At 66.6% G+C, this 55672-nt stretch carries 54 protein-coding genes and 2 pseudogenes; 22 read left to right on the forward strand and 34 right to left on the reverse strand.

Annotated features, from left to right (window positions below; translation table 11 throughout):
• The 8 genes and pseudogenes from LH400_RS12260 to LH400_RS12295 form a co-directional block, all read right to left on the reverse strand.
• A pseudogene (locus LH400_RS12260) lies at positions 1-286 on the reverse strand (MFS transporter); the annotation flags it as partial.
• Positions 287-357: 71 nt separating this feature from the next.
• On the reverse strand, positions 358-1680 hold the full coding sequence (locus tag LH400_RS12265; RefSeq protein WP_229152999.1) for an HlyD family secretion protein: 1323 nt from the start codon (positions 1678-1680) through the stop codon (positions 358-360).
• Entirely contained in the window at positions 1677-2192 is a 516-nt protein-coding gene (locus LH400_RS12270) for a MarR family winged helix-turn-helix transcriptional regulator (protein WP_229153000.1), read from the reverse strand. Before LH400_RS12270 ends, LH400_RS12265 begins: the two co-directional genes overlap by 4 nt.
• 199 nt (positions 2193-2391) lie before the next feature.
• Complete coding sequence (gene pncB, locus LH400_RS12275) at positions 2392-3696, reverse strand: nicotinate phosphoribosyltransferase (RefSeq protein WP_229153172.1); 1305 nt, start codon at positions 3694-3696, stop codon at positions 2392-2394.
• A gap of 186 nt (positions 3697-3882) precedes the next feature.
• Entirely contained in the window at positions 3883-4080 is a 198-nt protein-coding gene (locus LH400_RS12280) for a hypothetical protein (RefSeq protein ID WP_229153001.1), read from the reverse strand.
• Between the two features lie 115 nt (positions 4081-4195).
• Complete coding sequence (locus LH400_RS12285) at positions 4196-4627, reverse strand: PilZ domain-containing protein (RefSeq protein WP_229153002.1); 432 nt, start codon at positions 4625-4627, stop codon at positions 4196-4198.
• Positions 4628-4891: 264 nt separating this feature from the next.
• Positions 4892-5911 carry a ketol-acid reductoisomerase gene (gene ilvC, locus LH400_RS12290; protein ID WP_229153003.1) on the reverse strand — a complete coding sequence of 340 codons (1020 nt, stop codon included), beginning with the start codon at positions 5909-5911 and terminating at the stop codon, positions 4892-4894.
• 28 nt (positions 5912-5939) lie between these two features.
• A complete protein-coding gene (locus LH400_RS12295) occupies positions 5940-6578 on the reverse strand; it encodes a TetR/AcrR family transcriptional regulator C-terminal domain-containing protein (protein ID WP_229153173.1) in 639 nt (212 codons plus the stop codon).
• Positions 6579-6850: 272 nt separating this feature from the next.
• Between LH400_RS12295 and LH400_RS12300 the strand changes: the two genes are divergently transcribed.
• Positions 6851-7141, forward strand: a complete 291-nt coding sequence (locus LH400_RS12300; RefSeq protein WP_229153004.1) for a hypothetical protein — start codon at positions 6851-6853, stop codon at positions 7139-7141.
• 211 nt (positions 7142-7352) lie between these two features.
• Positions 7353-7715, forward strand: a pseudogene (locus LH400_RS12305) (GGDEF domain-containing protein); the annotation flags it as partial.
• A gap of 40 nt (positions 7716-7755) precedes the next feature.
• On the opposite strand, the gene LH400_RS12310 reads toward LH400_RS12305, so the two are convergent.
• On the reverse strand, positions 7756-8502 hold the full coding sequence (locus LH400_RS12310; protein ID WP_229153005.1) for a pyridoxine 5'-phosphate synthase: 747 nt from the start codon (positions 8500-8502) through the stop codon (positions 7756-7758).
• A 230-nt stretch (positions 8503-8732) separates the two neighbouring features.
• Here LH400_RS12310 and LH400_RS12315 point away from each other — a divergent pair, with 230 nt between their 5' ends.
• Both LH400_RS12315 and LH400_RS12320 read left to right on the forward strand, forming a co-directional pair.
• On the forward strand, positions 8733-10820 hold the full coding sequence (locus LH400_RS12315) for a hypothetical protein (protein WP_229153006.1): 2088 nt from the start codon (positions 8733-8735) through the stop codon (positions 10818-10820).
• Positions 10821-11065: 245 nt separating this feature from the next.
• Positions 11066-11467 (forward strand): hypothetical protein, encoded by a 402-nt coding sequence (locus LH400_RS12320; RefSeq protein ID WP_229153007.1) that lies wholly within the window; start codon positions 11066-11068, stop codon positions 11465-11467.
• A 145-nt stretch (positions 11468-11612) separates the two neighbouring features.
• On the opposite strand, the gene LH400_RS12325 is transcribed toward LH400_RS12320, so the two are convergent.
• The 3 genes from LH400_RS12325 to ilvN all read right to left on the reverse strand — a co-directional run bounded on the left by LH400_RS12325 (position 11613) and on the right by ilvN (position 15731).
• Positions 11613-12740, reverse strand: coding sequence for an ATP-dependent DNA helicase (locus LH400_RS12325; protein ID WP_229153008.1), 1128 nt, complete (start codon positions 12738-12740; stop codon positions 11613-11615).
• Between the two features lie 147 nt (positions 12741-12887).
• The gene (locus tag LH400_RS12330; RefSeq protein WP_229153009.1) at positions 12888-14873 is read right to left on the reverse strand and encodes a hybrid sensor histidine kinase/response regulator; all 1986 of its coding nucleotides are present in this window, start codon (positions 14871-14873) and stop codon (positions 12888-12890) included.
• Between the two features lie 285 nt (positions 14874-15158).
• Positions 15159-15731: an acetolactate synthase small subunit gene (ilvN, locus tag LH400_RS12335; RefSeq protein ID WP_229153011.1), complete on the reverse strand. Its 573-nt coding sequence runs from the start codon at positions 15729-15731 to the stop codon at positions 15159-15161.
• Positions 15732-15899: 168 nt separating this feature from the next.
• Here ilvN and LH400_RS12340 point away from each other — a divergent pair, with 168 nt between their 5' ends.
• Positions 15900-17597 (forward strand): hypothetical protein, encoded by a 1698-nt coding sequence (locus LH400_RS12340; protein ID WP_229153013.1) that lies wholly within the window; start codon positions 15900-15902, stop codon positions 17595-17597.
• A gap of 131 nt (positions 17598-17728) precedes the next feature.
• Here the strand turns inward: LH400_RS12340 and LH400_RS12345 are convergent, their stop codons facing one another.
• Positions 17729-19513, reverse strand: a complete 1785-nt coding sequence (locus LH400_RS12345; protein ID WP_255617170.1) for an acetolactate synthase 3 large subunit — start codon at positions 19511-19513, stop codon at positions 17729-17731.
• A gap of 569 nt (positions 19514-20082) precedes the next feature.
• Here LH400_RS12345 and dctP point away from each other — a divergent pair.
• From dctP to LH400_RS12360, 3 genes are all read left to right on the forward strand, one after another.
• A complete protein-coding gene (gene dctP, locus LH400_RS12350; RefSeq protein WP_229153014.1) occupies positions 20083-21198 on the forward strand; it encodes a TRAP transporter substrate-binding protein DctP in 1116 nt (371 codons plus the stop codon).
• Positions 21199-21289: 91 nt separating this feature from the next.
• Positions 21290-22531 carry a TRAP transporter small permease subunit gene (locus LH400_RS12355; RefSeq protein ID WP_229153016.1) on the forward strand — a complete coding sequence of 414 codons (1242 nt, stop codon included), beginning with the start codon at positions 21290-21292 and terminating at the stop codon, positions 22529-22531.
• Between the two features lie 3 nt (positions 22532-22534).
• Entirely contained in the window at positions 22535-23890 is a 1356-nt protein-coding gene (locus LH400_RS12360) for a TRAP transporter large permease (protein ID WP_229153017.1), read from the forward strand.
• A gap of 156 nt (positions 23891-24046) precedes the next feature.
• Here LH400_RS12360 and LH400_RS12365 read toward each other — a convergent pair whose 3' ends face one another.
• From LH400_RS12365 to LH400_RS12405, 9 genes are all read right to left on the reverse strand, one after another.
• Positions 24047-24445, reverse strand: coding sequence for a DUF2934 domain-containing protein (locus LH400_RS12365; RefSeq protein ID WP_229153019.1), 399 nt, complete (start codon positions 24443-24445; stop codon positions 24047-24049).
• A 415-nt stretch (positions 24446-24860) separates the two neighbouring features.
• Positions 24861-25559: a phosphoglycolate phosphatase gene (gene gph, locus LH400_RS12370; protein WP_229153020.1), complete on the reverse strand. Its 699-nt coding sequence runs from the start codon at positions 25557-25559 to the stop codon at positions 24861-24863.
• Positions 25556-26113 (reverse strand): thioredoxin family protein, encoded by a 558-nt coding sequence (locus LH400_RS12375; RefSeq protein WP_229153021.1) that lies wholly within the window; start codon positions 26111-26113, stop codon positions 25556-25558. The genes gph and LH400_RS12375 overlap by 4 nt, the downstream gene beginning before the upstream one ends.
• Before the next feature lie 129 nt (positions 26114-26242).
• A complete protein-coding gene (locus LH400_RS12380; RefSeq protein WP_229153023.1) occupies positions 26243-26449 on the reverse strand; it encodes a hypothetical protein in 207 nt (68 codons plus the stop codon).
• 172 nt (positions 26450-26621) lie between these two features.
• Positions 26622-27434 (reverse strand): formylmethanofuran dehydrogenase subunit C, encoded by an 813-nt coding sequence (locus LH400_RS12385; protein ID WP_229153024.1) that lies wholly within the window; start codon positions 27432-27434, stop codon positions 26622-26624.
• Positions 27431-28351 carry a formylmethanofuran--tetrahydromethanopterin N-formyltransferase gene (gene fhcD / locus LH400_RS12390; protein WP_229153025.1) on the reverse strand — a complete coding sequence of 307 codons (921 nt, stop codon included), beginning with the start codon at positions 28349-28351 and terminating at the stop codon, positions 27431-27433. The genes LH400_RS12385 and fhcD overlap by 4 nt, the downstream gene beginning before the upstream one ends.
• Positions 28339-29979, reverse strand: coding sequence for a formylmethanofuran dehydrogenase subunit A (locus LH400_RS12395; protein WP_229153026.1), 1641 nt, complete (start codon positions 29977-29979; stop codon positions 28339-28341). Before LH400_RS12395 ends, fhcD begins: the two co-directional genes overlap by 13 nt.
• 25 nt (positions 29980-30004) lie before the next feature.
• On the reverse strand, positions 30005-31132 hold the full coding sequence (locus LH400_RS12400) for a molybdopterin-binding domain-containing protein (protein ID WP_229153027.1): 1128 nt from the start codon (positions 31130-31132) through the stop codon (positions 30005-30007).
• A 74-nt stretch (positions 31133-31206) separates the two neighbouring features.
• On the reverse strand, positions 31207-31578 hold the full coding sequence (locus tag LH400_RS12405; RefSeq protein WP_229153028.1) for a 4a-hydroxytetrahydrobiopterin dehydratase: 372 nt from the start codon (positions 31576-31578) through the stop codon (positions 31207-31209).
• A gap of 73 nt (positions 31579-31651) precedes the next feature.
• Between LH400_RS12405 and LH400_RS12410 the strand changes: the two genes are divergently transcribed.
• The 7 genes from LH400_RS12410 to fae all read left to right on the forward strand — a co-directional run bounded on the left by LH400_RS12410 (position 31652) and on the right by fae (position 38262).
• On the forward strand, positions 31652-32632 hold the full coding sequence (locus tag LH400_RS12410) for a beta-ribofuranosylaminobenzene 5'-phosphate synthase family protein (RefSeq protein WP_229153030.1): 981 nt from the start codon (positions 31652-31654) through the stop codon (positions 32630-32632).
• A 72-nt stretch (positions 32633-32704) separates the two neighbouring features.
• Positions 32705-33601, forward strand: a complete 897-nt coding sequence (locus LH400_RS12415; protein WP_229153031.1) for an NAD(P)-dependent methylenetetrahydromethanopterin dehydrogenase — start codon at positions 32705-32707, stop codon at positions 33599-33601.
• On the forward strand, positions 33598-34719 hold the full coding sequence (locus tag LH400_RS12420) for an ATP-grasp domain-containing protein (RefSeq protein WP_229153032.1): 1122 nt from the start codon (positions 33598-33600) through the stop codon (positions 34717-34719). The genes LH400_RS12415 and LH400_RS12420 overlap by 4 nt, the downstream gene beginning before the upstream one ends.
• Complete coding sequence (gene mch, locus LH400_RS12425; protein ID WP_229153034.1) at positions 34716-35687, forward strand: methenyltetrahydromethanopterin cyclohydrolase; 972 nt, start codon at positions 34716-34718, stop codon at positions 35685-35687. Before LH400_RS12420 ends, mch begins: the two co-directional genes overlap by 4 nt.
• 7 nt (positions 35688-35694) lie before the next feature.
• The gene (locus LH400_RS12430) at positions 35695-36630 is read left to right on the forward strand and encodes a RimK family alpha-L-glutamate ligase (RefSeq protein WP_229153035.1); all 936 of its coding nucleotides are present in this window, start codon (positions 35695-35697) and stop codon (positions 36628-36630) included.
• Positions 36627-37511: a triphosphoribosyl-dephospho-CoA synthase gene (locus tag LH400_RS12435; RefSeq protein WP_229153036.1), complete on the forward strand. Its 885-nt coding sequence runs from the start codon at positions 36627-36629 to the stop codon at positions 37509-37511. Before LH400_RS12430 ends, LH400_RS12435 begins: the two co-directional genes overlap by 4 nt.
• Positions 37512-37752: 241 nt before the next feature.
• Positions 37753-38262, forward strand: a complete 510-nt coding sequence (fae, locus tag LH400_RS12440; RefSeq protein ID WP_229153037.1) for a formaldehyde-activating enzyme — start codon at positions 37753-37755, stop codon at positions 38260-38262.
• A 197-nt stretch (positions 38263-38459) separates the two neighbouring features.
• Here fae and LH400_RS12445 read toward each other — a convergent pair whose 3' ends face one another.
• Positions 38460-39158 carry a HisA/HisF-related TIM barrel protein gene (locus LH400_RS12445; protein ID WP_229153038.1) on the reverse strand — a complete coding sequence of 233 codons (699 nt, stop codon included), beginning with the start codon at positions 39156-39158 and terminating at the stop codon, positions 38460-38462.
• Between the two features lie 168 nt (positions 39159-39326).
• Between LH400_RS12445 and LH400_RS12450 the strand changes: the two genes are divergently transcribed.
• The 3 genes from LH400_RS12450 (at position 39327) to LH400_RS12460 (ending at position 41444) form a co-directional block, all read left to right on the forward strand.
• Positions 39327-40358 (forward strand): hydantoinase/oxoprolinase family protein, encoded by a 1032-nt coding sequence (locus tag LH400_RS12450; protein WP_229153040.1) that lies wholly within the window; start codon positions 39327-39329, stop codon positions 40356-40358.
• 47 nt (positions 40359-40405) lie between these two features.
• On the forward strand, positions 40406-40939 hold the full coding sequence (locus LH400_RS12455; protein ID WP_229153042.1) for a GNAT family N-acetyltransferase: 534 nt from the start codon (positions 40406-40408) through the stop codon (positions 40937-40939).
• Between the two features lie 292 nt (positions 40940-41231).
• Positions 41232-41444 carry a cold-shock protein gene (locus tag LH400_RS12460; RefSeq protein ID WP_229153043.1) on the forward strand — a complete coding sequence of 71 codons (213 nt, stop codon included), beginning with the start codon at positions 41232-41234 and terminating at the stop codon, positions 41442-41444.
• Between the two features lie 193 nt (positions 41445-41637).
• Here the strand turns inward: LH400_RS12460 and LH400_RS12465 are convergent, their stop codons facing one another.
• From LH400_RS12465 to LH400_RS12515, 11 genes are all read right to left on the reverse strand, one after another.
• Positions 41638-42099 (reverse strand): GFA family protein, encoded by a 462-nt coding sequence (locus tag LH400_RS12465; RefSeq protein WP_229153044.1) that lies wholly within the window; start codon positions 42097-42099, stop codon positions 41638-41640.
• A 137-nt stretch (positions 42100-42236) separates the two neighbouring features.
• Positions 42237-44468, reverse strand: coding sequence for a xanthine dehydrogenase family protein molybdopterin-binding subunit (locus LH400_RS12470; RefSeq protein WP_229153045.1), 2232 nt, complete (start codon positions 44466-44468; stop codon positions 42237-42239).
• Complete coding sequence (locus LH400_RS12475) at positions 44465-45454, reverse strand: FAD binding domain-containing protein (protein WP_229153046.1); 990 nt, start codon at positions 45452-45454, stop codon at positions 44465-44467. Before LH400_RS12475 ends, LH400_RS12470 begins: the two co-directional genes overlap by 4 nt.
• On the reverse strand, positions 45451-45963 hold the full coding sequence (locus tag LH400_RS12480; RefSeq protein WP_370638380.1) for a 2Fe-2S iron-sulfur cluster-binding protein: 513 nt from the start codon (positions 45961-45963) through the stop codon (positions 45451-45453). The genes LH400_RS12475 and LH400_RS12480 overlap by 4 nt, the downstream gene beginning before the upstream one ends.
• A 190-nt stretch (positions 45964-46153) precedes the next feature.
• Positions 46154-46627: a PIN domain-containing protein gene (locus tag LH400_RS12485; protein ID WP_229153047.1), complete on the reverse strand. Its 474-nt coding sequence runs from the start codon at positions 46625-46627 to the stop codon at positions 46154-46156.
• Entirely contained in the window at positions 46628-46906 is a 279-nt protein-coding gene (locus LH400_RS12490; RefSeq protein WP_229153048.1) for a hypothetical protein, read from the reverse strand.
• Between the two features lie 77 nt (positions 46907-46983).
• Positions 46984-47559, reverse strand: a complete 576-nt coding sequence (locus LH400_RS12495; protein ID WP_229153049.1) for a DUF447 domain-containing protein — start codon at positions 47557-47559, stop codon at positions 46984-46986.
• Positions 47560-47596: 37 nt separating this feature from the next.
• Complete coding sequence (locus LH400_RS12500; RefSeq protein WP_229153050.1) at positions 47597-48997, reverse strand: DUF6513 domain-containing protein; 1401 nt, start codon at positions 48995-48997, stop codon at positions 47597-47599.
• 92 nt (positions 48998-49089) lie between these two features.
• On the reverse strand, positions 49090-49743 hold the full coding sequence (locus LH400_RS12505; RefSeq protein WP_229153051.1) for an amino acid kinase family protein: 654 nt from the start codon (positions 49741-49743) through the stop codon (positions 49090-49092).
• Between the two features lie 213 nt (positions 49744-49956).
• Complete coding sequence (locus LH400_RS12510) at positions 49957-51045, reverse strand: (5-formylfuran-3-yl)methyl phosphate synthase (RefSeq protein WP_229153052.1); 1089 nt, start codon at positions 51043-51045, stop codon at positions 49957-49959.
• The gene (locus tag LH400_RS12515) at positions 51042-51509 is read right to left on the reverse strand and encodes a DUF3280 domain-containing protein (protein ID WP_229153053.1); all 468 of its coding nucleotides are present in this window, start codon (positions 51507-51509) and stop codon (positions 51042-51044) included. The genes LH400_RS12510 and LH400_RS12515 overlap by 4 nt, the downstream gene beginning before the upstream one ends.
• A gap of 305 nt (positions 51510-51814) precedes the next feature.
• On the opposite strand from LH400_RS12515, the gene LH400_RS12520 reads away from it, so the two are divergent.
• The 4 genes from LH400_RS12520 (at position 51815) to LH400_RS12535 (ending at position 55636) form a co-directional block, all read left to right on the forward strand.
• Positions 51815-52996 carry an ABC transporter substrate-binding protein gene (locus LH400_RS12520; RefSeq protein WP_229153176.1) on the forward strand — a complete coding sequence of 394 codons (1182 nt, stop codon included), beginning with the start codon at positions 51815-51817 and terminating at the stop codon, positions 52994-52996.
• A gap of 190 nt (positions 52997-53186) precedes the next feature.
• Complete coding sequence (locus LH400_RS12525) at positions 53187-54584, forward strand: sensor histidine kinase (protein ID WP_229153054.1); 1398 nt, start codon at positions 53187-53189, stop codon at positions 54582-54584.
• Positions 54581-55234: a response regulator transcription factor gene (locus LH400_RS12530; protein ID WP_229153055.1), complete on the forward strand. Its 654-nt coding sequence runs from the start codon at positions 54581-54583 to the stop codon at positions 55232-55234. Before LH400_RS12525 ends, LH400_RS12530 begins: the two co-directional genes overlap by 4 nt.
• Before the next feature lie 186 nt (positions 55235-55420).
• Entirely contained in the window at positions 55421-55636 is a 216-nt protein-coding gene (locus LH400_RS12535) for a hypothetical protein (RefSeq protein WP_229153056.1), read from the forward strand.
• Positions 55637-55672: the final 36 nt, after the last annotated feature.

The raw sequence follows: 55672 nt of genomic DNA on the forward strand, positions 1-55672 counted from the left end.
AAATGCCCTGGAACAGGCGGAAGGCGATCATCTCGTCGAGGCTGGTCGCAAAGCCGCAGGCTATCGAGGCGAGAACGAAGCCCGCGGCCGAGGCGATGAACAGCTCGCGCAGGCCGATCCGATCGGACAGCCAGCCGGTGACCGGCGTCATGATCGCCGCGGCGACGATGTAGGAGGTCAGGACCCAGGTGATCTGGTCCTGGGCGGCACCGAGCGAGCCCTGCATGTTCGGCAGCGCGACATTGGCGATCGTGGTGTCGAGCACCTGCATGATCGTCGCGAGCATGATCGAGACGGTGATCAGACCCTTGTGGGGAACGCCCGCGCCGCCCTGCGGAGTGGCCGCCGCGGCGGCGCTCACCGCGATGCGGCTGCCGCGCTGGCGGTAGCCCCTCCATTCCCGGCGGACGCGTCGGCGCTCGCCATGCCGGCGCCGCCCGACGTCGCCGCCATGGCGCTGCCCTGGTCGAGCCATTTATCGAGCCCGAGCGCGGTCACGGTCGGCTGCAGGAACTCCGGCACACCGCGCGCCTTGCCCGTGTCGACGGTGACACTGGCGCTCATGCCGGCGCGCAGCGGCGGCATGCCCTGATCGTCGGCGATGGCGATGCGCACCGGGATGCGCTGGACGACCTTCACCCAGTTGCCCGTCGCGTTCTGCGCCGGCAGCAGCGCGAATTCCGAGCCGGTCCCGGCGCCGATCGAGCCGACCGTGCCGTGAAAGGTCCGGTCGGGATAGGTGTCGAAGGCCACGTCGACGGGCTGACCGGCATGCATGTCGGTCAGTTCGGTTTCCTTGTAATTCGCCTCGACCCAGCTGTCGCTCGTCTCGATGACGCTCATCACCGAGGTCGCGGGCGTCACATACTGTCCCACCTGGAGCCGGTCGGTCTGGCTGACGATGCCGGGCTCGGAAGCCGTCACGGTCGTGTGGGCGAGGTCCAGCTCGGCCGCGTGGAGCTTCGCCAGCGCCTGCATCACCTCCGGATGCTCGTCCGTGGCGATGTCCGGATTGCCGGCGAGCGCCGCCTTGGCCGACAGGACCTCCTGATCGGCGCTCGACAACTTGCCCTTTGCCTGCTGGAGGGCCAGGCGGGCATCGTCGAGCGCCGACTGCGAGGCGACGCCACGCTTCACCAGCGCACTCTGCCGGTCGTAGGTCGTCTGCGCGGTCTGCAGCGCGTCGGCGTCGGACTGCCGGTCGGCGACTGCCTGCTTGTAGGCGGCCTTCAGCTTCTCAACGTCGAGACGCGCGCTTTCGAGATTGGCCTGCGCCTGTTCGACGGCGTTGCGATAGACACTGTCGTCGATGGTGAAGAGGCGCTGGCCGGCCTTGACGAACTCGTTCTCCGAGACGGCGACGGAGGCGATCTGGCCGCTGACCTGCGGCATGACCGTCACCCGGTCCTGCTGGACGTAGGCGTCCTCGGTGTTGATGTAGCGTCCGCCGGTGACCCAGTAATAGCCTCCGCCCGCGGCCAGAGCGAGCGGCACGGCGACGATCAGCAGCTTGCGGATCGGCCGGCGCTTCTTCTTCGGCGTGGCGGCGACGAGCGGCTTCGCCGGCTGCTCGGCCGGCGCGGCTTCGGCCGACTTCGCGCTCTCGGCTGGGGACTCGGAGACCTTCGCCTCAAGCTTGTCGCCGGTCTCAAAGCTCTTCTTGTCGGGCTGGGCGTTCATGCGATTTCCCCCGTCGGCTCCCGCCTGCGTTCATCCGTTCCGTCCGGCTGCGGGTCGTCGCGCCGCGCCGGCCGTGCGGTCTCGCTGGCGGACAGATTCTGAATGATGGTGGAGAGAGCCTCGACCAGCGTCTCGCGCGTCGCGCGGTCAAGGCCGGTCTGGGCCTCCTCCAGGACCGTGGCGGCACGCGCCCGCATCGGCTCGAGAACCGTCCGCCCCTTCTCCGTCGTGAACAATTGCCGCGCGCGCCGGTCGGCCGGATCCTGGCGGCGCTCGACCAGCCCGGCCGCCTCCATGCGGTCGACGTGACGGCAGAGCGTCATCGGCTCCAGCTCGAGCAGGCCGGCGAGCGCCGTCTGGCCGATGCCCTCGTTCTTCGACAGGCGGGCGATGATCTGCGACTGCGCCGAGGTCATCGGCAGGTCGCGGCACTCCTTCTCGAAGCGCCGGCGCAGCAGCCGCGCGGCGTCGATGAGGAGCAGGCCGAGACTGGGAGCGTGGGATTGAGACATGGCTTGCATATAATAAGCAGAGTTATGATAAGCAAGCGAAAGTGTACAGCGCTGAACCACGCTGTCGGGCCGGACGAAGTCTGGGAGACGACTGCCTGCCGCCACGGAAATCACAAGGCGTCGCAGTCCATGGCCGAGAGCCAGGCCGACGCGGAACGTCGCCCGCCCTCAACCCACCGGGATGTCGGCGCCCCTGCCCCTAGACGGCGAGTTCGCGCTCGGCATAGCTCGGCTCGCCGAAGACCCGCTTGTAGCGCGCGACTTCCGAAGCCTCGCCGGTCGCCTTGGCGGGATTGTCGGAGAGCTTGACGGCAGGGCGGCCATTGGCCGTTGCGACCTTGCAGACGACCGAGATCGGGTCGAGGCCGACGATCGGCTCCGGCGCGACACCGCGGAAATCATTGGTGAGGTTCGTTCCCCAGCCGAAGCTCATGCGCACCCGGCCGTCGAAATGGCGATAGGTCCGCTCGATGGAATCGGAATCCATGCCGTCGGAGAAGACCAGCAGCTTATCGCGGGGATCCTCGCCCATCTTCTTCCACCAGGCGATGATCTCCTCGCCGCCTTCGATGGGCGGGGCGGAGTCGGGCCTGAAACCGGTCCATTTGGCAAGCCAGGCCGGGGCATCGCGCAGGAAGGCGGGCGTCCCAAACGTGTCCGGGAGCACGATCAGGAGGTTGCCGCCGTAATAGCTCTGCCATTCCTGCAGCACCGCGTACGGCGCCTCTCTCAGCGCCGTATCGTCCTTGGCGAGCGCCGAGAGCACCATGGGAAGCTCATGCGCATTGGTGCCGATCGCCTCGAGATCCGTCTCCATGGCGAGGAGCACGTTGGAGGATCCGATGAAGCGATTGCCGAGCCCTTCCTTCAAGGCCTCCACGCACCAGCGCTGCCACAGGAACGAGTGCCGCCGACGCGTGCCGAAATCGGAGATCCGAAGGTTCGGCAGCGCCTGCAGGCGCTCGACCTTCTCCCACATCTTGGCCTTGGCCCTGGCGTAGAGGACATCGAGTTCGAAGCGCTTGAAGTCCTTCATCACGGCGCGGGACCGCAATTCGTTGATGATCGCCAGAGCCGGGATTTCCCACATCATCGTGTGGGTCCAGGGCCCGTGGAAATAGAGCTCGAACTGGCCGTCGACCCGGCGCAACTCGTATTCCGGCAGCCGGAACTCGGCGAGCCATTCGAGAAAGTCCGGCCGGAAGATCTGCCGCGTCCCGTAGAAGGTGTTGCCGGCGAGCCAGATCATCTCGCGCTTGGAAAAGGTGAGCGACCGGGCGTGGTCCAGCTGATCGCGCAGCTCGCGCTCGTCGATGATCTCGGCCAGCTTGACCCGCCGTGAGCGGTTGATCAGCGAGAAGGTGACGTCGACCTCGGGATGGAGGCCCCGCACCATCTGCAGCATCAGGAGCTTGTAGAAATCCGTATCGAGCAGGCTGCGGATGATCGGATCGAGCTTGAAGGTGTGGTTCCAGACCCGCGAAGCGATGTCGGTGGCGACCATCATTGCAAAATCTCCCTTCGCGCAAGAGGACGCGGGCGCCTCGCAGATCGGCGGCCGCCCGACCGCGTGGCTTTCGTCATCGCCTCGCTACCGGTACAGCGACCGGCCATTCATGCGCTGCAGATCGGCGCAGATGGACGTCCAGCTCCGCCTCGATGCTTCTTCGGAGCCGGAACGTTCGAAAGGTCAGTCCTTGCGTTCCATACGACCGACGACCCGCTTCAGGCTCGTCACGGACTGGGTGACATTGGAGCAGTCATGCACCGCGTCGGCCAGCGCCTGCTCGTCGACCGGTTTGCCGGCCTCGATCTCGTGCAGGAACTCGCAGATGTCAGTCACTCGGTCCTTGATCGAGTCGATCGCCGCATCGAGATTTTTCGTCATGGCCTTATTCCCTCGGGCATCCCCCAGAGAATCCGTTACAGGGAAAAGCCTGCGGAAGAAAGCGTCCGGTTCACGCTTTGCCGCGACGCACTCAGGAGTGCAAAGGCGTGGGCACTCAGCGCCGCCAGGCGAAGTGTCGCGTCAGTCCGTCCGGCAGGCCTTCGGGCTCGATGCGGCGAATGCCACCTGCCTCGCTCACCGACTGGTCGGCTTGGCCGGATTGGCCAACGGCGAACCCGCCGAAGGAGGCGTCCTCGTCCTCCCCCGCAACGTCGAGGAAGCGAATTCCCGCGAACATCGACCGGCGATAGACGAGCTTGGCCGGGCGCGCGTCCTTCTCCTCGCCGATCCTTATCGAGAACTCCTTGGGCAGATGCGCGGACTCGGCCAGCGTCAACAGGGCGCCCGTCGCAGACACGTTCCGCACGACGCAGTCGAAGGTCGAAAAGCCGTTGTTGAAGATCACCTTGCCGCGCTTGAGGACGCGCATGCGGGGCGCGACGCGGCGCTCCTCGTCGCTCTGCTCGTCATCCGGAATCGCTGTCATCTGCGGCCTCCGTCGAACCTCGCGAGCCCGCATTATCGGAAAAGTGCATGAGCAAAGCGTTAACTCGCGAGCACGAGATTCAGCAGTTCTTGCCCACGGGCTGGCAATCTGGACGCCCGGGCTCGCGGGAAGGCACTCCAGCGGCAAAGTGCCACTCCCGGAGCCATCTTCCCGTGATTCCCCGCCCGCCCGCCCGCAGCGGCAATGCCGAAAGGACGGGCGAGACAGGGGGCCGTGGATCGGCGGCAGGCGCCGACCGGAGCGTCAGTTGCGCTGCTTGTCGACCAGTGCGTTCGCCTTGATCCACGGCATCATGCCGCGCAGCGTCTCTCCGACCTCTTCGATCTGGTGCCTGTCGTTCCTGCGGCGGATGCCCTTGAAGCGGGCGGCGCCGGAGCGGTATTCCTGCATCCATTCGGAGGTGAACTTGCCGGTCTGGATGTCGGTGAGGACCCGCTTCATCTCCGCCTTGGTCTCCGGCGTGATGATGCGCGGACCGGAGACGTACTCGCCCCACTCGGCGGTATTGGAGATCGAGTAGTTCATATTGGCGATGCCGCCCTCATAGATGAGGTCGACGATCAGCTTCACCTCGTGCAGGCACTCGAAATAGGCCATCTCCGGCGCGTAGCCGGCTTCCACCAGCGTCTCGAAGCCGGCGCGGATGAGTTCGACGAGACCGCCGCACAGCACCACCTGCTCGCCGAAGAGATCGGTCTCGCACTCTTCCTGGAAGGTCGTCTCGATGATGCCGGAGCGTCCGCCGCCGACGCCCGAGGCATAGGAGAGGCCGAGGTCGAGGGCGTTGCCGGACGGGTCCTGATGCACCGCCACGAGGCAGGGGACGCCGCCGCCGCGCTGATACTCGGAGCGCACCGTATGGCCCGGGCCCTTCGGCGCGATCATCAGGACGTCGACGCTCGCCTTCGGCTCGATCAGACCGAAATGGACGTTGAGGCCGTGCGCGAAGGCGATCGCAGCGCCGTCGCGGATGTTCGGCGCGATCTCGTTCTTGTAGATGTCGGCCTGGAGCTCGTCCGGCGTCGCCATCATCATCAGGTCGGCCCAGCCGGCCGCCTCGGCGACGCTCATCACTTTGAAGCCGTCGGCCTCGGCCTTCTTGGCGGTCGCCGAGCCCTCGCGCAGCGCAATGGCAATTTCCGGCACGCCGGAATCCTTCAGGTTCAGCGCATGGGCGCGGCCCTGGCTGCCGTAGCCGATGACGGCGACCTTCTTCGACTTGATCAGACCCAGATCGGCGTCGCGATCGTAATAGACGCGCATGGCATGTCCTCCTGTTTCAGACTTTGCTTCAGTGGTTGGAGTGGTTGGCCTCGGCCGTCGCCGGCCGAGTTTCGTCCGCCCGGTAAAGGGCGATGAACTGTTCGGCCGCACGCCGCGCATCGCGCCCGATCACGGCCTCCGACAGCGCCTGATCGTCGCCGAGGAGCAGGCGGATCTGGACGTCGCGCACGACGAGGCCGAAGAAGCAGCGCGCCGCCGCCTCGCCGTCCTCGAAGGCGAGGAGCCCGGCGGTCCGCCCGGCTTCGAGCGCCGGCATCAGCCGCCGCGCCATGGCGACCGGCCCGTTCCGAAGGACGATCGCGCCGAGATCGGCTCCGTTGGAGCCGGCCTCGCCGATGGCCAGCCGGTTGAGCGCGACCGAGGTCGGGCCGGAGATCACGGTCAGCCAGTTGCGCGCGAACTCCGCCAGCCCGTCAAGGAGCGCGGCGCGGTCGAGATGGGCCGAGGCCGGCGGCAGGCCGCGCACGCGCGAGGCCTGCCATCGCACCATCGCGGTCAGAAGGCCGTCACGGTCGCCAAACCATTTGTAGAGCGTCTCCTTGGAGCAACTCGCGGCCTTGGCGACGGCGGTCATGGTGGGCGCGCGATGGGTTTCGCGGACGAGCCCCAGCACGGCGTCGAGCACGTCGCGCTGGCGCGCGCTCATCTGCTCGATCTCCAGGCCCACCTGCTCCGCTCCCACGACTGTTCCCACCTCTGCGCTTGCCGTACCGTACGTTACGGTTCGGCTGATAACGGCAAGTGACGCGCGATGCAAGAGGGCTGCGCCGCGATTGGATGCGTGAATGTGAACCAATCTCCGGCGCGGACGCGGCCCCGCGGGAGCGACGCCTCGAAGGGCCCTCGGCGAAGACGGTTCGGAACCAGCCCGGCTGCGGGAGATTCCCGATAGACCCCCGCCTCGAAAAGGAGACATCCATGCCTCGCTCTTCGCAGCTGTCCCTGGCGCTCGCCGCCCTCCTCGCGGCCGCATCGTCCGCGCCCGCCTCCGGAACCACGTCCTCGCAGGGCGGAGAAGAGGCCGTCGCCACCCACCCCGACACGACGGTCCAGCCGGCGCAGGTCCGCAAGCACAAGCGGCATCGGTCGGGCGAGAAAAAGTCGGAACAGGAGGCGAGCACCCCGCCGGATCCCGACAAGACACCAATCCCCAGCGACGCGCCAGCCGCGCCGAACACGCCGGTCCCCGAGGGCAAGCCGGCGCAATAGGCGGTTTCCCCGCCCTGCAAGAAATGCGCTGACGGTACGGGAACCCAGGATTAGGGTCGCAGGCGATATGAGATACGGCATGATCCAACTTCGATCGCGCCGCCATATTCTGCGCTATTCCGTGCTGATCACCTTGGTCGCCGTGACGCCCACGGCGACCTTCGTCTATCTCGTGACGCTGTTTTTGCCGTTTCAGGCGCGGGCCTTCGCCATGCTCCTCGCCATCGGCCTGCCGCTCGTCATCGCGTTCCCCGTGTCCTTGGTCGCGCTCAGGATCGTCAAGATCGTCGCAGACGCGGTGGACAAGCTCGAAACCTTCGTGAAGTTCGACGGGCTGACCGGCGCTCTTGCCCGCAGCTACTTCCTGGAATCGGCGCGCCAGCGCCTTGTCGAAGGCGGGGTGGTGCTGCTCGTCGATGCCGATCATTTCAAGGCCATCAACGACACCCATGGGCACGAGATGGGCGACAACGCCCTGCGCACGATCGGCGAAACGCTGTCGCACGCGGTTCCCGCCGACGGTCTCGTCAGCCGGATCGGCGGAGAAGAATTCGCCGTCTTCCTGCCCGGCATCGCCTTTGAGTCCGGGATCGGTATCCGTCCGGACGAAGGGGTCAGACGTCCTGCCCGCAGGCCCGGCGGAAGCGGCGGACTGCCTCCGCCATGCCGTATTCGAGCGCATCCGCCGTCAGGCCATGGCCGATCGAGACCTCGGCGAGCTCCGGAATTCGTGCGACGAGCGGCGGCAGGTTCTGGACCGTGAGATCGTGGCCGGCATTGACGCCGAGACCGAGACGATGCGCCGCATCGGCCGTCGCGCCCAGCTTTTCGACCCATTCTGCGGCCGCCTTCGGGTCGGAATGGGTCGCCCCGTATGGTCCGGTGTAGAGCTCGATCCGGTCGCAGCCCGTCCCGGCCGCCGCCTCGATCTGCGCAGGATCGGCGTCGGCAAAGAGCGAGACGCGGGCGCCCTCGCTCTTCAGCCGGGCGACGATCGGCTTGAGGAAATCCGCCTGCGCGCCGAAATCCCAGCCATGGTCGGAGGTCGGCTGGCTCGGATCGTCCGGTACCAGCGTCACCTGCTCGGCCCGCGCGTCGACGACGAGCGACAGGAACTCATCAGAGGGATAGCCCTCGATGTTGAATTCCGCATCCGGGAACTCTTCGTCGATGAGGGCACGGATCTCCGGCAGGTCGGAAAAGCGGACGTGACGCTGGTCCGGCCGCGGATGCACGGTCAGGCCGTGCGCTCCGGCGGAAAGCGCGATGCGGCCGAGCCCGGTGACGCTCGGCCACGGCAGGTCGCGCCGGTTGCGCAGCATGGCAATCGCATTGAGATTGACCGAAAGCATCGTCGTCATCGCGGGAACTCGCCGTCCTTGGCCGGGGTCGCACTAGCCGGTCCAATAACCGATCGCAACAGTCGGCGCCACCGATGGATCGCCGGGCGCGGCCATCGGTGGCTTAGGCGTGTCCTCTCGAAGGTCAATACGCCGTTAGAGAGAGGGATGCGGACCGTTTGCCGGTTGACACGGGCATGCCCGCCCCTGTTCTGTGAGCGGCACATCGACGGTGTTGGGAGGGAGACCCCATGGGCGGCTCGAAATTCATTCCGATCGTGATTGCAGGTCTTGTCGGCCTGTTCATCGGCTGGCTTCTCGGACCAAATATCGACGAGGCCAATCAGCAGCTGGCGACAGAGATCGACCAGCTGAAGGCGCCGATCGGTAACATCCAGACGAGCGTCCAGAGCTTGAACGACACCGTCTCGCAGCAGGCGAGCCAGGCCGGCAACGGGGTCCAGGAAGCCGTCGCGGGACTTCAGACCCAGGTGGTCCAACTGACGGACCAGATGAAGGCGCAGACCGACGCTCTCGCCAATCTGGTCCAGGAGCAGGCTGCCCAAAAGTCGCAGGGCTCAGAGGCAAGCGACCAGTCCTCCAAGAAGATGGACGAGATCGCCACGACGCTGCAGCGGGTCGAGCAGAACATCGAGCAGATCGGCCAGGCTCCGGCTCAGCCCCAGGCCCAGTCCGGCAATGCCGGTGGCGACCCCGCGGCGCTGGCGCAGCAGGTCGGCCCCAGCGGCGCCATCCTCCTGCCCGGCCAGGCGGCGATCTTCGGCGGCAGCACGGTCCAGCTCTCCGAGCTCTCCAGCCAGGACGGCAGCGCGACCATCGCCGTCGGCGGCCAGTCGCAGCAGGTGAAGTCCGGCTCGTCCGTCGATGTCGGCGGCGGCTGCACGGTGAGCGTGGCGGGGATTGCGGCAGGCGCGGCCTATCTTTCGGCCGACGGCTGCCAGAGCGGCGGCAGCCAGCAGCAGGCGGCATCCGGTCAGTCCGGCAGCGATCAGCAGCAGGCGACCGGCGGCCAGTCCGGTAGCGATCAGCAGCGCCAGCCGCAGCAGTCGGCGGGGAACGCCGGCAATCAGCCCTCCTCTAACACTGCTCCGGCACAGGGCGGCCAGCAGGGAGCTGCACAGACGGGCGACCAGCAGCAGGCCGCGAATACCGGCTCCGAGAGCGGCGGAACGAACTCCGCAAGCGTTCCGACCGGCGGCACCGCGACCTTCGGCAACACCCGCATCTTCGTCTCTTCCGTCGGCGACGGACAGGCAACGCTGTTCGCGGTCGGCGGTTCGGGCCGCAAAAAGGTCGAGGTCGGCTCCGCCATGGATGCCGGCAATGGTTGCCAGGTGACGCTGAACGGCGTCGAGAACGGCGAGGCGCAACTGAGCGCGAGCGGCTGCGACGGCAGCGGTTCCGGCGATCAGGCTGCGGCCAGCGATCAGGCCTCCTCCGACAACCAGCAACAGGCCGCGACGTCCACGGACGGACAGGCCGCCTCGGGCGGCAACGAGCCGGCGGCGGCTCCGGCGGCGACCTCGAACGAAGCCGCGAATTCGGCTTCGAACGGCGCCTCGGGCACGAGCGGCGGCTCGCAGCAAGCGGCCGCGTCGGGGAGCGGCAGCGGCGTCTCGGCGACCGTCCCGGTCGGCGGCACCGCGATCTTCGAGGGCGCGCGGGTCTTCGTCTCGGGGATCGGCGATAATCAGGCCACCCTTTTCGCGGTCGGCGGTGCGGGCCGCAAGCAGGTGAACGTCGGATCCGCCATGGACGCGGGCAATGGCTGCCAAGTGACGCTCGAGAGCATTCAGGACGGTCAGGCGACGCTCAGGGCGTCCGGCTGCGGGAACGACGCCGATGGCGCCAACGGCCAGGCGTCCTCCGGATCCGGAGAAAATGCGCAAGGAACGGCCGCGGCACCGGCGGACGAGGCGGCAGCCGCCTCCGGCACGAGTGGCGAAGACCAGTCGGCCTCGGCGAATGCCGGCACCTCCGAGGCGCAGCCGGCAGCTTCCGGCCAGGAGGCATCTGCGAACGCGTCGGCTAGCGGTTCCGGTCAGCAGGAGCAGCAGCCGGCCGCCACGGGCAACGGTTCCGGTCAGCAGCAGGCTTCTACCGGCGGCGACGGAATGATGACCGGGGAGACCCGCACCTTCGGCGAGCACAAGGTTTTCCTGTCGGCGGTCAACGACAATGGTGCGACGATCTACGTGATGGGCGCCGGTCGCCAGCAGGTTGCCAGTGGCCAGTCGGCCGATCTCGGCAATGGCTGCTCGGTCAAGGTCGACCGCGTCGAGAACCGCACCGCCTATCTGTCGGCCAGCGGCTGCTGAGCGGGACGAAAAACTCTTCCCTAGCGAGGGGCGCAGCTTTCCAGGAAGCTGCGCCCCTCTTTCGTTCGCGGCTCGCCCATCCTTCTCACGCGACGGACTTCACCAGCCGCGCGAAAAAATCTGGCGCGAAACAGCGGCGACATCCCCGGGAAACGGAACGAATGCAGAAGGCGTCCCGACGATCGGGCGGCCGGGGCAAATCCGGTCGGAACCGATCGGGGTCTTTCGTCCACCTGGAGCTGGTCATGCGCAATATCGACAAGATCTACGCCTCGCTCGGCCTCGCCTGGCTGATCGGCGCCGCCGCCTTCGGCACCTGGCTCGGCGCCAGCGGCCATCCGAACTTCGCCCAGTCGCACGCCCATATCGGCCTTCTCGGCTTCGTCGCCTCGGTGCTGTTCGGTCTGATGCACAAGGCCTGGCCGGAGCTGCGGCAGAGCCGCCTCGCCCTGCCGCAACTCGTCGTCTACGAAGTCGGAACGGTCGTCCTCTTGACCGGCAAGGTGATGATCGACGCCAGCGGCCAGCCGAACCTCCTCCTCATGACTGGCGCGCCCATCGTCATCATCGGCGGGGCGATGTTCCTCTGGCTGTTCGTGAAGAGCCCGGCGACCGCACCGGCGACCATGCTGTCGCCGGCCGAATAAACCACATCGCGAGCCGGCCCGACCTCCTCGCGGACCGGCTCAAATGAAATCCGTTTGATCGCTTCGCGATAACGGATTTCAAAGACGCTCAAACGCCGCGCTGCCCTCGTGATGCGGTCTCCGGCTGGATCAGCCGGAGACCGCATCACTTGACGATGGTGAGGCTTTCGGCGGCCCTGGTGATCGCGGTGTAGAGCCAGCGGGCGCGGGTGTCCTTGAAGGCCCAGCTCTCGTCGAACAGCATGACGTCGTTCCACTGCGAGCCCTGCGCCTTGTGCACCGTCAGGGCATAGCCGAAGTCGAAATCGTCGAAACGCTTCTTCGTCGACCAGGGGATCTCCGAATCCGGCTCCTCGAACGCCGCCTTCAGGAGACGGATCTTCGCCGCACCCTGGTCGATATCGTCGTCGTCGGGCTTGACGAGGAGGTTGACGCCAGGCTTTGCGGTCTCGCGCGAGGCGGTCATCACCTGCCAGAGCGAGCCGTTGAGCAGCCCCTTCGGCGGGTCGTTCCTGAGGCACACCAGCTTGTCGCCGGCCATCGGCAGCGCCCCCTCGAAGCCCTTCAGTTCGCGCAGACGGGCATTGTAGCGCCGGCGCGTGCGGTTGGTTCCGACGAGCACCTGGTCGGCGGCCAGAACCTTGTCCTGCTCGACCTCGCGCTTGGAGATGATCCTGGCCGTGCGGTAGTCCCCATACATCAACTCGCGCCCCTCGCGCACGGCGAGCGCCAGTTCGATGATCGGGTTGTCGCGCGCCTGGCGGTGGATCTCGGTGAGCAAATAGTCTGGCTCGGCCTCGGTGAAGAAGCCGCCGCCGGAGACCGGCGGCAGCTGGCCGGGATCCCCGAGGACGAGGATCGGCGTGCCGAAGGAGAGGAGATCGCGGCCCAGCGCCTCGTCAACCATTGAGCATTCGTCGACGATGACGAGCTTGGCCTTGGCGACCGGGCTCTGGCGGTTGAGGGAAAAGGTCGGCGAGACCCGCGAGACACCGCTGGTCTGGTCCTCGACCGTCTCCTCGCCGCGCGGCCGGTAGATCAGCGAATGGATCGTCCGGGCACTCTTGGCACCCTTGGACCGCAGCACCTGGGCGGCCTTTCCGGTAAAGGCGGCAAACTGGACGGCGCCGTCGATGCCTTCGGCAAAATACCGGGCGAGCGTGGTCTTGCCGGTTCCGGCATAGCCGAACAGGCGGAAGATCGGCTGATCGCCGCGATCGAGCCAGTCGGCGACGGCCCTGAGGGCCTCGTCCTGCTGGGGTGACAATTTCAAGCGGGGTCTCCGGAGGCGTGGCCGTTCGATTCGAACGCAAATCGCTGCAGTCATTAAATCATCTGCGGCTCGCACTGCCTACCGGCGGCAGGCGCAGCGAGGCAAGACCTCCGGTGGGTCCGCGCCGTCGAGCGAGCTTGTTCCGCCTCAGTGCAGTCGCAGCGTCTCCTGCTCCGGCCCCGCCGCCCTGGAGGCCAGCGCCTGGCCGATGGCGCGTTCGAGATCGCGCAGGCCGAACGGCTTGTTCAGAAGCTGCAGCTTGCGAAGCTCGCCTGCCGGCAGTTCGGCATAGCCGGTGGCGAGGATGATCGGAAGATGCGGCCAGGCGCCGTCGATCTCGCCCGCCAGCTGGCAGCCCGTCATCTGTGGCATGGCATGATCGGTGATGACGAGATCGACCCCCGGCTGCTGCCTAAGGATCTCGAGCGCATCCTTCGCCGAAATCGCCGTCAGCGCGACATGGCCGAGATCTTCCAGCATCGATTCGGTGTTCATCAGGACCAGCCCGTCGTCGTCGACCGCGAGGATGGTCAGGGACCGGGATGCGGGCGTGGGCACAAGGCCCGCGTCTTCCGGCTCCTCGCGCGGCGTATCGGCGGGCGCCACTTCCGTCGCAGCCGGCAGCCAGACCTCGACACGGGTCCCCTTGCCCGGCCGGCTGTCGATATGGAGGCGGCCACCGAGCTGAGCGGCCAGGCCGTCCACCATGGACAGGCCGAGGCCGGTCCCCTTACCGACGCCCTTGGTGGTGAAGAACGGTTCGCGGGCGCGGGCGAGCGTCGCCTGATCCATGCCTTCGCCCTTATCGGCGACCGACATCATGACGTAGCGACCCGGGCGAAGACGAGTATGGTGGCCCTTGGCGACGATTTCGTCACGGACGGAAACCACGATCTCGCCGCCGGACGGCATCGCGTCTCGGGCATTGACCATGAGGTTCAGCAGCGCCGATTCCAGGTGATTGGGATCGGCGCGCACCACCGGCAGCTCGTCCGGCAGGTCGAGCGTTATCGTGATGTCCGGCCCCAGGGACCGCGCGATGAGATCGCGCATCCCGTCTACGAGTTCGTCGATCATCACGGGCTGCGGCTGCAATTCCTGTCCCCGCGCGAAGGCCAGCATGCGCTGGATCAGCGCGGCGCCGCGCTCTGCGCCGGTCAATGCGTTGCGCAGAAGCGGCACGACATCCGCCTCCTCGGGAAGGCGGCGCAGCACCAGTTCCAGATTGCCGAGCACGGCGGTCAGGAGATTGTTGAAGTCGTGGGCGATGCCGCCGGTCAGCTGGCCGATCGCCTGCAGCTTCTGCGACTGGAACAGCGCCTCGCGCGCCGTGTCGAGCTCGAGTTCGGCATTGCGGCGGGCGGTCACGTCGCGGGTGATCTTGGCGAAGCCGATAAGGTCGCCGGCCCGGTCGTGGATCGCATCCAGCACGACATGGGCGAAGAAGCGGCTGCCGTCCTTGCGGACGCGCCAGGCTTCCCTCTCGAAGCGCCCCTCGCGCGTCGCGATCGCAAGGCTTCTCGCCGGCTCCCCTCGCTCGCGGTCCTCGGGCGTATAGAACCGGGAGAAGTGCTGCCCGAGGATTTCCTCGGCCCGGTAGCCCTTGATCCGTTCGGCGCCGACGTTCCAGCTCGACACATGCCCGGCGGGATCGAGCATGTAGAGGGCGTAGTCGGACACGCCGTCGACCAGGATCTTGAACTGCGTCTCGCTCTTTTCCAGCGCCTCGCGTTCGCGAAGGCGCTCGCTCAGATCGCGCGTGACCTTGGCGAAGCCGAGCAGTTCCCCGACAGGGCTCAGGATCGGATCGACGACCACATGCGCCCAGAACCGTTCGCCGTTCTTGCGGACCCGCCAGCCCTCGCTCTCGAAGCGGCCCTGGCGGGCGGCCGTGGAAAGGATGCGCTGCGGCAGCCCGCCGTCACGATCCTCCTCGGTGAAGAAGCGCGAGAAATGGCGGCCCATGATCTCTTCGGCCGTATATCCCTTGAAGATCTGCGCGCCGGAATTCCAGCTCGAGACATAGCCGTCGGGATCGAGCATGTAGATCGCGTAATCGGTGATCGCATTGACAAGCAGTCGGTAGCGTTCCTCCTCACCCTCGACCAAGTCCGGCTCCTCGTTGCGGTTCATGCGCGCCTCCACGGCACAACTTTAACATAGGCGAACATAGCGTTCGGATTCTGGCACGGGAATCCCCCGGCGAGAGCCAATCCGCCTTTTGATCGCTGGAATGCCGAAGAGGGGACCGATCGCGGCCGAGCGTGCCTGGTCGCCCGAACGCGCGCCGCGTGGACGGCAAGCGATCTCACGCAGGATTACCGCTGCATAATCATGAAGTTGCGCATTGCAGAAGATGCGACTCCAAAAGCGGTCGCACTCACGCTCCGGCGGCGGAAGAGGCTGCGAAGACCGTTCCTACATGCCATCCTTGCCGCGAGACAGTGCCGCGACACCGGTGCGGCAGACCTCGACCAGTCCGAGCGGCGCCATGATCGCCACGAACTTGTCGATCTTCGACGGGCGGCCGGTTATCTCGAAGACGAAATGCTCGATCGAGGAGTCGATCACCTTGGCGCGGAAGACGTCGGCAAGACGCAGCGCTTCCACGCGCTTGTCCGCCAGTCCCGCCACCTTGACGATCGCAAGTTCCCGCTCGATCGGGCCGGTCTCGCCATCCTCGCCGGCGGCCCGCGTCAGGTCGACGACGCGGTGGACCGGCACGATACGGTCGAGCTGGCTCTTCAGCTGCTCGATCACATGGGGCGCACCGCGCGTCACGACGGTGATGCGCGAGAGATGCCGCTCATGCTCGGTCTCGGAGACGGTCAGGCTCTCGATATTGTAGCCGCGCCCGGAAAACAGGCCGATCACCCGGGCAAGAACGCCCGGCTCGTTGTCGACAAGGATGGCGAGCGTCCGCTTCTCGATCGCCTCCTTCTCGGGCGTGATGAAATAGGCCGAGGCGGGCGGCTGGACGGGCTGGCTCATGACGGAAACTCGGTCGCTTCTGGTAATCGGGGGCACCATAGCTGCGATTGCGCAAAAGGAAAGCGGGCCAAGCCGATTGCGGAATGCGCTGGACGTCAGTCATGCGCGCTGCATCTTACCGTGCGAGATGTTCGCCGAATGATAACCGCAGAAAGTTGGGAGACTTGCATGCGACAGTTGACGATGCTTACCGCCGCAGCCGCCCTGACGGCTGTGCCGGCAGTGGCCGGGGCCCAGAGTCTTGCGGGCAGCCAGTGTGCGCCGACGCAGGCGGCAGGCCAGCCGTCCTTCGAACTCCTGATCACCGTCGAAGGCGCCAGCGGTACGTTCCGCCTGACCTGCCGCGACGGCCGGCTGGTCGCGATCCCGGCAGAAGGCCAGGGTGGCACGAGCGAAGCGGCCACGGAGCAGCCGGCACAGGAGGAGACGACCTCCGCCGAAGTCGCGGGCGCTGCCAAGCGTGCGATCGACAAGAGCGCGGGAGCCGCCGCAGCCGAGATCAAGCAAGGAGCCGACCTCTCCGAAACGCCGAACGTCGCCTCCGATGAGCAGCCTTCGCAGCCGGCGGAAGAGGAAGCCGCGGCTTCCGCGAGCGACGAGCCGTCCGGCATCAGCGCAGAGACCTCGGGGGTCGAGCAGGCGATCGAGGACAGCGCCAAGGCTGCCGCATCCATGATGAAGGACGGGGCGGATCTTTCCGAGACGCCTGCGATCCTACCCGATCGGGATGCGGCGCAGTCGGACGCGGAGGAGACGGCGGCGAGCTCGGGTCCGCAGGGCGGCGAACCGGCGGCCGAAGATGAGGCCGGCACCGACCAGGCGAGCGGTCCCGAGGCCGGATCCGGCACGGCGGCCATGGACCCGCAGCAGGCCTCGCCCTCCGACAACGCCATGATAGGCACTCCGGCGCTGGAAGCCTCCGGCGCTGACGGCTCCGAGGATGAGCCGACCTCTTCAAAGAACAAATCGGCCGGTTCCTTGGCCGATACCGCAGAACAGGCAGAGGCCTCGGGCGGCGAGACCGCCGCCATGCCGATGAGCGATCAGGGTTCGGATCAAGCGACGCCGGAGCCCTCGACGGCGCAGGCGCCGGACATGGGCCCAGGCAGCGAAATGCCTGGAGGCGATACGAAGGGCGATCTGGCAACGCTCGGCATCTCGCCCGAGGCGACCGGCAGCGAGGCCGCCGAGGCCGCCGAGGCCGAAAGCGACATGGACCAGAGCGTGGACCCGTCTACGGCCATGAACGCGGCCGGCGTGACGGGTCAGGAGCCGACGGCGTCGGTCACGCAGACCGAGCGCGACGACAGCGCCGCCGGTCACACCGCAATGGCCAAGGACATGCCTTCGCCCGCCGAGATGAACAAGCCGGGCGTTTCGGCCGACGAAGCGGCCCCGGACGGCTCGTCCCTCGATGGCGACGAACAGAAGTCGAAGGACCGGATCGCCTCGCGCGAGACCGACCAGCCGGACATGGTTCCGGTGCCCCTCGTCGTCATCGGCAATGCCGAGCTTGCCCTGCCGGGTGTCAGCTTCAAGAGCGTGTCGGTCGCGGGCGAGGAGAAGGATCGGGTCTATTCGCTGCGCGGGATCACCCGGCGCGGCACCGAGGTTTCGGTCGACGTCGATCCCACCGGTCATATCCGCCAGGTCGACCGCGAAATCGCTCCGGGCGACGTGCCGGATCCGATCGCGCGCATTGCGGATGCGGTGCTGCCCAATGCGGATATCGAGCATGTGACGCTGTCGAGCCGCGACAACTACCGAAGCTTCTTCATCTTCTCGGGCTCGGACGAGCGCGGCAGTCCGGTGGTCCTCGAGATCCGCTCGGACGGCCGGCGGGTCGAGTTCAAGAAGGGCATCTGACGTCCCTGCACTGGCGCGAAGCGCAGGTCCGCATCCGGACCGTGGGAGATCGGGAATCGAAACGGCCGGCGCCTTCGAAGGCGCCGGCCATTTCCTTGACCGCTCCTGCGGTTCGCGTACTCCGTCCGGCCTTACACCAGGGCCCTGCCCTTGGCGTCGATCGCCCGGGCGACGACCTCGTCGGTCGCCTCCTCCGGCAGGAGGATCTCGTTATGCGCCTTGCCGGACGGGATCATCGGGAAGCAGTTGGCAAGGTTCGCCACCCGGCAATCAAACAGGACCGGCGCATCGACCGCGAGCATCTCGGCGATCGCGTCGTCGAGATCCGCCGGCTTCTCGCAGCGCATGCCGACGCCGCCATAGGCCTCGGCCAGCTTGACGAAGTCAGGCAGCGCCTCGGTATAGGAATGCGACAGCCGGTTGCCGTGAAGCAGCTGCTGCCACTGGCGCACCATGCCCATGTACTGGTTGTTGAGGATGAAGATCTTGACGTTGGCGCCGTGCTGCACGGCCGTCGACATCTCCTGCATGTTCATCAGCACCGAAGCATCGCCCGCGATGCAGACCGACAGCGCATCCGGATGGGCGATCGCCGCGCCGATCGAGGCCGGCAGGCCGTAGCCCATCGTGCCGAGGCCGCCGGAGGTCAGCCAGCGGTTCGGCGCCTCGAAGCCGTAGAACTGCGCGGCCCACATCTGATGCTGCCCGACCTCGGTCGAGATGTAGGTCTCGCGGTCCTTGGTCGCCTCATAGAGCCGCTGGACGGCGTATTGCGGCATGATGACGTCTTCGTTCGGGCGGTAGGCGAGGCAGTTGCGCGCGCGCCAGGTCGCGATATCCTCCCACCAGGCCTTGAGGGCACGCTGATCCCCCGCGACCTTCCTCTCACGCCAGACGGCGATCAGGTCCCGGAGGACGTGAGCGACGTCGCCGATGATCGGCAGGTCAACCCGCACGTTCTTGTTGATCGAGGAGGGGTCGATATCGATGTGGATCTTCTTCGAACCCGGCGAGAAGGCATCGAGGCGACCGGTGATGCGGTCGTCGAAGCGCGCTCCGATGCACAGCATGACGTCGCAGCCATGCATGGCCAAGTTCGCCTCGTAGGTGCCGTGCATGCCGAGCATGCCCATCCAGCTCTTGCCGGAGGCCGGATAGGCGCCGAGGCCCATCAGCGTCGAGGTGATCGGGAAGCCGGTCATCTCGACGAACTCGGTGAGAAGCCGCGCGGCCTCGGGACCGGAATTCACCACCCCTCCCCCGCTGTAGATCATCGGCCGCTTGGCGGACGCGAGCAGTTCGACCGCCGCAGCGATCCTGTCCGGATCGGCGTCGAGCTTCGGCCGGTAGCTCTCATGCGTGCGGTCGGCGGGCGGCGGGGAATAGAGGCCGGTCGCGAACTGGACGTCCTTCGGCACGTCGACCACGACCGGGCCCGGCCGGCCCGTGGTGGCGACATGGAAGGCCTCGTGCAGGATGCGCGCGAGGTCGTTGACATCCTTCACCAGCCAATTGTGCTTGGTACAGGGACGGGTGATGCCGACGGTGTCGCACTCCTGGAACGCGTCGGAGCCGATCAGCGTCGTCGGCACCTGGCCGGAGATGCAGACGAGCGGGATCGAATCCATCAGCGCGTCCTGCAGCGCCGTCACGGCATTGGTCGCGCCCGGTCCGGAGGTGACGAGCATGACGCCGGGCTTGCCGGTCGAGCGGGCGTAGCCTTCGGCGGCATGTCCCGCCCCCTGCTCGTGCCGCACGAGGATATGGCGGACGCTGTCCTGCTGGAAAAGCTCGTCATAGATCGGCAGCACGGCGCCGCCGGGATAGCCGAAGAGGTCGGTGACGCCGTTGTCCTTGAGAGCCTGAACGACCATCTCGGCCCCGGTCATCTCTCGCTGCTGTGCATTCGCGTCCATGATGTTTTCCGTCGCTTTGCGCCGCTTTCGACGCCGTCTCTCAAAGTCGCAAGGCCGGTCCGGGCCTCGAGGCAATAAAAAAGGGCCCGTCGGGGCCCTTGAAATTGCGCACACGTGGCTGTCGCCGGACGGTCCTCAGACCGCCACGCGTGTGCGCCTTCCTACTACGAGAATGATCATCGTCGTCATGGCGCGGACGCTATGCCTCTGCGCAACCCGATGTCAACGACTTTATTGCGCAGGGCCACCGAATAGGAGAGTGCAACGCGAAGCCGGGCGCCCCGCCCGGCGAGGACGGCAGGCAAAAACGGGCCCCCGCCATTTCCCCGAGCCTACGAACAGAAAATCGAAACTACCTTCCTTTTCAAAAGAATCCTGAAATGCAATTTCCAACAACAACAGCGTAAGCGACGGAAGATCGTCATCGATCAGGCAAGCATACAATTTTGCACCTGCGAAAACATCATGTCGGCTGTTGCCATTGCAGGAGATGTTCCACTACTCTTCCGATATCAGCTGCGAGGTCTGGGAGGAAACGACTTCGCACAGCTGGAGAATCGGGAGGAACAATGACAAACCAATTGGTTAATCGACGCAAGTTTCTCGGACAGTCGGCGCTGCTGGGCTCGGTCGCGGCTGCCGGAACGCTGGCGGCGCCGGCCATTGCGACCGCCGCGGGCGAAACCACGACCTGGCGGGTGCAGACGTCCTGGCCCGGCGGCATCGGCCTCGACTTCTTCAAGGCCTGGTGCGCCTCCATCAAGGAGAAGACATCGGGCGAACTCGCCTTCACCCCCTTCGGCGCCAACGACGTCGTCGGCGACTTCCAGCTCTACGACGCGGTGAAGAACGGCGTCCTCGAGGCGATCAACCCCTATACGATTTATGCGCAGGGCATCATCCCGGCGGCGGTGTTCCTGTCGTCCTATCCGCTCGGCCTGCGCAATCCCGCCGAATACGACACCTTCTACTACGGCCTCGGCGGCCTCGAGATCACCCGCGAGCTCTATGCCAAGCAGGGCATGTACTATGTCGGGCCGATCCAGCACGACGCCAACATCATCCATTCGAAGGTGCCGATCCGCTCGATCGACGATTTCCGGGGCCGCAAGATGCGCCTGCCCGGCGGCATGGTCGCCGAAGTGTTCCAGAAGCTCGGCGCCAAGACGACGGTGCTGCCCGGCTCGGAGATCTTCCCGGCGCTGGAAAAGGGTACGATCGACGTCGCCGACTATGTCGGGCCCGCGGTCAACTACTCGCTCGGCTTCAGCCAGGTGACGAACTACATCTCGATGGGCCCTCCGGGCTTCATGTCTCTCTACCAGCCGGTCGACCTGATGGATCTGACCGTCGGGATGGATGCCTGGAACAAGCTGCCCGACAAGCTGAAGCAGTTCGTCGAGATGGAGGTCCACACCTATTCGGACCTCCATTACGCGGCGATTCAGAAGGCCGATCAGGAAGCCTGGCCGAAATTCGAGGCAGACGGCACCGAGGTCACCCGCCTTACCCAGGACGATGTCGCGCTGATGACCGAAATCGCGGTGCCGATCTGGTTCGACTGGGCGAACAAGGACAAGGACGCCGCGCGGATCTTCAAGATCCAGCTCGACTACATGACATCCGGCTCGCTCGGCTATGTCGATCCGGTTCTCCTCGAAGGGCTCGAACTGACCGCCCTTTGATGCCTCATGCGTCGCGGGAGACGCGCCGGGACCGACCCGGCGCGCCTGCGCGCGCCCATCCCTGCTTCATCCCCTTCATTCAGGAATCGCCATGCCGAGCCTGACGTTCGTGCTGCCGCACTGGCTGTACTGGGCCATGCTCGTCGTGTTTCCGATCGTCGCCATGGTCATGGCCCGCCGCGGGCGCCGACCGACGCCTGGAAACCGACGGCTCTATTCGCTTCCGCTCGCCTATTTCGTGCTGATCACCGGCGGCATGCTCGGCCTGCACCGCTTCTACCTGAAGAGCCTGTGGGGCCTTCTCTACCTGCCGCTCTTCTTTGCGATCCTGTTCGCCAACGCGCACCAGCGCACCGCCCGCGAAGCCTTCTCCGACGCCAGCAACATCGTGCGCGTCTCGCAGTCGACGATCGAGCGCGAGACCGCGCGCGCCGAAGACGACGCGGCGCAGCTGGCCTCGCTGCGCGAGGATCTCGCGGCCGCCGAGGAAGGCTCCTTCGCCAAGCGCAGCGTCGAGCTGCGCCTGAAGCGGCAGGAGCGCCGCATGGAGTCCTCGCAGCAGCGGATCGCCCAGGCGGAGGCCGACCTGAGGGACAAGCAGGTGGTGGCCGATAGCTCCGGCGCCGACCGGCGCTACTGGGAAGTGTTCGCCTTCGTCTGCTTCCTCGCCATCCTCGCCTTCATGGCCCTCGACGCGGTCCTCATGCCGATGATGGTGCGGCGTGCGAACGCCCGGATCGACGACCGGGCGGACCCGGCGGATGAGGCGGTCGATGCCGTCGAACAGAGCGAATTCGAGAAGGACCGCTCGCATGTCGCTCGCGGCTGGAGCGGCTGGATCGATGCTCTCAGCTTCTACAGTGGCGAATTCGTCTCCTATTGGTCGGTCATCGCCGTCTTCGTCTACTACTACGAGGTCGTCGCCCGATACGTCTTCAATTCTCCGACCAACTGGGCCCATGAGGGCATGTATCTGATGTTCGGCATGCAGTATCTGATCAGCGGCGCCTATGCGATGCTGTGCGAAAGCCATGTGCGGGTGGACGTCTTCTACGCCCCGCTGTCGCCTCGGCGAAAGGCGATGGCGGATATTCTGACCTCGGTGTTCTTCTTTATCTTCGCCGGCGTACTGCTCGCCACCGGCTGGATCTTCGCGGCCGACGCGACGCGTGTGAACGAGGTCTCCTTCACCGAATGGCAGCTCGCCTACTGGCCGTTCAAATGGGCGATCGTGGTCGGCGCCGCGCTGATCGTCCTGCAGGGGGTCGCCAAGCTGGCCCAGGACTTCCGGGTCCTTGCAACCGGCGTCCCGCACACCGCCAGGGAGGCCTGAGCCATGGGTCTCGAGATCGAAATCGGCTGGCTCACGCTGATCATGTTCGGCAGCCTCTTGCTGCTGCTCATGGCCGGCCTGCCGCTCGCCTTCGTCACCGGCGGCCTTGCCTGCGTCTTCTTGTTCGTCCTCGGCGACTGGCAGACGCTCAACATCGTGCCGTCCCGCATCTTCCCGCTGATGACGAACTACCAGCTGTCGGCGATCCCGCTGTTCATCTTCATGGCGGCGATGCTCGAACGGGCGGGCATCATCAACGACATGTTCGACGTCATCTACAAGGTGCTCGGCGGGCTCAACGGCGGGCTCGCCGCGGCGACGATCATCGCCTCGACCATCCTCGCCGCCATGGTCGGCGTCATCGGGGCTGCCGTCGTGACCATGGGCATCATCGCGCTGCCGGCGATGCTGAAGCGCAATTACGATCCCGAGATCGCCATGGGCTCGATCATGGCCGGCGGCACGCTCGGCATCCTGATCCCGCCCTCGATCCTGGCCATCATCTATGCGGTCGTCGCCGAACAGTCGGTGGGCGAACTCTTCATCGGCGCCGTGTTTCCCGGCCTGCTCCTATCCGGTCTCTACGTGCTTTACGTGGTCGTGCGCTCTTATATCAATCCCAAGCTCGGGCCACCGGCGCCGCTGGAGGAGCGGATCTCCTTCGTGGAAAAGCTGCGCGTCCTGTCGAAGATGTCGGCGCCGATCGCGCTCATCGTGGTCGTCCTCGGCGTCATCTTCTCGGGCGTCGCAACGCCCGTGGAAGCCGCAGGCATCGGCACGTTCGGCGCCTTCATCGTCGCCGCGATCCACAGGAAGCTCGACTGGCCGACCGTCCAAGCCGCCTGCCTGACGACGCTGAAGGCCTCGGCCATGGTGATCTGGATCATGTTCGGCGCGACGATCTTCGTCGGGCTCTACGTGCTCGAGGGGGGCCAGGAATTCGTCTCGGCGGCGATGCAGAGCATGGGCCTCGGGCCGTGGGGAATTCTGATCGTCATGCAGATCATCCTGATTTTCCTCGGCATGTTCCTCGACTGGGTGGGTATCCTGCTCCTGTGCGTCCCGATCTTCGTGCCGGTGATCAAGTCGCTCGGAGCTCAGAGCTTTGGACTCGAGACCCCGGACGATCTCGTCCTGTGGTTCGGCGTCCTCTACCTCGTCAACATGCAGATGAGCTTCCTGTCGCCGCCCTTCGGCTATGCGCTGTTCTATCTCAGAGGCGTCGCCCCGCCGGAAATCCCGATGACGCGGATCTTCCGTGCCGCCCTGCCCTTCCTCGGAATCCAGCTCATCGGCCTGGTCTTGTGCATGCTCTTCCCCGAAATCATCACCTGGCTGCCACGCATCGTCTATCACTGACGACCGGGAGCCTCGGCGCACGAGTGGAGCCGAAGCGCCTGACAGCGGTGCAACACCTTCAAGGCACACAAAAAGAAGCGACCGCCCGATGGCTCGGACGGCCGCTTCTATCAAGGTCTCACAGGGAAGCGATGTGCCGCAGAAACGACAGGCAGGTCAGCGTCCCGTACCCGTCCGGGGCAGCATGTTCGAGACATTCGCCCCCTGTCCGATCGCAGCCTGCCCCGGAAAGCCCGTCCGTCGCCGCCAGGAATTCGCCAACCTGCGAGCATTCACCGCTTCTTCGGCATAAAGGTCTGCCGAGAAAGGCTCCGGCGTCCACAGCGCCCGGCGCAAGAGGTCGATCTCCTGCCGTTCTGCCTCGCGGCGATCCCACGCCACGGTGGCTGCAATCGGCTGTTGCGGCTCGCGTGGCATGCGGCTCGCATGGATGCGGTTCGCCTCCGCCCAATGCTCATGCTCGCGGCCGCTCGGGCAGCCTTCACGCTCCCAGATTTCATAGGCGAGCTTGCGCACCGCCTCCGCGTCGTCGATCTTCACCATGGTTCCGCCCAACCGTTAATCCCCTCCGTCAGTCGCAAAGGGGGGTTCTCACGCAATACACTTCGCTAACGCTGTTGAGCCGCGCCGGGTTGCATGGACCGGGCACAAAAGCTTGGGACAACACGCAGATTTCGATTGGTGTCAGCTTCTCTGGACGGAAGATGTGTCCGACAGATCGAAACGAACGCCATCCAACCCCGACAAACGCCGCGCCGGGGCTGCACGCGCGACGAAGACCATCGTGGTCAAGTCACGCATGCAGCCACAGAGCAGCCACGAGGATAATTGCCCATATCGCGATGGTCGCCAGTAGAATGCCGGTCTCGGCTTGCTGGTAGGTCATCGTCAGCCCTTGCCACCGCGCCGCCTCACGCAGCGCGGCAAGTGAACCGCATCAATGACTTAGCTAGTCCTACCGGACGAAGCGTCAACTTCGTCCGCGGTCGGCGCGCAGAGCTGCAAGGACATTCGGCAGTTCGTCGAGCCTGTCGACCAGCGCGGTCGCGCCGAGCGCCTCCGGCGCAAGCACGGTATAGCCGCCGCGCACGGCGATCACCGTCATCGCCGCCGCCCGCGCCGCCTCGACGTCGTTCTCGCTGTCTCCGACGAAGACCACGTCGTCGACCGTCAGGTTCATCCGTTCGCAGGCAAGGAACAGAAGTCCCGGCTCGGGCTTCTTGGCTGGGCCGGCATCGCCCCCCACCACGACGTCGAGCAGACCGAGAAGCGCGAAGTGCTGGAGGATCTCACGGGTCGCGGCCTCCGGCTTGTTGGTGACGACGCCGAGTCTCACGCCAGCCTCGGCGAATTCCCGCGTCGCCTCGCTCGCGCCGGCGCACAGCGTCGTCAGTTCCGTCGCCCGCGGCTCGTAGATGGCGAGGAAGCGTTCGACGATCCTGTCGCGGGTCGCGGGGTCGAGTTCCTTGTCGAGCGCCGCATAGGCGCGTTCGATCAGCTTCGGCACGCCGCCGCCGACCATCCGCGTCACCGCCTCCAGCGTGAAGGGAGGCTCGCCATAGCTTGCGAGCGTCTCATTGAGGGACGCGTGGATGTCGGGCGCGGAATCGATCAGCGTGCCGTCGAGATCGAACAGCACCGCCTTCGGCCAACCGGGAGCGGCGCTCATGCGGCGTCCCTCCACTTGATCGAGCAGCCGATCGAGGGAACCTGTTCTCGCGGGCCCTCGCCGGTCCTCGCGACCTGCCGCATCGCCTCGAAGAGGTCGCGCCGCGTTCCCTCCGGCGCCGTCTCCTTGCGCGAGGCGTCGATCCGGCCGCGATATTGCAGGCCGAGATCGCGATCGAAGCCGAAGAAGTCCGGCGTGCAGACCGCGCCATAGGCTCGCGCGACGCTCTGGTCCTCGTCGTAGAGATAGGGGAACGGGAAGCCATGCGCCTTCGCGAAGGCCTGCATGGCCTCGAAGGAGTCCTGCGGATAGGTGTCGGCGTCGTTGGACGAGATCGCGACCGTCCCGATGCCGAGTTCGGCAAGCTCCTTGGCGTCGCGCACCAGCCTGTCGATCACCGCCTTCACATAGGGGCAGTGGTTGCAGATGAAGACGATGAGAAGGCCGTTCTCGCCGCGCTGGTCGAGGATGCGATGCGTCTTGCCGTCGACACCCGGAAGCTCCGCGTCGACTGCCTGCCATCCGAAATCGCAGATCGGGGGCTGTGCTGCCATGTCTCTCCCTTTCTCGTTTCGGTACCCGGCTCACGGATTAAGCGCGGCCGGGCCAAAAGGCGAGAGCGGAGGGAAGGCCGGCGGGAAGTTTTGCCCGCGGCAGCCGCGTAGCGGCGAGGCAGCCCCAGCTCAGATGGCCGGGTTGCGCGCGTCCGGCCAGGCGCACTTCCAGGTCTTCACCTTCCATTTCGGATGGTCGCCGGCCCACGCGGCCACGTAGGGCATCGACAGCATCATGCATTGGGACAGGCCGTTGCCGGCCTGATAGGTCAGTCGTTCCTCGTGACACGAGGACGGGTTGGTGATCATGCAGACGGTAAGGATCAGATCGACCATCGGCGCTTCCTCCGGCGGGTTCTTCTTGTGCCCACGCGCATCTACGGATGGCAGCCATCCGCGGATGCGCCGGAGGTAGGGCGCAGGGCCTGGAACGGCCCTGCCTGGGACGCGCGACAGATTGGCCCACCCTCTTTTCCGGAGGGGACCAGCCGGAGCCGCTCGGAGCCCGTCAGCCGACCGGCAGGAAGATCTCGCCCTTGCCGAGAACGGCCGTGTCGCCGCCCAGCCGCCGCATGGAAAGTCCCGCGAAGGGCACAGCGCCAATCTCGCCGGCCGCGAACGCCCTGGCCATCACGGTCAGGATCAACAGATCGGCTAGGCCATTGTCGAGGAAGGTCGGCGACAGCCGCTCGGCGCCGCCGCACAGGATCAGCGTGCCGCGCTTCATCAGCCGGCCGGGCGTGCCCGCCGCCTTGCCGCCGACGACCAGCGTGCCGGCGATCATCCGGCTGCCGGCGTCTGGACCGGCATCGCCCATGATCGCGATCGTGCCGCGCCGCAGCCGGTCCGCGGCGCGCTCGCCGGCGCTTCCGCCGACCTTGATCGCGCCGCCGCTCATGCCGATCGTCTCGCCGTCGCGAACGCCGCCGAGATGGGCTCCTGCATCGCCCGCGATCGACAGGAAGCCGCCACTCATCGCCGATCCGGCATGGGCGCCGGCCGAGCCTGTAACGGTGATGCGGCCGTCTCGCATGACCCGGCCGCAGCGGATGCCGACATCGCCCTCGACGGTGATCGTCCCGCCCTCCATCGCCTCGCCGATCCGGTCGAAGCGCTCCGATCCGCCCTCGAAGCGGATGTCGGCGGGGTCGTCGCCGGTGACGTCGAAGAGGTCGCCCGCGCACACCGGCACCTTGGTCGTGCCGATGGGAAGCGCGGCGATCTCTCCGATCGACAGGCCGGTGAGCCGCGACGGGATCAGGGCGGAAAGGTCGAGCCGCTGTTCGGGCTCGGCCTTCTTGCGAAAGGTGAGGCCGCTCATGGCGCGAGATCCTTCAGATGGAAGTGGTGCGGTCCGAGATTGCCGCCGTAATTGCCGGCGCCGATCCTGAGCGCCCCTTCCTCCGGCCCGAGGTCGACGGCCGCCTTCAGCCCGACGCGCATGGCGTCGGCCACCGCGTCATAGGTCAGGCCGTCGATGACGATCTCCAGCACCGAGCCGATCTCCGGGCCGAGCGCCGAGTTCGTCACGCCCTTCAGCGTCGGACAATAGGCGTCGTTGGTGGAGGCCATCATGTTCTTGTACTTGCCGCCGACCTTGGAGCCGGAGCGCACGATGCCGCCGGGAAACGGCATGATCGCGCCGGAAACCTTGTTCATCGCGGCGACCGCCGCCTCGGCGGCGGCGAGCGCCTGGCGCGAGGTCCGGGCGAGGAAGAGGAGATTGCCGCCGCCGACGCCGGCCGAGGTGATCCCGGTCCGCGCCTCGCAGAGGAACTCGCCCTCCATCACCGGCATGCGCCAGAAATGCTTGCCCTCGAACTTCTTGGAGACCTGCCAGCCATCGGCGAAATAGCGGATCGCCGAGCCGAGATCGATCTCCTCCTCGCCCTGAAGATCGGCATAGCAGGCCGAAGACGGGCTGGTCAGGATGCATTGGCCGAGCCGGGTGCCGAGCTGCTTGGCGAGCCCGTCCTTGGCCATCGAGAAGATGAGGATGCGCACGCCCGGCCGCCCGTCCCGTGTCTCATCGGGCGAAAGCAGCCGGTCGATGCCCGCCTCGCAGCCGCAGGCGATGACCGAGGTGGCAAAGCCCGTGAACGAGCGCGCCGCTTCGAGCGCCCATTTCTCGGAATCGGCTGTCACCTGGATCGCCGTCCCGGTCATCGGGAAGGCCTCGGCAAAGCTGTCGTCGATCGTCACGCCGTTGACGACCATCGGCTCGTTCACGTCCGGCATTGCATCACCTTGAACGGATTTTCGCGGCCGAGGGCATGATCGGGCACTTCGAACCAGCGCGAGGAGAGCCCGTAGCTCTCGTCGAAATAACGGTCGAGGCGCTTGACCATCGCCTGGTCCGGCTCGGGGCGCAGGGTCAGGGCGCGGCCGAAGGTGCGCCTGATCACCGCCCCGTCCTTCACGACCAGCCGTCCGTCCTTGAGGACATAGGCCGCGCGCCCGAACATCTGCGCCTTGTCGTCGCCGGGGCGGTAGACCGCAACGTCGCCGACCGCGCCCTTGCCAAGATGGCCGCGATCGGGCGTCCCGAGCAGGCGGGCGGGCGCCGCCCGCGTCATCGTCGCGATCTCGCCGAGTGTATATTCGCGCTCGATCTCCGGCAGGCTGGTCATCTTGACCACCGACTTCGGCAGGGCGTCGAGCCATTTCTGGCGCACGCCCCGGTCCATCAGGAGTGCGAAGATGTCGGGATAGGACGTGAAGGGCGCGCCGTTCGGATGGTCCGTGGTGAAGAACACCCGGCTCGGATCCTCGATCAGGAGGAAGAGTTCCAGCCCGATCGCCCATTGCAGCGCGTTGAAATAGCTCTTCTGCTTGTAGTCCATCGGCACGACGCCGCCGCCATTCGCCTCGTGATCCATGATCACGGCCTTCTTCGGGCTCGCCTGCCCCCGACCGGCGAACTGGCGCAATTCGTCGGAGGAGATCGTCACGGTCGGCCCGAACATCACCTGCCCGATGTCCACCGTCACCTCCTTGGTGGCATTGACGAGATCGGCGAGCCGCTGTCCTTCCGAGGAGAACCCGCGCTTGCCCTCCTGCCCATAGCCATAGAACTGGATATGGGCGAGATGCAGCGGCACGCCTTCCGCGGCCTTGATGGTCGCCTCGATGGCCGCGACCGACTGGCCCGGGACGCCGAGATTGTTGCAGTGGACATGGAGGGGATGCGGGATGCCGAGCCGGTTCACCGTTCCCTGCAGGCTCTTCACGACCTGGCGCGAGGAGACGCCATAGTCCGGCACGACGTCGTCGAAGTCGAACTTGCGGACATTCTCCTTGAAGGCGGCGGAACCGCCGGCGTTGATGCATTTGACGCCCAGCGCCCGCGAGGTCGACACGACCCAGGCGACATAATCCTCGATCGCCGCATCGCTCTCACCATCGCGGATCATCCGCATCAGGAGATCGTCATTGCCGAGGACGACCAGCGTCGCCTTGTCGATGATCGGGGTGTCGGCGAGCTCCATATGGGCATGCAGCGCGCTCTGCGGCGCCATCGCCGGCTCCACCACCGTGGTGAAGCCCATGGCGGCATAGCGCAGCCCGGTTTCTTCGGTGGTCCAGCCGACCTGGCCGAGCGGGGTCGTCGCCGGCCGCGCCTGATGGGCGCGGTGGAACTCCGGCAGCAGCAGCCGCGCCGTGTTCACATGGCCGCCGGCGATATGGGAATGGATGTCGATGGCCCCCGCCATGACGACGAGTCCGCTGCAGTCGATCGTCTCGTCGGCCGTGCGCCCCTCTCCCGGTGCGTCGACGACGACGCCGTCCTCGATGAAGACGTCGCCGACGCCGTCGCGCTCATGCGCCGGGTCGACGACATGGCCGTTCTTCAGGTGCGTCAGCATGGCGACGCTCCTCCTTGTTGATAGGTCATGCCGCCGCGTCCCTCGCCTCGGGGGCAAGTTCCGCCGCAAGGGCGTTCAGGATCTCGGCGGCCGTTGGCAGCGCGCCGGCCCTTGCGCCTGCCGAAACCGGGGCGAAGCTGCCGAAGCGGGCGTTGAAGAAAACGCCGTCATGGTCACGGCCGGCAGCGGCGACGGAGAAAGCCACCTTTGCCGATCGCGGCGGAGCGGACATGCCGGATGCGACCGCGATGACCGGCAGGCTGCCCGTCCTTTCGGGCGGGGCGCTCTCCCCCTCGCCGAGCGCCGAGACGTCGATAAGAAGGTCCGCCTCTCCCGAGGCGGCCAGCCGGCCGGCCTCGAACAGAGTGGGATCGTGTTCGGGAGCGCCGCGGCCGAGCGACACCCGCAGCGGAAAGCCGGTCGCCCAGGTCGCGGCCAGCGCGGCGCCATAGACCTCGTCGCCCGGAAACACCGGCAGCGTCGAGAACCGCGTGCCGGCGTTGAGATCGCCGACGAGGCCGAGGAGCATCTCGGCCCCGAGCGCGTCCAGATCGCTCGCCGAGAAGATCGCGCAGCCGAAGCCCGCGCCCTTCAGCCAGCCGGCGAGTTCGCGCGTCTCGTCCGCCTGAAGCGGCCCCTGGCCGAACCGGCGGTCGGCAAGGGCGGCGCGAATCATCGACAGCGCGTCGGTGAGATCGGCCTTTTCGCAACGAACCAGCCGCACGGATGCCTTGCCCGGGAGCGTCGCGCCTTCGGGGGCGCCGAGCCAGACGACCTGCCGCTGGTGGCCGCGTGTGCGTGTGCCGAGGTCGGGCTCGCCCGCGAGCAGGAAGTCCGGCAGATCCGGGGCATGGGCGAACGGATCCGGCCCGACGAGGAGGATGCGGTCGGCACGCCGGCGCATCTCCGCGGGAGCGGCGAGGAAAGCGCCGGAATCGCGGATCGCCGAAATGGTCGGATAGATCGCCGCGGAGGAGTGGTGATCGATCACCCCGCCGGCGGCCCGGGCGAGCCCGATCGCGGCCCTTATCGCGGCCAGATCGGCTCGAAGCCCGTCGAAGATGGGAAGGCGGCTGGCGCGGAGGAGATCCGCTGCCGCGGCGACGGCTTTCTCACGGGATGTCGGTTGCCCGTCGATCCATGCAATGTCCACAACGCTACGCTTTCTGTGCCCGTGCCCGAAACTACTAGGTCGAACGGGAAGGTCAAAGCCCTTCCCGTCCCGGCTCAGGATTTGTCGTATTTGATATAGGCAAAGCGCGGGTCGTCCGGCGTGCCCTGCAGCGGTCCGTCCTCCTTGCCCGGCTGCCACATCACCACTTCCTCGATCTTCTTGGCGAGGGCGAAGTCGGATTCGGTGATCCCCTTGGCCGCATGGTTCATCAGCCGCACCTCCACCCAGGCATAGGATGCGGTGATGTCGGGATGGTGGAAGGCGGCTTCGGCGAGATGGCCGACGGCGTTGATCACCATCAGCGTGCCCTTCCAGCTGTTGGTCTTGTAGGTGCGCCGGATCCAGCCCTCCTCGAGCCGCCATGTCGGCAGTTCGACCTTCAGCTTCTCCTCGACTTCCGACTCCGAAAACGTCTTGGCGGCCATGGCTTTTCTCCCTTGCCCGGATGACATCAGCCGCAATAATAGGGTGCGGGCACTTGGAAGGCAGGACAATTTTTTGACTGACGATGTCGTCACTGTCTCGGCGCCGGCCCGTCTGCATCTGGGATTTCTCGATCCCGGCGGCAGTCTCGGCCGCAAGTTCGGCGGGATCGGCCTTGCGCTCGATCAGCCCACGACCCGGGTGAGCCTGCGCCGAAGCGCCCGCGACACGATCACGGGACCGGAGGCCGAGCGCGCCGCGCAGCATCTCGAGACGATGCGGCGCATGCTGTCGATCAGGGCGGCCCACGGTCTCGCCGTCGAAGAAGCGATTCCCGCCCATAGCGGCCTCGGGTCGGGCACCCAGCTCGCACTTGCCGTCGCGATGGCGCTTCGGGCGCTCGAAGGCCGCGAGCAGGATCCGGCAGGCGATGCCGCGCGGCTCGGCCGCGGCGCGCGATCGGGCCTCGGCGCGGCCTTCGTCTCGCATGGCGGGGTCGCCGTCGACGGCGGCAAGGGCGATTCGCAGCTGCCGCCGCCGCTCATCGCTCGGCTGCCCTTCCCCGAGGCTTGGCGCGTCATCCTCGTCCTCGATCCGAATGTCGAAGGATTCCATGGGCGGGACGAACTCGACGCCTTCGCCGCCCTTCCCATCTTCCCTGAGAGCGGCGCGGCCGAGATCTGCCGGCTGGTCCTCCTGAAGGCCCTGCCGGGCCTTGCGGAAGCCGACATCGGCGCCTTTGGCTCTGCCATCGCCGCCATCCAGGAGATGGTTGGCGGTCATTTCGCGGCAGCGCAGGGCGGCATCTTCACCAGCCCCCGCGTAGCGGCGGCCTGCGCGGCGCTCGCTGCCGACGGGGCGCACGGGATCGGACAAAGTTCCTGGGGCCCGACCGGTTTCGCCTTCGCCGAATCGGAGCGCGAGGCGAAGCGGCTGGTGGAGCGCCTGCGCGCGGGCGGCACGGCGGAGCGGCTCGACCTGCGCGTGGTGTGCGGCCGCAACCACGGTGCGCTGATCGAACGCGGCGCCGCCCACAGACTGAACGCGACCGGCTGACGCCGCCGCCACCCAACCCCTGACAAGCCCGCCCTTCGGCGGAAGAGACCTGAACGATCGGAGGACACGAAGATGGCCGACAAGCACATCCTGCACATGATGACGCCGCACAAGCACGTCAGCCCGTTCGACGTGAACATGGCGCTCGATGCCGGCTACGATTCCGTGACGCCCTACGAGGAGGTGACACTCGAGGAGATCGCCGACCTCGTCCAGGACGTCATCTTTTCGCGCCCTCCCAATCTCGGCGTGAACTCGGCCGTCTTCTTCGGCGGCGACGACGCCGTCCTCGCGCTCGACATGATCGACGCAGCGAAGAACGCGCTGGTTCCGCCCTTCGGCTGCAACATCATGGCCGATCCCGCCGGCTCGTTCACGACCGCCGCGGCCATGGTCGCCTGCGTCGAACGCACGCTGAAGAACAAGCACCAGAAGGCGCTGAAGGACGTCTCGATCGCCGTCTTCGGTGCCACCGGCGTCGTCGGCTACTGCGCGGCCGTGATCGCGGCGCTTGAAGGCGCAAGGGTCCAGATCGTCGGCTATAGCGGCATCGACCGGGTCGCCAAGCGCGGCGACGAGATGAAGGAGCGCTTCGGCGCGAAGGTCGAGCCTGCCGACGGGTCCAGCGACGAGAAGAACACGACGATCGTGAAGGACGTCGACGTCATCCTCACCGCCGCCAAGGCCGGCGTCCAGGTCCTCAGCGCCTCGCAGCTCAAGGCGGCGGGCAAGCTGCTCGTCGCCGCCGACGTCAATGCCGTTCCGCCGCTCGGCCTCGAAGGCGTCGACGTCATGGCCGATGCGGAACCCATCGAAGGCACGAATGCCTTCGGCATCGGCGCGCTGGCGGTCGGCCCGATCAAGTCGAAGACCGAGCATGGTCTCCTGCGCCGGATGATCGAGGCGGGCGAGCCGCAGGTCCTCGACTTCCGCGACGCCTTCCAGCTCGCCCGTACGCTGGTCTCGTGAGCGAGCCCGAGCGCCCATCGATCCTGGCCGCCGCCTTTTCGGCTCGCCAGATCGCGGCGAGCCTGAAACGCGCGGGCATCGACGCGCTGGCGCTCGACCTCTTCGGCGATCTCGACCTCGCCGAGGCGGCCGCGGAAAGCGAGGTCCTGCACGGCCATTATCCCGACGGGTTCGATGGCGACGCCCTCCTCGAAGCGCTCGAGCGGTTGGCTGCGGGACGATCTCCCGTCGGCTTCGTCTATGGCGCGGGCTTCGAGGACAGGCCTGAGCTCTTGGAGGCGATCGGCCGGCGCTGGCCGATCCTCGGCACGGACGCGGCGACGCAGCGGCGGCTGAAGAATCCCGAAACCTTCGCCGCGCTTTGCCGCGCGGCCGGCATCGTACATCCGGAGATCCGGCGGAGGCCGCCGGGCGACGCACGGAACTGGCTGTCGAAGCAGGTCGGCGGCGCCGGCGGCAGCCATGTCGCCTGGGGAGACGCGGCACCGGCGGAAAACCGCTACTATCAGCGCTTCGTCGCCGGAGACCGCATCTCATTTGCCTTCGTCGCGTCCGGCGCCCGCCATTTCGGCCTCGGCTTCACCCGGCAATGGGCCGACCCGTCCGCAGCGGAACCCTTCCGCTATGGCGGCGCGGTGGGCCCGCTGCCGGGACCGGTCGCGATGGCCGAGGCGATGGAGAACGCGATCGCGCGGCTCCTCGCCAAAATTCCGATCACCGGTCTCGCCAGCGCCGACTTCGTGCTCGCCGAGGACGAGCCGGTGCTGCTCGAGGTCAACGCACGGGCCGGCGCGACGCTCGACATCTTCGACAGCGATCTTCAGCCGGTGATGGCCCTGCATCTCGATGCATGCCGCGGCAAATTGCCGAAGACGCTCGCCGCGCCGCAGGAGTGCCGGGCGAGCGGCCTTGCCTGGGCCGATCGCGACATCGAGGTGCCCGCCGGCTTCCACTGGCCGGACTGGACGCGGGACCGCACGGCACCGCCGGCGCGATTTAGCCCGGGCGAGCCGATCTGTACCATTGTCGCGCGGGCGAACGACATTGCGGCGGCCGAGGCGTTGTTTCGCCGGCGGACGAGCGAAATCAAGATTGCTTTGGGGAGAAGAGCGGCATGAGTCATTCAAGTGGTCTGTCGGTGAATGCCGGAGTCCTTTCGCTGGTCGAGGACATGCGTCTGCGGGCGGCGGAGCTTCGCATCAGCGTGTCGCAGGGGCCGGCGGGTGAGACGCTGATCGATGCCGGATCGACCGTTCCCGGCTCGATCGAGGCGGGGCGGCTGATGACGGAGATCTGTCTCGGCGGCCTCGGCACCGTCGACATCGGCTCGTCACCCTATCTTACGCGCTGGCCGTTCACCCTCACCGTGCGGTCCTCCAATCCCGTGATCGCCTGCCTCGGGAGCCAGTATGCCGGCTGGCAGCTGACCTCGGGCGAAGGCGAGAACGCCTATTTCTCCATGGGATCCGGCCCGGCGCGGGCGCTCGCAGGCCGGGAGGACCTCTTCCGCGACATCGCCTATGCCGACAAGAGCGAGCAGGCGACGATCGTCCTCGAGGCGGCGAGCCCGCCGCCCGAGGACCTGGTGCGCCGGATCGCCAATGACTGCGACATCGCGCCGGAAAACCTGACCATCGTCTTCGCGCCGACGCAGTCGCTCGCCGGTTCGGTCCAGATCGTCGGCCGCGTCGTCGAAGTCGCGCTCCACAAGGCGCATGAATTGAAGTTCGACCTCTCGCGGATCGTCGAGGGGATGGGTACGGCGCCGCTGGCCCCGCCGCATCCCGACTTCATCACCGCGATGGGTCGGACCAACGACGCGGTCATCTATGGCGGACGGATCATGCTCCATGTGACCGGCCCGGCCGACGAGGCGAAGGCCCTGGCGGAGAAGCTGCCGAGCTCGAATTCGAACGACTATGGCCGTCCCTTCGCCGACGTCTTCCGCCAGTACGAGGGCGATTTCTACAAGATCGACCCGATGCTGTTCTCGCCGGCCGAGGTCGAGGTTGTCTCCCTGGAATCGGGCGAGACCTACCGAGGCGGCGCGGTCGATCCCAAGCTGGTCGACGCATCCTTCGGCTGACCCGGCGATGATGTCTCCGCCGCACATCCTGCTCGTAACCGCCGATCTCGACCGCCATGCCCGCGAGCTGATCGCGGCGTTCGGAGCGCGCGGCGCGATCGTGCACGCGATGGGCCTCGCCGAGATCGGCTTCGATACGGCCGCGCCAGGCGGCCTGTCGATTCCGCATTTCGGCGCCGGCCTGCCCGATGCGGTCTGCGTGCGCACGATGGACGGCGGCAGCTTTGAGGCCGTCACCCGCCGGCTCGGCATCCTCCACGCCTTTGCGCGGCTGGGCGTCCTCGTTTCCAACGATGCCCGGGCGATCGAGAATTGCGTCGACAAGTCGATGACGAGCTTCCTGCTCGCACAGGCGGGTGTTCCCAGTCCGCGCAGCTGGGCCATCGAAAGCCGGAGCGCGGCCGAGGCGATCGTGGCCTCGGAAAACCGGCCGTTGGTCCTGAAGCCGCTCTTCGGCGCGCAGGGCAAGGGGCTGAAGCTGATCGGAACGGCCGAAGACCTGCCTGCGCACGATCAGATCGCCGGCGGCGTCTACTACCTCCAGCGCTTTGCCGGCTTCGCAGCCGCGGGCCGCTGGACCGACTATCGCATCCTCGTGTCCGCTGGCCGGGTCGTTGCCGCGATGCGGCGCGAGGCGCCGAACTGGATCACCAACATAAAGCAGGGCGCGACCGCCCTTCCGATGGCGTCCGACGCTGAGCTCGAGGACCTCGCTGTCGCCGCGGCCGCGGCGATCGGCGGCGATTTCTGCGGCGTCGATCTCCTGCGCGATCCGGACGGGCAGGCGCAGGTGATCGAGGTGAACTCCATGCCCGCCTGGACGGGCCTCAAGAAGGCGACCGGCCTCGACATCGCGGACATCCGGGCTCGCGATCTCCTCGCCGAGGTCGAGGCACGGCCGCACCGGGCCGGCGAGCCGGCCGCCCTGCCGGCGCTCGCATGACAGTTGACGCGAAGGCCGTCGCAGACGCCTTCGTCGCCGCCTGCGAGGCGGAACTGGACGTCGTGAAACCCGGTAATGTCCACCGCTTCGCCCCCGGCCATGGCATGGATGCGGCGCTGTTCGTCGCAAGTGCTGTTGCGTCCGCCCCCTTCGTCGCGGCGCCCGGCATGCCGGTCGGAGAACGGATCTTGAAGGCCACAGAGGCCAGCTGGCAGGCGGCCGGCATGAACACCAATCTCGGCATCGTCCTGCTTGCGGCTCCTCTGGCGGCGGCGGCCGAACGCCTAGACGCCGCCCGCCCCTCGCCCGCTGCCAGTCCTGCAGCCCTGCAAGGCGCGGTAAAGGCGGTCCTCGCCGACCTGACGGCAGAGGATGCCCGCGATGCCTTCGCCGCGATCGCCAGAGCCTCCCCGGGCGGGCTCGGCGATCGCAACAGCCACGATGTGCGGGACGCCCCGACGATCTCCCTCGTGGAGGCGATGAGTCTCGCTGCCGATCGCGACCTCGTCGCCCGGCAATATCGGGACGGCTTCGAGGGGGTCTTCGCGATCGGCCTTCCCGCTCTCGACCAGGCACCATGGGAGAGCGAACCCTTCGAGGGGCTCGGGTCGGCGCTCCACTGCTATCTCGCCTTCGCCGCGACATTTCCCGACAGCCACATCCTGCGGAAGTACGGGCTGGATCAGGCGGAAGCCGTGCGCCGGAGGTTTACCGAATTCAGCAAGCGACTGAGCGCTATAGGCGATTCTCGCCAGGCCGTGGCGACCGCCCTCGCCTTCGACGACGAGTTGAAGCGGTCGCGCCTCAACCCGGGCACCTCGGCCGACCTGACAGTCGCCTCGCTTTTCGCCAAATCCCTTGCGGAACCAGACACGGGGTGATTGACTGTCGCACGTCGGGGTCCATGTGGCCCCGAAGCTATCTGGCTAACCGGTCCCGTTGGGACGCCGCCAACAAGGATAGCCGTATGCCGGGATCTCAGCCCGGCAGTCGGGAGGGAGATCGCTCGATGCGTCCGTATTGGGGCCGCGTCTTGCCGCTTTCTTCCCGGGATCGGAAGTTCTTCAATTGGGACGGCGGCGACGTCGGACCAGTTAGCGAAACATTTGGAGGAATTTGCTCATGGCAACCATCAACAAGGTGATGGTCGGCGAGTCGCTCGTCGGTGAAGGCAACGAGGTCGCGCATATCGACCTGATCATCGGACCCCGCGGTTCGGCGGCCGAGTCGGCGTTCTGCAACTCCTTGACCAACAACAAGGACGGCTTCACGACGCTCCTCGCGGTCGTTGCGCCGAACCTGCCCACCAAGCCGAACACGGTGATGTTCAACAAGGTGACCATCAAGGGCGCCAAGCAGGCCGTCCAGATGTTCGGCCCGGCTCAGACCGCGGTTGCGCGCGCGGTCGCCGACAGCGTCGAGAAGGGCATCATCCCGGCCGCCGAGGCCGACGACCTGTTCATCTGCGTCGGCGTCTTCATCCACTGGGAAGCCGAGGACGACGCCAAGATCCGCGAGTACAACTACCAGGCCACGATGGAATCCATCGAGCGCGCCATCAAGGGCACGCCGACGGCCCAGGAAGTCGTACAGAAGAAGGGCTCCGCGGCTCACCCGTTCGCCGGAGCTTAGACAAGAAACCATCCCGGGGAAGACGACAAGCCGGCGATGCCCGCCGGCCTTCTCCGGCGATTGGCCGCCAAATTCGGCTTCCAATAGGAGCCGACCGTTTTCCTCAGGGAGAGCGTACAGACGGAAAGGGGCCCACAGCGGCCCCTTTTTCTTTGTTGTCGGCGGAAAGTGCTTGGCCGGGATGAGCTGACGGACGATCAGCCCTCAAGGGACCGGAGAAAGTCTTTCGTCAGCCGACCGTCATGCAGCGCGGTCGCGACCAGAGCCCCGGCGATTCCGGCCTCGGAAAGAGCCGCGACGTCCTGCGGCCCGCGCACGCCTCCGGCCGCGAAGACGGCGCGGTCTCCAGCGAGGGTCTTGATGCCGCGCAGGCGGCCGAGGTCCGGTCCGGCGCTGCTGCCGACCTTGGCGAGCGTCATCGCGATCACCCGGCTCGGCCAGAGCGAGGCGTCGGAGAGGAGTTCCGCCGGCCCGAGAAAGGTCTCGCCACGAAAGTCGAGCGACAGGACGACGTCCGATTCGCCCGAGAAGGCGGCGACGACCTCCGCGTCCGTCACCGATTCCGAGCCGAGCACGGCGACGCAGCCCGGCATCGCCCGCACCGCCTCGGCTTCGGCCCGGCTGCGAACGCCGGCGTCGACCCAGAACCGCATGGCCGGGAAAGCATCCGCCAGCGCCTCGATCACCTGCTCGTTGCGCGCGCCGCCTTCGATCGCGTCGAGATCGGCGATGTAGACTTTCGAAAAATCTGCGAGCGTCATCAGCCCCTTGGTCACCGCAACGGGATCAGCGCTTGGGGCAAGCGGGGTTTCGATTGGCCGGTAGTTTGCGCGATCGCCCATCACGCCGCGCACCACCAGCCCATTCTTGACGTCGAGAACCGGGATGATCTGCATGAGGGTCCTTGTCGCGCGGCTTTGAATTTCGATGCTATAGGAACCCTCTAGACCAGGGGCGCGGCCGGGGGAAACCCGCCAGTCGGCGATGGCGTGCTCCAGAGACTTCGGCGCCGGGGACGGAGCGTATTCGCCCGCCCCGCACCAGGGGCCAGAAACGGGACTGACATGCCAAGAACACTCGGTTGGGACGTAGGTGGCGCGCATCTGAAGGCGGCGCTCGCGGAGGACGACCGGATCCTGAAGATCTGGCAGGAGGCGACGCCGATCTGGCAGGGCCTGGAACATCTGGAGGCCGGCCTCACACGCATCCTCGGCGAGGTCGAGGAGATCGGCGGCGCCGAGCGGCACGCCATCACCATGACCGGCGAACTGTCGGACGTCTTCGCCTCGCGGCGCGAGGGGGTGGAGCAACTGACCCGGATCCTGTGCGAGCGCCTCACCGGCGACGTGACGCTCTATGGCGGGGCGGCCGGCTTCCTGTCGCCGGGCCATGCCCGCGCCCATGCCGACGACATCGCCTCGGCGAACTGGCATGCGAGCGCGGCCCTCGCCGCCGCCGCGATCGAGGAGGCGCTGTTCCTCGACATGGGCTCGACGACCACGGACATCCTGCCGCTCCTCGGCGGCACCGTGCGCGCGCAGGCCAGCACCGATCGCGAGCGGCTGGTCGCGGGAGAGCTCGTCTATCAGGGCTACACCCGCACGCCGCTGATGGCGGTGGCGGCCAGGATCCCCTTTGCCGGGCGGGAGGTTCCGGTGATGAACGAATTCTTCGCCACCATGGCCGACGTCCAGCGGGTGGTCGGCATCCTCGACGAGAGCGACGACCTCTACCCGGCCGCCGACAGCGGCGACAAGGACGTCGAGGGATCGCGCCGCCGCCTCGCCCGCATGATCGGCATGGATTGCGGCCAGGCGAGCGACGGCGCGTGGGAATGGCTTGCCCATGCCTTCGCCGAAGCCCAGCTGCGCTTCGTCCACGACGCCGCGCTGAAGGTGCTGTCGCGCGACGATCTGTCGGACGACGCCTCCGTGGTGGTGGCCGGGGCCGGACGGCCGGTGCTGCGCCGGCTCGCGGCGCGGCTCGATCGCGGCGTCGTCGACTTTTCCGACCTGTTCGACTGCCCTGCCGAACTGCGCGACGCAGCCTGCCGCGCCGCGCCCGCGGCCGCGCTGGCGATCCTCGCCGGTCGCTGACCCATGCGCCCCGGCTCCCCGCAACACGCCGCCCCGAGGCGGAAGCCATGACACAAGTGCCGGCGCATCTCGTCCAGATCGTGCCATTCGACGAGACGTATGCCGGTGCCGTCCGCGACCTCTTCGTCACGGTGAACCGCGCTCTCGCGCCACCGGACCGCCGCGCGGCATTCGAAGACTATATCGCGCGATCCATCGCCGCGGAGATCGGCCGCATCGCCGACTACTACCGCGAGCGGCACGGCTCTTTTCGCTTGGCCATTGAGGGCGATCGCCTGCGCGGCATGTACGGCCTCGAGGCGACCGGTCCCGGCCGCATGGAACTGCGCAGGATGTATGTCGCGCCCGACTTTCAGCGGCGGGGCCTCGCGCGGCGAATGCTTGCCGACGCCGAAGCGGTCTGCCGCGCAACCGGGAGTACCGTCCTCGAACTCTCGACCTCGGAACTGCAGCAACCGGCCCTGGCGCTCTATCGCGGTGCGGGATTCGACCTCCTGCGCGAGGAGATCGCCGAGACCGGCAGCAACAAGACCATCGGTGGCGGTATCAGGCGGTTTCATTTCGAGAAGCGTCTCGGCTGATTGCCGGTGCTATAACCCCAGAAGCCGCATCGCGAAGACCGGCTGTCGCCCCCTTCGCACAGCAGGATCGTCGGCGACAGCGCTTCTCCCTCGCGCGATTTTCAGAAATATTCGGCCGTGCTCTTGTGATTCTTTTCGCTTTCCGCCATATTCGCAATGTCGATAGACGGCCGGACTTGGGCCCAGCGCTGAATTTCAGCGCGCTGTTCAAAGATTCTTCCTTCCCCATCGATCTACAACGATCCGAAGGATTTTCGGATCGATCTGAACTATGTCTTGGAAAGGGTTTCCCATGACGACGGGAACCGTTAAGTGGTTTAATTCTCAAAAGGGCTTCGGCTTCATCGCGCCTGATGACGGCGGCGCTGACGCCTTCGTCCACATCAGCGCCGTTGAGCGCGCCGGACTGAGCGACCTGCAGGACGGCCAGAAGGTCTCCTACGAGCTCGTTTCCGACCGCCGCACCGGCAAGAAGTCGGCCGACAACCTCCAGGTTGTCTCCTAAGCTCTTTCCGCGGCCGTAAGGCTCGCGGACCGTCCGCGTCGAGAGCGGGCCGACCACGGATGTACTGGCGGCCCAACCGACGCGTTGACGACAACATCGCGCATCGCGCTGAAAAGGCCCTACTTCGAAGGAAGTGGGGCCTTTTTCGTATAGGGTGCCTAATCTACTGCCGCTCGCTTGCAGCAGGGTTCGATCAGCCGGTCCACTGCGCATAGGCCGCGAGAAGCTCCGGAAATGCGTCTTGCGGCGGGAAGCGTTCGAAGCTGTGCTCCGCTCCGGCCGTCACGAACGGCATGCTTTCGCTGGTGAAGGTCTCGACATAGGGCGGGAAGGCCGGCGCATCGTCGAACATTGCGGAGCGGATGTTGACGAGGTCGTCCATCCCCTCAGGTCGGGTGAACAGCCAGCTCATGCACCAGCCGCAGAAATAGTGCCGCGTCGGGCCGTGCAGTCCGCCGATCACCGGCTCGCCGCTCGTTATGGTGAGGGCGTCGGCCGGATAGAGCGCGCTCAGCGAGAAGGCGCTCGACGTCATCTTCCGGCACCCGGTGCAATGGCAGGCCATGGTGATCAGCGGCCGGCCCCGCGCTGCAATCTGTACGCGCCCGCAACGGCAGCTCGCCTCGTGAACGGCATCCGTTCCTCCTGAGATCATCGCTCGTCTCCCTGTCAGCGTTCCGCCCCTTCCTGCGCCACAGGACGATCCGTTTTGCAAGCTGGGTCCGAAAACGAGAAAGGGCCGGTGCGATGATCCGCACCGGCCCTTTCGAAGGCTGTTGTCGGGCAGTCGGCTCAGGCCGCGTCGTCGATATCCGCCGGCATGCCCGCCAGCACCTTGTCGAGCGTCATCGGATAGTCGCGCACCCTGACGCCGCAGGCGTTGTAGATCGCGTTGGTGACGGCCGCGCCGACGCCCGCAAGGGCGAGTTCGCCGATTCCCTTGCCCGCGAGCGGGCTCGCATAGGGATCATGCTCGGGCAGGAGCACGACTTCCAGCTTCGGCACGTCCGCATTCACCGGAACGTGGTATTCGGCCAGATCGTGATTGACGAGGAGGCCGCTGCGCGTGTCGACGACGAGTTCCTCGGTCAGCGCTGAACCGATACCCCAGATCTGACCGCCATAGCACTGCGAGGTGGCGGTCTTCTCGTTGAGGATGCGGCCGGCCGCGGCCACGGTCAGGAGCCGCTTCACCCGAGTCTCCCCGGTATAGGCGTTGACCGCGACCTCGCAGAAATGCGCGCCATAGCTTGCCTGCGTGTAGTCCTCGTCGGTCTTGCCAGGCTCGATCGTGCCGAGTTCGGTCAGCGTCTCGCCGTTCAGGATTTCCTTAAACGGGATCTGCCGATTGCTGGCAATGGCTTGGCCGTCCTTGAGCGTCAGCCCGTCCGCCTCGACGCCGAGCCGCTGCGCGAGCTTCCCGATCACCGCTTCACAGGCGACATAGACCGACGAACCCGCGCTATTCGCGCCCCAGGAGCCGCCAGAGCCCGAGGAGGGCGGCAGGTCGGTATCGCCGAGGATGACGTCGACATCCGCGACCGGCAAGCCCAGCATCTCCGCAGCGATCTGCTGCAGGATGGTGTAGGTGCCGGTGCCGATGTCGGTCATCGAGGTCTTCACCGTCGCCCTGCCGTCCGGCGAGAGCGAGACCTCGGCCGAGGACTTCATCATCTGGTTCTTGCGCGACGCGGCGGCCGTGCCGTAGCCGATCAGCCATTCGCCGTTGCGCGTCGAGCCCGGCTTCTTCGGCCGCTGGTCCCAGCCGAAGCGCTTGGCGCCCTCTTCGAAACAGGCCATCAGCTTGCGCGAGGAAAACGGCTTGTCGTCCTGCGGGTCCTTGTCCGGCTCGTTCAGCCTGCGGAATTCGATCGGATCTAGGCCGAGATTTTCGGCTGCCTCGTCCATCGCGTTCTCGAAGGCCAGCATGCCCACCGCTTCGCCCGGCGCACGCACCGCCGAGGTCATCAGGATGTCGGTCTCGGCGAGACGATGGGTGATCCTGCGGTTCTCCCCCGCATAAAGGAAGACCGAGGAAACGCCGGCCGGCTCGAAGAAGCCGTTGCCCGGGGAGTTGGTTGCGATGATCTCGTGCCCAAGCGCGACGATCTTGCCCGCCTTGGTGGTCCCGATGCGGACGCGCTGGATCGTCTCGGACCGGCGCGAGGTCGCCTGGTAGACCTGCGGCCGGGCAAGCGCGAGCTTCACCGGGCGTCCTGCTGCCCGCGCGCCGAGCGCGGCGAGCACCGCATCCGGCCCGATGCCGAGCTTGTTGCCGAAGCCGCCGCCGATATAGGGGCTGAGCAGGCGGACCTTCTCGACCGGCACGCCGACGCCGTTGGCGATCTGCTTGACGTTCGATTCCAGCAACTGGCAGGACGACCACACGGTGAGCTTGTCGCCATCCCATTTGGCGACGCTCGCCTGTGGCTCCATCGCCGAGGAATGGTGGCTGGGTGTCGTATAGGTCTGGTCGAACTGGACATCGGCCTCGGCGAAGGCCTTTTCGAAGTCGCCGCGTTCGGTGTCCGCGGGCATCACGCCCTGGTCCGACTTGCGGCCCTCGCCCTTCACCTTGTCGAGGTCGAAGCGACCGTCCGTCGGCTGGTAGGACACCTTGACCAGCTTGGCCGCGTGGCGCGCGGCCTCGAAACTGGTGGCAACGATGACGGCCACCGGCTGGCCGTAGTGGAAGACCTCGCCGTCGACCGTCTGTGCGGCCGGGCTCATCGGCTGGGCCGAGGAGCGCAGGATCTTGTCGCCCGAGACGACCGCGAGGACGCCGGGGGCGGCCTTTGCCGCACGTTCGTCGATCCCGGTGATCTTGCCCTTGCCGATACCGGCCGTCACGACAAAGCCGTAGCCGATCTCCTTTTCATCGAGGAGATGCTCATAGGCATAAGGTGCCCGGCCGCAAACCTTGAGCGGCCCCTCGAAGCGGTCCAGCGGCTTGCCGATGACGCCCTGCGTCGCCCGGTCGAGCCGGGTTTCGCCGATATTCTTGTCCATTACATGGGTGTTCATCGGCCGGCTCCCTCGGTCACGTCGCGCAGCACCGCAATCAGCGTGCGGCGGGCAAGCGGTATCTTGAAGTCGTTCTCACCCTGGCCCTTGGCCTCGGCGAGCAGAACGTCGGCGGCCTTCTGGAAGGTCGCAGTCGTCGGCGCCTCGCCGACGAGCGCGCGTTCGACCGCCGCATCTCGCCACGGCATGTGCGCGAGACCGCCAAAGGCGAGACGGGCATCGGTGATCTTGCCGCCGTCGGTCTTGACAACGGCGGCGACCGAGACGAGCGCGAAGGCGTAGGACGCACGGTCGCGCACCTTACGATACATGTGAACGCCACCGATCGGCACCGGCAGACGGACCGCCGTGATCAGCTCACCCGGCTCCAGCACGTTCTCGATCTCCGGCGTGTCGCCCGGCAGACGGTAGAATTCGCCGAGCGCGATCTCGCGGGCCGACCCGTCGCCCTTCATCGTCTCGACCACGGCATCGAGCGCGCGCATCGCCACCGCCATGTCGGAGGGGTGTGTCGCGATACATTTGTCGCTCGCGCCGAGAATGGCGTGGATGCGATTGAAGCCGCCGATCGCGCCGCAGCCGGAGCCCGGCTCGCGCTTGTTGCAGGGCGTCGTCGTGTCGTAGAAATAGTAGCACCGGGTCCGCTGCAGGAGATTGCCGCCAGTCGAGGCCTTGTTGCGCAACTGGCCCGACGCGCCGGCGAGCAGCGCGCGCGACAGCACCGGATAGTTCTCCGCGATGCGCGGATCGGCGGCAAGATCGGCATTCGGCACCAGCGCGCCGATGCGCAAGCCGCCGTCCGCGGTCTCCTCGATCGTCTTCAGCGGGAGACGGGTGATGTCGACCAGCGCCTCGGGCGTCTCCACCTCGAGCTTCATCAGGTCGAGGAGGTTGGTGCCCCCGGCGATGAAACGGGCCGCGCCGCCCTTCGCCAGCCGGCCGGCCTCGGCGAGATCGCTGGCGCGCGAATATTGAAACTCTCTCATGCCGGCTCCTTCGTCTTGTCGCTCGCGGTCCGGATGGCGTCGACGATGTTCGGATAGGCCGAGCAACGGCAGATGTTTCCGCTCATGCGCTCGGAAATCTCGGTGTCGCTGAGGTCCTGCGAACCCGTCAGCCTGTCGCTGACATGGCTCGGCCAATTGTCCTTCACCTCGCCGAGCATGCCGACGGCGGAGACGATCTGGCCGGGCGTGCAATAGCCGCACTGATAGCCATCGTGATGGAGGAAAGCCTCCTGCATCGGATGCAGGCGGCCCGGCTCACCGAGCCCCTCGATCGTGGTGATCTCGTCGCCCTCATGCATGACGGCGAGGGTCAGGCAGGAGTTGATGCGCCGGCCGTTGACGAGGACGGTGCAGGCGCCGCACTGGCCATGGTCGCAGCCCTTCTTGGTGCCGGGCAGAGCGAGATGGTCGCGCAGGGCGTCGAGAAGCGACGTCCTGATATCGGCATCGAGCTCGCGCTCGGTTCCGTTGACGGTCAATCTGATCACGTGAAATCCCTTCGGTTTCGGCGTCAGACGCCGCCACGCGCTGCGGCAGTCTGGAACGGTTCGAAATCTGCAGGGACAACTATGGGAAGGGCGGAAAGGTTCGAGGGTGAGACGATCTGTTCAGACACGGGCGATCGATAGGCGGCTATGGGCCCGCTTCCTACGGCTATAGCCTCACGTTCGGCGAAGTTTACCTGAACCCCGGCCGCGCAGCTTGGACATGGGCAAAATTGATCGCCTCAAATCCAGCATGCTCGGCTGCAAGATACAGATCGAGATCGTCGGTCAGTAGGACTGCGCCCGTTTCCGCCAAGCACAAGCTGACGCTGTCAGGCAGACCCAGTCTGGTAAACTCGGCTCTGCGGACTGCCGTTTTGCTCTCGATGCTTTGCTCCGTCGCTGTCAGAATGAATCTAGAAAAAAGTTCTGTCAGCCGAGAACGGAGAGGATCGCCGATCTGTCGAAGAAGGTTCGACATTTCGGTCAGAATGTGCGGAGTGAAGATCAACTCGGAAGCCGGGGACACAAGCTCCTGAAGTATCTCGAAATCGCGCTGATCGTAGGCGCGCAGTTTCTTGTGCCTAGCGATGAGGTCGGTGCCGAAGAGGCCGACGACCAGCAGGACGGCGAGATTGGTGTCAAGGAGGACCGGCTTTGCCGCCATCTAGTCCAGGTTCTCGCGCTTCGTAAAGGAAAGGACCTGTCCATCCGCATCACGGACTTTCACGACCCGGTAGGCGCGACGAATGGCGGGCTCTCCTGTGATCGTAGTGATGGCATTGCGCGACGAGTTCCATGGGCGTGAGAACCCAAGCGTGATATTCCAAGCCTGCTCTTCTTCGTTGTAGACGACTTCCTCAAGGCCGAGATTCGCGATATTCTCGTCTGCCAGTAGATCTGTGACATAATCCTTGGCAATTTTCGCAGCGAGCTTAACTTGCATGCCAGTCTCCCGAAGCCGAGCACTTCGCCCCTTTTAAACCAACATATACCAGAAGATCCACACATCTCGGAAAGGCTTCAGCGCCCCGCCTCCACCTCGGCGAGGTGCGCGATCACGCTTTCAAGCAGCCAGTACCAGGCCTGCTCCTCGTCCGGGCCCGCGGTCTTGTCGATGGCGATCTTCAGATAGGCGATCTCGTCCTCGATCTTGTCCGGCGGCAGCATCTTCAGGCGGCTGACGAGGATCGCGGCTTCGAGGACGGCGGCCTTGGCCCGGTTCATCCCCTGGAACGGCCGGTGCTGACCCGAGGCGGCGACGCGGCAGGAAAAGCGCGGCCGCGTCTCGTCCTCCTTCACCGACACGACCTCGAGGACGTCGTGCGCGAGAGCCGCTTCGAGGCGGGGGACGTCGCAGCCCGGAACGGGAGCGAGCGGCCAGTCCTTGCGGCCGGTCAGGCAGCCGGCGAAGATCTTCGCCTCGTCGGTGTAGTTCACGATGGCGATCCCCGTCGCCTCGACGTTCGCGAGCGTCGTCGAGGGGCGGAAGGGCGCGATCACCCAATGCTCGCCCTCCTGGATGATCCCGAGCGGCGCGATATGCACCGCGCCGTCGGGCGAGCGCGTGGTGAGGATCGTTTCGCGGATATAGGGCATGGGTCGTCTTTCTCGTGCCGGATGCAGCGCCTGTCGCTCAGGAGGTCTGCTTCTTCGCCTTCAACGTATGTCCGGCGGCTTCCAGCCGGGTGCGATCCTCTTCCCGGCGCGGCGCGGCGACGCCGAAGTCGAGGCCGGTATCCTGCGCGTAGCGCTTGCCGAGCCGCCAGGCGATCTCCGCCTTCTGGAGCTCTGCCCCGAGATAGAAGGCATGGCCCGCGTCGTCCCCGACATCGAGATGGGGAAAGAACTCGAAGGCATCCGTCTCCACCACATGGACGTCGCGATTGTAGAGATGGACACCGTCCTCCGCCGTCTCGATGCGATAATTGCGGTCGCGGATCGTCGCCGCCTGGTCGGCGAGTTCCTGCGGCGTCGCCGCGAACGGCTTGACGTCGTGGACCTGGAGCAGGCCCTTCGAATAGCCCCGCGGCAGGGCGTTATCGGCGCGCGCGGCATAGAGCATGCGCCGGGCCGCATCGTGCTCGGCGACCGTCTCGCGCGTATGCGGGCTGACATGGACGACGAGAAGATTGCGGATGGCGAGTTCCGAGCAGATGCCGAGGAGGGTCGCGGTGATGCCGGACGTGTCGGCGTCGGTGAGTTCGGTGAGATTGCCGGTGCCCATCAGGATCTCGATGTCCGGATGGCGCGCGCGCAATTGGTGGTAGCGCACCAGCGAGGCCGAGAACCCAAAATGGATGGGATCGAGGATCGAGTCGGCGATGAAGTCGATCCCCATCTGCCGCGCCCGCTCGATCGCCCGGTCGAGCGAGGCTTCGTCCTGCGGCGTCGTCGGCACGAGAATCGGCACGGCACCGCCGGCCTCGGCGACTTCCATGCGCTCCTCGGTAAGGCTCAGGAGGAAGTCCGCGCCGGCCCGGGTCGCGCGCCGCAATTCTTCCGGGTCGGCCGAATCGACGCTGACGCCGAAGCCGTCCGCCTTCAGGGCCTGCACCGTCTCCTCCAGATGCGGGAACGGCGTGTCGGGCAGGCAGCCGAGATCGATCACCTCGGCGCCGGCCGCGCGCATCGGCTGGGCGCGTGCGAGGATCGCCTCCACCGATAGGGCGGAAGCGTCGACGATCTCGGCGAAGATGCGCATGTCGTGCCGGGAGAGATCCGGCGGCGCGCCCTTGCGGCCGAGAAAGGCTGGAAGATCCGCTAGCTCGTCCGGGCCGCGAGTGAACGGCACGCCGAACACTTCGGAGAGGCGGTCGAGATCGGCCCGGCAGCGGCCGGGCAGGATCACGCCGTCGGCCTCAACCGGCCGCTCGAGCCGGCGCTCGATGATCTCGCCGGTGGCGAGCGCCGCGACCTTCACCCCGATATCGGCAATCGCCCAGTCGAAGTCGGTCTCGCCGAGCCCGGCGAGCACGCGTTCGAGCCGGGGTCGGGCCAGATGCCCGGTCAAAAAGAGCAGTCGCTGTCTCGCCATGACCGGCTATGTCGGGTATTTGCGTCGGCTTGAAAAGCCTCGGCCGGCACGAGATGCGTCAAACTTCTCGCCGCCGGCTGTCGCCGCGCGGGTCAGGGTGCCGCCAGTTCCGGCACCGGGCGGCGCAGCGCAAGAAGCCGCCCGGGTATGTCGCCATCGGCAAGCCGCACCCCGGCCGCCGACATGTCTGCGGGACCCGCGACATAGACCCTCGTCCCGGCGTTCAGATGCTTGCCGAAGCTCTCGTCGACGATATGAGCGCCGACCAGCGCCTCGACCGTCGCTTCGAGCGGCACGTCGATCTGCTTGAACAGGCAGAGTCGCGCCTGCGGCAGCCTTGCCGCGAGCCAGGCTGAAAGCGAGTCCGACGTCACCGTCCAGTCGTGCGCGAGTTCCGGCGCACCCAGCGCCAGGTCGCGCGGCATCCAGACCGGGATCTTTCCTGCCTCGATCGCCCGGTGGATCGCCGCGATGTCGCGGGCCTTCACCATCCGTTGCCCAAGCGACACCAGCGCGCAGCCGAACTGCTCCATGGCGAGGATCGCCATTTCATGCGCCGCATCGTCATCATAGGCGATCTGTCGTTGATACATCCGCACCGTATCGGCGAAGGGCCCGCCCCCGGGCACCACGACCAGCGGCCCGCGCGCCTGCTCGATCGCCGCGACCCAGCGCTTGAGATCGGGAGAACTCGCCGAACTGCCACCGAATTTGACGACGAGGATGCCTTTAGTTTCCTTTTCCATTTGCCCGCCCCGGACGCGTTTCACACCGCGTGTGCTGACCTTTCGGCCGCACGCGCACTCCCTGCCCTGGCGGCCTTGCTGCGGCCGCTTCTCGATCGTGGGGGTTCCAAGCCTCCCGCCCGGCAACCCCGTCGCCATCTCCTGGCGATCTCAAAGGGAAATCATCGCCTCATTGCGCAAAAGAACAAGGGGGCACGATCAAATCCGTGACGATTATGTGTCGAGATCGGTCCGCCTTCGCGTCAATTCGATGCCCACCGCGCCGGGGCCGAGCGCAAGTTTTTCCACCCGCACCGTTACCTCGTGCACACGGCGATCGGCAAGAATCGCCCGGCACAGCGACAGCGCCAGCGTCTCGACGAGATCAGTGTGGCCGCGCTCGCCGAGGGCCCGGATCGCGTCCATGATGACGTCGTAGGAATAGATGTCGCCCATGGTCTCGGCGTCCGGCCGGATCCGGTCGATCTGTGCCTCCACGGAAAACCGGACATCCTGGCGCCGTCCGCGCTCATGGCCATAGGCGCCGATCTCCATCGCCATCGTCATGTCGCGCACGAAGATGCGGTCTTTCGCCACTCCCGCGCCGACGCTCTCCGTCGAAGGGCCATGGATCAGGCCGGCGATCCGCCGCACCGCGGGAAGGTCGACCGGGCCGTCGCGCCGGCCGGCGGCGAGCGCGCCGCGAAAGCCGAGATAGTCCGGCTCCAGCACGAGGAGGCGCGGCACGTCCGGCGGTTCCAGCGATCCGGCGAGCCCGGTCATCAGGCCGAGTCCCCTCGCCCGCTCCAGGAAGCTGCCAAGACTGGCGACCGAGAGATGCGACAGGAGGCCCTTCGGCCCACCGCCAGCCGGAGCGCCCTCGCCGCCGGTCTTCCCGATCGTGTCGATCATCGCGCCGGCAAAGCCCGCTTCCGCGAGCAAAGGCAGAAGATCGAAGTCCGGGTCGCCGTCGGCGAAGAAGACGGCAACGAGCCGGATCCTTTCGGCGAGCGGCCGGAGAGCGCTTATCACCGCCTCGCGCTCGCGCCGGCTCGCCGGGAACAGGCCGATCTTGACGAAGTCGGCCGCGGCGCGCGCCTCCACCTCGGCCGAGACGATGCGCGGCTCCATCGGCAGGTCGCCCGCCACCGCCGAGACCGGCCGGCGGCCAGCGACGCGGACGATCGTCGCCTTAAGGACCGCGGGCGGAACCGCGCCGAGCGCGCCCTTCGACGGGTCCTTCAGATCGACGATGTCGGCGCCGCCCTCGATCACGATCCCGGCCTCGTCCGGACCGGTGACACTGGCCAGAAGCTTGGTCACTTCAGGCTCTCGAACTGCGTCTTCAGGACGTTTTTCCACAGATAGTCGATGCCGCGCTGCCAGCTCTCGTCGGTATTCGAGCGGATGTCGGCGCTGCCGCGGGCGATCTGCTTCCCAGTGCCGACGTCGAAGGCATAGGCGTTGATGTTGAGAATGAGGTTCGACACCTTCTGCACCGTGCCGATGACGGCGATATCGGCGCCGATATCCTTGGCGAAGGTGACCGCGCAATTGCCGCAGTTCTGAAGGTTCTGCTTCTTCGCCCTCGCCTCGACCGGCTGGGTGTCGACGATCGCGAAGTCCGGCAGCGCCCCGATGTCCTCGCGCAGCGTCGGCGCCATCTTGTCGAGGCGCGCCGTCTGGGCCGAATCCTCGCCCAACATCTGCCCCTCGAGGCTCGAATCGATCAGCTCGAAGTCGAACACCGCGACGTTCCGCTCCGCCGCAAGCGCCGGTGCCGCCATGGCCGCGAGCGCCGCCAGAACCAGGACAACGGGAAAAAGTCTCGCTTGCCTTACGAGGTCACGTCCGTAACTCATCTCTTGCCTGAACATCTCGCTCCTCCGCGACTGCGGCGCCCACACCGGTCCCTAGTGATAGCGCCCGGAAAGTGCGAGACAAATCGGCGACGGAAGGAGACATCCGCATCGGGCCCTGTGCAGCCGGCCGGATGTACGGGAGGACGATCTTGCTGAAACACTTTGCCAAACTCGCACGGGCCACCGCGACCGGTTCGGTCCTTTTGGCGCTCGTCTCGGCGCCTGCGCTGATGTTTGCGAGCCCTGGAACCGCACAGGCGGCCGCGGCGAATGCCGCCGGCGAGAAGCAGATGCAGGAGGTCAAGATCGGCTATCTGCGCACCTATGAGCGCACGCTGGCGCTCTCGGTGCTCGACATCCCGCCGGAGGACATCGGTCTTGCCGGCGCGAAGGTCGCGATCGCCGACAACGACACGACCGGTTCCTTCCTGGGCCAGAAGTTCACCTTCGTTCCGGTGACGCTCGCGCCGGGCGAAGACGCGGTCGCGGCGGCCGAGACGATGCTCGGCGACGGTGTCCACTACATCGTCACCGATCTTTCGGCCGAGGACACGCTGAAGGTCGCGGATCTTGCCGAGAAAAGCGGCGCGCTCGTGCTCAATGCCGGGGCCGAGGACGACCGGCTGCGCCAGGAGGACTGCCGCTCCAACATGCTGCACATCGCCCCGTCGCGGGCGATGCTGACCGACGGCCTGGCGCAATATCTGATGTGGAAGCAGTGGCGCGACTGGGCGCTGGTCGAGGGCGAGCATCCGGCCGACCAGGCCTTCGCCGACGACCTGAAGCGGGCCGCGACGAAGTTCGGCGGCAAGATCGTCGGTGAGAAGGTGTTCGAGGACAAGGGCGGCGCCCGGGCCACTGATTCCGGTCAGGCGCTGGTGCAACGCCAGATCCCGGTCTTCCTGCAGGACCTGCCCGATCACGACGTCCTGCTCGTCGCCGACGAAAGCGAGGTCTTCGGCACCTATGTGCCCTGGCGCACCTGGATCCCGCGCCCCGTCGCCGGCACCGCCGGCCTTGTCCCCGGTTCCTGGCACCCGGCAAGCGAACAATGGGGCGGCGCGCAGATCCAGAACCGCTTCGAGAAGGCGGCGGGCCGGCGCATGCAATCCAAGGACATGCAGGCTTGGACCGCCGTGCGCGTCATCGGCGAGGCGACCTCGCGGACCCAGTCGGTCGATCCGCAAAAGGTCGATGCCTACATCAAGGGGCCCGACTTCACCGTCGCCGCCTTCAAGGGCCAGCGCCTGACCTTCCGCGACTGGAACTGGCAGCTGCGCCAGCCGGTCCTGCTCGGCGAGGAGAATTCCGTGGTGACGGCGTCGCCGCAGGAGGGCTTCCTGCATCAGGTGTCGGAACTCGATACGCTGGGGTTCGACCGGCCGGAGACCAAGTGCGTGTTCAAGGACTGACGACCCGGCAGGAAGCACCTGACCGGGATATGGCAAACGATGCCAGCGGCCTTTGGGCAAGGCGGCCGAGAGGCGCGGAGGCTTCTGGCGAGGGCTCTGGCGATGTAGGACTTGGACCGTCTCCCATGTCGCCGCGGCAGGCCGAGCCATCGCCGCGCGCCAGAACCAGGGTCGGTGCATCGTCTTCGCCGTGTCATTGAAAGCCCGCCTCGCCGCCACGCTGACCATCGCCTTCCTGGTGATCCTCCTGATCGGCGGGATCGTCACCTACAAACAGGCGCGCGACAATATCGTCACCGAACTCAGCGCCGCGCGCAGCGTCGCGATGAACCGGGTTGCGCAACTCGTCGCCGAACTGCCGGCGACGCGCGACGTGCCGGGAAAGCTTGCCGCCTTCGTGCGGACCTTCAACGGCGACCGGCACGTCAAGGTGATCCTGATCAACTCGCTCGGCGTGATCGCCGACCAGTCCAGGCTCGCCAAGGACTATGATTCGATGCCGGACTGGTTCGTCCAGCTTTTGGCGCCCGATCCATCGACGACGATCATGCCGCTGTCGGCGATTTCTGCACCGGTCACCTCCGTCGCCATCCTCGTCGATCCGCGCAACGAGCTGGCCGACACCTGGTTCGACCTCCTGACCGGGCTGGCGATCCTCATCCTCTTCGTGGTCATCGCCTTCGTCGCGGTCTGGATGGTCGCAGGCCGGGCTCTGCGGCCCCTCGCGACGATCGAGGCTGCGTTCGTGCGCATCGGCACGGGCGACTATGACGGCAAGGTTCACCCGTTCGGACCGCCCGAGATGCGGCGGCTGGCGGAGGGACTGAACGTCATGAACCGGCGGCTCGAGGAGATCTCCGCCCGCAATCGGCGGCTCTCGGAGCAGCTCCTGCGCCTGCAGGACGAGGAGCGCGCCGATCTCGCCCGCGACCTTCACGACGAGGTCGGGCCGCTGCTCTTCGCGATCGACGTCGACGCTTCGGCGATCGCAAGGCTGGCAAGGCCCGGGAACGCTCTCGAAGCGGACAAGGTCGCCCCCCTGCGCTCGCGGGCGGAGGCGATCAAGGCGGCCTCGCATCGCGCCCGCAAGGAGGTCCGCCGCATCCTCACCAATCTCAGGCCCGGCACGATGCCAGGGCTCGGCCTCAAGGCTTCGCTCGACGACATGCTGGAGGATCTGGCGCGTCGGCACACCGACGTTCGCTTCACCGCCCAGGTCCCGGACGGCGACTGGGGCGGCACGCTGGAGGTCCTCGTGCTGAGAGCCGTTCGCGAAGCCGTCAACAATGCATTGCGCCACGGTCGGCCGTCGCACATATCGATCAGGATCACCGCCGATGGCGGCCGCCTCTCCTTCGCCGTGACCGACGACGGCGGCGGTCTTCAGACGGGCGGAACGGGTGGCGGGTTCGGCCTGATCGGCATGCGCGAGCGGGTCGAGGCCGCCGGCGGGGAGCTGACGGTGAGCGAAATTTTCCTCCCGCCGGGCGTGAGCGTCGAAGGCTACGTGCCGCTGCCGAAGGGCACGGGACCTGCCGAGGGGTGGGACGACGGCGGCGGGGCCGCGATAAGCGAGGACGACGCATGAAGATCCTGATCGTCGATGACCACACGGTGGTTCGGGACGGCGTTCGGCGCCTGATCGAGAGCCTGAAGGTGAGCGAGATCGGCGAAGCCGAGACGCCATCCGAGGCCCTCGCCGTCTTCCGCAGGCTCAGGCCCGACGTCACCGTGCTCGACATCAACCTGAAGAACGGCAGCGGGCTCGACGTGCTCAGGCGCCTGCGAGCCGACGATCCGAAGGCCAGGATCGTCGTCTTCTCGATGTATTCCGACATTGTCTACGCCGCCTCGGCGCGCCGCGACGGGGCGCTCGGCTACGTTTCGAAAAGCGCGCCGTCCGACGAACTCCTCACCGCGATCGAAAAGGCGCTGGAGAACGAGGCCTATGTCGACAGGGAGACGGCGGCACTGATGGCCGAGCACGAGAGCGTCCGCTCCGGCGTGACCGACCTCTCCCGCCGCGAACTCCAGATCCTGCACATGCTGGGCGACGGCAAGAGCCTCACCGACATCGCCGAGGGGCTCGGCGTCGCCTACAAGACCATCGCCAACACATCGACCCGGATGAAGGAAAAGCTTGGGGTCGAGCGGACCTCCGACCTCGTGCGCTTCGCGATCGAAACCAAAGGCGGCCGCATGCTCGAAGGTGGCGATCGATCGCATTCCGGGAAGTAGTCCCGTTGCTCTTCGGCAATCTCGTAAGCTAGCAATTCAATCGGCTGGTGTTCTCCACGGTTCGTCTCTCCCAAAGGCGAAACGTGGGGAACACCGGACACCGACGAACGAGACGGGAGGCTCGCTTTGACGATGATCGCTAAACTGGCATGTACCTGCGCATTCGCTTTCGCCGCCAGCGTCGCAATGGCTCAGGAATCGGATACGATCGAAGAGATGGCCTCCTCTGAGGAGGTTTCGAAGGTCGCCGAGACGCTGTCCAAGATCGGATGCACCGCAACCGCGGTCGAGAAGGAGAGCGACGACCTCTTCGAGATCGACGACGCGACATGCCAAATCGGCCAATACGACATCAAGCTCAACGGTGACTACAAGATCATCGTGATGTCGATCGACGAGTAACGAGCCGTCGCGCACCCTGCGTGGACGAGCAGGCGA

The organism is Jiella soli (genome assembly GCF_020615385.1).
In the GTDB taxonomy this organism is placed as follows: Bacteria; Pseudomonadota; Alphaproteobacteria; order Rhizobiales; family Rhizobiaceae; genus VKMB-3413.

Excerpts from the sequence above, each read along its gene's own strand:
- ilvC (WP_229153003.1), bottom strand. The coding sequence starts at position 5,911 with ATGCGCGTCTATTACGATCGCGACGCCGATCTGGGTCTGATCAAGTCG.
- LH400_RS12345 (WP_255617170.1), bottom strand. The coding sequence starts at position 19,513 with ATGGACGCGAATGCACAGCAGCGAGAGATGACCGGGGCCGAGATGGTC.
- LH400_RS12515 (WP_229153053.1), bottom strand. The coding sequence starts at position 51,509 with ATGGCGGCACCGGCGCTTGCGGCGGAGCGGAACGTCGCGGTGTTCGAC.
- gph (WP_229153020.1), bottom strand. The coding sequence starts at position 25,559 with ATGAGCGCCGCTCCCGGTTGGCCGAAGGCGGTGCTGTTCGATCTCGAC.
- LH400_RS12285 (WP_229153002.1), bottom strand. The coding sequence starts at position 4,627 with ATGACAGCGATTCCGGATGACGAGCAGAGCGACGAGGAGCGCCGCGTC.
- LH400_RS12450 (WP_229153040.1), top strand. The coding sequence starts at position 39,327 with ATGCCAAGAACACTCGGTTGGGACGTAGGTGGCGCGCATCTGAAGGCG.
- LH400_RS12435 (WP_229153036.1), top strand. The coding sequence starts at position 36,627 with ATGACAGTTGACGCGAAGGCCGTCGCAGACGCCTTCGTCGCCGCCTGC.
- LH400_RS12520 (WP_229153176.1), top strand. The coding sequence starts at position 51,815 with ATGTTTGCGAGCCCTGGAACCGCACAGGCGGCCGCGGCGAATGCCGCC.
- LH400_RS12490 (WP_229153048.1), bottom strand. The coding sequence starts at position 46,906 with ATGCAAGTTAAGCTCGCTGCGAAAATTGCCAAGGATTATGTCACAGAT.
- LH400_RS12300 (WP_229153004.1), top strand. The coding sequence starts at position 6,851 with ATGCCTCGCTCTTCGCAGCTGTCCCTGGCGCTCGCCGCCCTCCTCGCG.
- LH400_RS12460 (WP_229153043.1), top strand. The coding sequence starts at position 41,232 with ATGACGACGGGAACCGTTAAGTGGTTTAATTCTCAAAAGGGCTTCGGC.
- LH400_RS12360 (WP_229153017.1), top strand. The coding sequence starts at position 22,535 with ATGGGTCTCGAGATCGAAATCGGCTGGCTCACGCTGATCATGTTCGGC.
- LH400_RS12470 (WP_229153045.1), bottom strand. The coding sequence starts at position 44,468 with ATGAACACCCATGTAATGGACAAGAATATCGGCGAAACCCGGCTCGAC.
- LH400_RS12320 (WP_229153007.1), top strand. The coding sequence starts at position 11,066 with ATGCGCAATATCGACAAGATCTACGCCTCGCTCGGCCTCGCCTGGCTG.
- LH400_RS12505 (WP_229153051.1), bottom strand. The coding sequence starts at position 49,743 with ATGGAAAAGGAAACTAAAGGCATCCTCGTCGTCAAATTCGGTGGCAGT.
- LH400_RS12500 (WP_229153050.1), bottom strand. The coding sequence starts at position 48,997 with ATGGCGAGACAGCGACTGCTCTTTTTGACCGGGCATCTGGCCCGACCC.
- LH400_RS12385 (WP_229153024.1), bottom strand. The coding sequence starts at position 27,434 with ATGAGCGGCCTCACCTTTCGCAAGAAGGCCGAGCCCGAACAGCGGCTC.
- LH400_RS12455 (WP_229153042.1), top strand. The coding sequence starts at position 40,406 with ATGACACAAGTGCCGGCGCATCTCGTCCAGATCGTGCCATTCGACGAG.
- LH400_RS12340 (WP_229153013.1), top strand. The coding sequence starts at position 15,900 with ATGCGACAGTTGACGATGCTTACCGCCGCAGCCGCCCTGACGGCTGTG.
- LH400_RS12330 (WP_229153009.1), bottom strand. The coding sequence starts at position 14,873 with ATGAACCGCAACGAGGAGCCGGACTTGGTCGAGGGTGAGGAGGAACGC.
- LH400_RS12530 (WP_229153055.1), top strand. The coding sequence starts at position 54,581 with ATGAAGATCCTGATCGTCGATGACCACACGGTGGTTCGGGACGGCGTT.
- LH400_RS12270 (WP_229153000.1), bottom strand. The coding sequence starts at position 2,192 with ATGTCTCAATCCCACGCTCCCAGTCTCGGCCTGCTCCTCATCGACGCC.
- LH400_RS12295 (WP_229153173.1), bottom strand. The coding sequence starts at position 6,578 with ATGAGCGCGCGCCAGCGCGACGTGCTCGACGCCGTGCTGGGGCTCGTC.
- LH400_RS12395 (WP_229153026.1), bottom strand. The coding sequence starts at position 29,979 with ATGCTGACGCACCTGAAGAACGGCCATGTCGTCGACCCGGCGCATGAG.
- ilvN (WP_229153011.1), bottom strand. The coding sequence starts at position 15,731 with ATGAGCCAGCCCGTCCAGCCGCCCGCCTCGGCCTATTTCATCACGCCC.
- dctP (WP_229153014.1), top strand. The coding sequence starts at position 20,083 with ATGACAAACCAATTGGTTAATCGACGCAAGTTTCTCGGACAGTCGGCG.
- LH400_RS12310 (WP_229153005.1), bottom strand. The coding sequence starts at position 8,502 with ATGACGACGATGCTTTCGGTCAATCTCAATGCGATTGCCATGCTGCGC.
- LH400_RS12355 (WP_229153016.1), top strand. The coding sequence starts at position 21,290 with ATGCCGAGCCTGACGTTCGTGCTGCCGCACTGGCTGTACTGGGCCATG.
- LH400_RS12485 (WP_229153047.1), bottom strand. The coding sequence starts at position 46,627 with ATGGCGGCAAAGCCGGTCCTCCTTGACACCAATCTCGCCGTCCTGCTG.
- pncB (WP_229153172.1), bottom strand. The coding sequence starts at position 3,696 with ATGGTCGCCACCGACATCGCTTCGCGGGTCTGGAACCACACCTTCAAG.
- mch (WP_229153034.1), top strand. The coding sequence starts at position 34,716 with ATGAGTCATTCAAGTGGTCTGTCGGTGAATGCCGGAGTCCTTTCGCTG.
- LH400_RS12535 (WP_229153056.1), top strand. The coding sequence starts at position 55,421 with ATGGCTCAGGAATCGGATACGATCGAAGAGATGGCCTCCTCTGAGGAG.
- LH400_RS12415 (WP_229153031.1), top strand. The coding sequence starts at position 32,705 with ATGGCCGACAAGCACATCCTGCACATGATGACGCCGCACAAGCACGTC.
- LH400_RS12375 (WP_229153021.1), bottom strand. The coding sequence starts at position 26,113 with ATGGCAGCACAGCCCCCGATCTGCGATTTCGGATGGCAGGCAGTCGAC.
- fae (WP_229153037.1), top strand. The coding sequence starts at position 37,753 with ATGGCAACCATCAACAAGGTGATGGTCGGCGAGTCGCTCGTCGGTGAA.
- LH400_RS12315 (WP_229153006.1), top strand. The coding sequence starts at position 8,733 with ATGGGCGGCTCGAAATTCATTCCGATCGTGATTGCAGGTCTTGTCGGC.
- fhcD (WP_229153025.1), bottom strand. The coding sequence starts at position 28,351 with ATGCCGGACGTGAACGAGCCGATGGTCGTCAACGGCGTGACGATCGAC.
- LH400_RS12495 (WP_229153049.1), bottom strand. The coding sequence starts at position 47,559 with ATGCCCTATATCCGCGAAACGATCCTCACCACGCGCTCGCCCGACGGC.
- LH400_RS12280 (WP_229153001.1), bottom strand. The coding sequence starts at position 4,080 with ATGACGAAAAATCTCGATGCGGCGATCGACTCGATCAAGGACCGAGTG.
- LH400_RS12265 (WP_229152999.1), bottom strand. The coding sequence starts at position 1,680 with ATGAACGCCCAGCCCGACAAGAAGAGCTTTGAGACCGGCGACAAGCTT.
- LH400_RS12405 (WP_229153028.1), bottom strand. The coding sequence starts at position 31,578 with ATGGCCGCCAAGACGTTTTCGGAGTCGGAAGTCGAGGAGAAGCTGAAG.
- LH400_RS12430 (WP_229153035.1), top strand. The coding sequence starts at position 35,695 with ATGATGTCTCCGCCGCACATCCTGCTCGTAACCGCCGATCTCGACCGC.
- LH400_RS12475 (WP_229153046.1), bottom strand. The coding sequence starts at position 45,454 with ATGAGAGAGTTTCAATATTCGCGCGCCAGCGATCTCGCCGAGGCCGGC.
- LH400_RS12380 (WP_229153023.1), bottom strand. The coding sequence starts at position 26,449 with ATGGTCGATCTGATCCTTACCGTCTGCATGATCACCAACCCGTCCTCG.
- LH400_RS12465 (WP_229153044.1), bottom strand. The coding sequence starts at position 42,099 with ATGATCTCAGGAGGAACGGATGCCGTTCACGAGGCGAGCTGCCGTTGC.
- LH400_RS12445 (WP_229153038.1), bottom strand. The coding sequence starts at position 39,158 with ATGCAGATCATCCCGGTTCTCGACGTCAAGAATGGGCTGGTGGTGCGC.